Source organism: Dinoroseobacter sp. PD6, assembly GCF_028807315.1.
Classification (GTDB): Bacteria; Pseudomonadota; Alphaproteobacteria; order Rhodobacterales; family Rhodobacteraceae; genus Dinoroseobacter; species Dinoroseobacter shibae.
The window spans coordinates 1-56,501 of sequence record NZ_JARAMN010000014.1; the positions used below are offsets into that span (position 1 = coordinate 1).

Here is a 56,501-nt window from a genome sequence, read left to right on the forward strand (position 1 = left end):
TTGCCCGGTTGGCGTCGCTGAATGGGATCGCTGCTCAGGTGGGCTACAAATGCCGTCCGGTCCGCTATGGCGGCACGCCGGCCATCGTGGCTGAGAACAAGCTGGAGCAGCAATTTCAAGCCTCTGCCCCGGATCAAGTCTGGGTAGCCGCGGAGCGCGGCCTGCGCGATCGGGCTTTCGAGATTGTCTTCCGCGCGGAACATGCCTTGGGCACCTGTCTCGCGCTGCCCTTTGGTGAGCGCCCCGAGCTGATCGAGCCGCCGGGCGATCATGGAGGTGAAGCGCTTCTCGCCATGTACATCCGAGGTGCAGACCCGGAAAAATGGGGCCGACACCTGTGCGGACCGATGTGTTCGCCCGAGCCCCTGGATCGCGGCGTCAGCGCGCCAGCCGGGCTCGAGCAGATAGTGCCGCCGCCGCTTCTGGTTCTTCGCCGTTTGGGCCGCATGGTAGGAGCGTCCCGTCCCACCGGCATCGGAGAAGATAAGGATGTCTTTTTCGCCATCCATGAATGCGGCGGTCTCGGATGAATTGCCGCTTGCAGCACGCTTTTCGATGTAGAGCGCACCGTCGGAGGATTTGAGCGGCCGGATCGAACTACCCGTGACCTCGGCCGCCGCCTCGTCACCAAAGGCCCAGATGATCTGATCAAGCGCGGATGGGATCGGTGCGAGGGACATCATCTCGACCATCGCCTCCTCGCGCAGCTGCAAAGCCTCGCGCGAGATTACCAGTTGTCCGTTCGCATCACGCAGAGGCTCGGCTACGATGTTGCCGTCGATCTCGACAAGCTTCTGCGCGTGAATCGGGAAGGCCTGCTCGAGATAGCTCAGCACATAGTCCCGCGGTGTCAACGCGCCTTCAACCAGCTCGTCTTCAGGGTTCATTGCCTCAAGGCGACGCTTCAGAAGGCTTTCGCCGGTCGAGACCACTTGGATGACGCAGGCATAGCCGGCTTCGCGATCTCTGCGCATCGCGTCGATCACGCTTGGTGCTTTCATCCCCATTAGAAGGTGATTGAAGAAGCGTTGTTTTGTGCTTTCGAACCGCGACTTGGCTGAGGCCTTGGCCGCAGATGCGTTCGTCTCACCCGACGCATCGTTCACGCCGGTTGCGGTCAGAGCGGTTTCGAGGTTCTGATGGATCGTGCGGAAGGCACCTGCATACGCATCGTAGATCTCGATCTGTGCCGGTGTCAGCGCATGTTCGAGCACATCGTATTCCACCCCATCGAAGCTGAGCGCACGGGCGGTGTAGAGCCCAAGTGTCTTGAGATCCCGCGCGACAACCTCCATGGCCGCGACACCGCCGGCTTCCATGGCGGAGACGAAGCTCTCCCGGCTCGGGAACGGATACTCGGGACCCTGCCCCCAAAGACCGAGGCGCGAAGCATAGGCCAGGTTGTGCACGCTCGTGGCCCCGGTCGCTGAGATGTAGAAGACGCGTGCCCGCGGTGCTGCGAGTTGGAGACGCAGGCCGGCAAGGCCTTGTTGGGATGGTTTCGCGCCTCGCCCCGCTTCCGATCCGGCAGCGTTCTGCATGGCATGGCCGCCAAAGTCGTGGCGTTGGTGCCTTGGTCGCGAATAACCTCTGTCGCTGCGGCCGCCTGCATCATGTCGTAGGCCATGCGCCAATCCCAGACACCGCTCGCATCGCTGCCGCCGAAAGTGTCGCGCATGATCCGCGCAAGCGTCGAGCTCTTCAGCGGGTCTTGCCGGATCGTCGCGCCGATGTTGGCGAGGGCGGCGCGAAGGTCTTTGCTGATTGGTAAGATGGTCTGGGATTTGAGTTGCGGCTTTGCCATCGTGAGGGTCCTTTGGATCAGATTTCGGATGCCAAAAGACAAACAGCCCCCTCTGACTTTCAGGAGGCTCTTACAAGCAGGAGGTTCTGTGAGTTCGGGTGACGGTGTTGCAACCCAAATCGGCTCGAGACGAAGCGATGGTTGGATTACAGTCGGCTCAACTCCGGGACGACAAACGAAGCTTTCCGGCGGCTCGGAGGCGCTGCACCTCGCGGAGAATGGCATCGGTGAAAGCCGGGCTGAGCGCGCCGCGCGGCGACCGTTCCTCGAAGGTATAGGATTGCTCCAAGACATCGGCGTTCAATTCATCCAGGATGACCCAAAGCCTGACATCGGTTGCCAGTTTGGCCCGACGCGCCTCGGTTTCCGGGATTGGAAGCGCAGACCGGTTTTTGTCCGGAGACTTGCTCGTGATCGGAGCGATGAAGAGGACATGCTGACCGGCAGCGTTGGTGACAACGATGACGACGCAACTCGGTCTTTTCTTGCGGCCTTCCGTTTCGCCGCGATCGGCCTGCCATTTCCAGAGATAATGATAGTCGAAGACCTGCCCCGCGACAGGAACGTCAGCGGTCACGGAAGTGATCCTCAATCCCCTTGTCCAGAAGATCGCCCAAGTCGTCCGGCATATCCGCGACATCGAGCGCAACCTGCGATCCGCGCTCGGCGGTTAGCGCCTCAAAACGCTCCATCGACATAACGACGAAGCGCGGTTTGCGGTGTTTCGTGATGGCGACCGGCGCGACAGTGGCGGCCTCGAAAAGATCGCCGGTGTTGCGGGTCAAGTCGCCAGCAGGGAACTGTTTCATATCGATCCTCTAGAGAACTCCTGAATTATACAGAATATACGCCTTTTCTGTGTATTTTGCAAGTGGGGTTACGCATCCGAACGGTGATATCCTCTTTTTTGTGCGCTTCACCCCCTACCCTGCCCCGCGAAGAACTCTGCGAGTACGGGGCCCGCCTCCGCCTTACTCGTACTCAGCAGGGTCGACCCCGCGAGCGAGGCCTTTGACAGCCGGACGAGACCGCCGGTTTCCTTGATGCGATAGCAGCGCCGCTTCTGGCGACCGCGACGATAATGCGTGGCCGTCACGATCTGGCAGGTGCTGCCATCGGTCAGTGTCACGGGTTTTGCGAGCCGGATCTTGTCGCCCTCCTCGTAGTCCGGGATGGCGGCCCAATCGCGGCAACGTTGCCGCCAGGCATGAGCGTAGCTGTCGGGATCCTTGATATCGGACAGCAGGTTCAGAATGCTCAGCGGTGCCCGGGATTCTACCGGGCCTGCGCTTTCTTCCATGTCCTTGTAGCCCCAGCAACCATCGTCGTAACGCGTGAGAAACACCGCCGCGAAGGTGATCGAGCCATCCTTGTCTGGTGTGTAGGTGCGGTCTTCGACCAGTGTTCCGTCGAGGTTGGTGACCTTGACCGCTGCATACCAAGTCGAACCGACCTTGCAGGCTTTGAGGAGTTCGGTGCGGCGGACGTCACTGTCGAACGTGCATAGCCGGGTGATTTCGGCCTTCTCATCGGCGTAAGTCTGGACGCGGCGATCGGTATAGAAGAGCCAACCCATCACGCCGCCCTCCGGTCATCGATTTCCATCAGCGCATCGAGCGGCACGCGATAGGGCAACATTTTGTCGAAATCCTCGCAATTGCCACAGTTCTGAACGATCGCGAAGGTGTCGCAGGCATCCTTGAGGATGACCCGGAAGGTGCCACCAAGCCCCGAGGGCACCTCGTAGGTTCCGCCGATGAGATAATCCGAGGCCCGGCATACGAAGACGCGGATGCTGTGACCATCGGTGGCGAGCCGGATCGCCCCCTGCCCCCGGTCGATGAGCACCTGCACGTCATCCAGGATGACGGTATAGAACTGGCCGGTCAGATCGCGAAACGCCATTTGGCGCTGCGCCATCCAGTCGGTGTCCCGAAACGGGTTCATGCCGTCGACGAAGGCGAAGGACGGATCGGCCTGCTCGGTGGTCACGATGCGGGTGGTCGTGCCATCGATGCCATTCGAGCGCAGATGCACGCCATTGCCGACAATGAGGATCAGGGCGGGCCTGTCCACCGGTCCGTTCCAGTTGGGCAGGAAGGTTTTGCAGGCGCGCGCATGGGCGATTTGCGCCGCGACAGCGGAAGCAGAGAACTTGGGAATAGCCATGGAGATGTCTTTCTATTCGGTTTGGAAGGGTCGACCCGCGCGGGGAATGCCTCGCGCGGGTTGCATGAGGACTCAGGCTGCTTGCGCGACCTCGCCATCAGAATCCGGTGTTTCCGCAATCGGCGCCGCCTCATCATAGACGGCTCCAGCGGTCTGCATCATAGGCGGGCACCAGGCGGCCACAGCCGCGCGCTGCGCATCCGTCAGAGTGGCAAAGGGCTCTTCCGTCAGTCCCACAACAGGAAGACAACTTTCACTTTTGTGGATGAATTCGCACCACTGGATCGGCGCTGCGGTCCCCAGTTCCTGTGTGTCGTCAGATTTACTGCCGAAGCCACAAGAGTGTTCCGAAATACCGGAACGGTGCCAATAGGCTGTCGGAAATTTGGCCGCTGACGATAATCCCGAGATTTGTCGCTATCGAATTGGGTCAATCTGCGGCAGGGCATCCAGCCCGGTCCAATCCAAGGGAAGACGCTTGTAAGCTGAGTGCCTCCGCTTGTTTCGTTGATCGAAAGCGAGGTACCTAGGGCAGTTTCAAGGGCCATGCCTGGTCAAGTTTGACACCGATCAGCGTCGCATAGCCCCGTTTGTGGTAGAGTCCCACTCGCGTTCACAGTGTCATTCATGGTGGTTCTGATGACTGTTGCGACGGAATACTCAACCAAAAGACCTTCAATCCTTGTACTACTCCTGTTCTTTGGGCTGACGTTCCTCATCACATGGGGTGTCATCGGGAGTTACATATTTTGGCCCGAAGCGATGACCGCTCGTTTCGGCGAGATAAGCGGCGCGCATCCCTTTTTCTTCCTCGCCACTTGGGCGCCTGCCATCGCTGCCTTCACGGTCGTTCTCATCTATGGCGGCTTTACCGGCTTGCGCGGATTTCTCTCAAGACTACTCATGTGGCGCTGCCCGGCACCTTGGTGCGCGTTCATTCTGATCGTGATCCCGGTGGTCTTCATGGCGGGTTCACTCATCAAAGGCGGGCCGTTCCTAGCGCCAGTTCCGCCGGAAGGCGTGGGTGCGATGATCTCGCTTATGTTCATGATGCTTTTTCTGGGGCCGGTTGAAGAGTTCGGCTGGCGCGGTGTCGCTCAGCCCCTTTTACAAAGGTACCTCGCGCCGATCTGGGCCGGTGCACTGATCGGCGCGATTTGGGGTGTGTGGCACTTGCCCGCATTCTACCTGGCCGGTGTCGTTTTCGCGGAGTGGAGCTTCCTGCCATTCTTCATCGGCAACATCACAATCGCCATTCTGGTGACACCGATTTTCAATGCGACCCGGGGCAGCCTTCTGCTCCCGATGCTCTTTCACTGGCAGCTGATCAACCCGTTCTGGCCCGATGCGCAGCCTTGGGACACATGGTTGTTGGTCGGTGTGGCGGCCATTGTCGTGTGGTGGAAACGGGACATGATGTTCTCCCGTGAGGGCGCTGCAACTGAAGTCATCCCTGGTGAGGCACGGACATGATGCATTCTATCGTACGTTTGGCTTTGACCATTTGTTTCGCGCTAACTGGTCCCGCGAGCGCAGACACTCCGCGTGATAGGCTGCAGGCTTTGTTGGACAGCTTCCAAAGCGAATACGGCTTCCCTGGAGCAACGGCTTCTGTTGCGATGCCCGATGGGCGGGTCATCAGCGTCGCTTCTGGCCTCGCGGATCAGGAGTCGGGTGCCTTGATGACGCCTGAAACCCGCATGCTTGCGGCAAGTATCGGCAAGACTTTCGTCGCGATGACCGCCTTGTCGCTCGAAGATGAGGGCGCGCTGTCCCGCGCCGGCCTTGTTTCCGATTATCTCGCGGATCGCGATTGGTTTGCTCGTTTACCGAACTCCGACACGATGACTTTTGGCGATCTGCTTCGGCACGGTGCGGGTTTGCCCGATCACGTCCACCTTGAGACTTTCCAAGCAGAGATGGCCACACGCATGTCGAGCGGTACGGCTGCGCTCACGCCTGAAGAGGCCATCGCCTTTGTCCTGAGTGCTGAAACGCTCTTTGATGCCGGGTCTGGTTGGGCCTACACCGATACGGGTTATCTCCTCCTCGGCCTTGTCATCGAAGAAGCGAGCGGAAGGCCCTACTACGATCTCGTCTCAGACCGGTTCCTTGCGCCGCTCAGTCTGACTGCAACAGCCCCATCGAACACCCCTTCCATTCCGGGTTTAGCCGTTGGTTATGTTGCCGAGGACAACCCTTTTGGTTTGCCTGCCCGCACGATGGATGACGCAGGCAATCTGGTCTGGGACCCGGCGATGGAATGGACGGGCGGCGGACTGGTTTCGACCGCACATGATTTGGCCATGTGGGGCCACAAGCTGTTTAACGGCGACGCGATGGAAGCCCCTTATCTGGACCGCTTGCTCGATAACATTCCGGTGTCGCCCGACGCACCGGACATTCAGTATGGCGCAGGCATTGCCATCTACAACGAGACGGCGCGCGGGCCGGTCTATGGTCATGGTGGTTGGATACCCGGCTACGTCTCAAGCCTGCGCCACTATGCTGATCACGGCGTCACGATCGCGTTTCAGATCAATACGGATGTCGGTATCGCAGACGACAGCACCGACCTTGTCCCCGCCTTGGAGGCCGCGCTTGCCGATCTCGCGATTGAAATTGCGCAGTCGAGTGCTCGCGAAGAGACACTGCTTCGAGATGTACAAATCATCGATATCGCGTCCGGCGACATCACGCAGGGTCAATCAGTTCTGATCCGCGACGGCACGATTGCGGAAATCGGAACCGAAATCACGGCGCCGGAAGCGGTGCAGGTCGATGGCGGCGGGCGCTATCTGATCCCCGGACTTTGGGACAGCCATGTCCATATCTTCTCCTCGGCCACAGAGCCGGAGACGGCGTTGCCGCTCTATCTCATTAACGGCATCACGGGCATTCGCGATATGGGAGCCCTTTGGCCCATAGCGGATCAACAGGCCATGCAACGCCAGATCGAGACCGGCGACATGCTTGGACCGCGCCTCATTCTGGCGGGCGCCTGGGTTGATGCAAGCCCTGGATCTTGGCCGGGTATATTTCTTGCGGACACACCAGACGACGCGCGCACTGTCGTGGGCCAGATCGAAAGCGAAGGTTGGGCTGCGGTGAAGTCATACTCCATGCTTGATCAGGCGACTTACGCGACGCTGGCTGACGCCGCAGCAGATGCGGGACTGCCACTCATCGGGCACATCCCGGAACGCGTCAGCCTTGAGGCTGCAATCGACGCAGGTCAATCGGGCATGGAGCATTTCGGGCGCATCCCGATGGCCTGTTCGACAGAAGAGCAGCGCATGCTGGACGATTTGCGCCGCGTCATCGCCGAGGGTGGCGACCAAGCCGCCGTGTTTGAGGTCATGGCCGCGCGCAACGCCATCATTCTCGATAGCTGGGATGCCGATCTCTGTGCGGGGATTCTTCGCGACATGGCCGAGGCCGATTTGCATGTGAGCCCAACCCTTGTGGTAGCCAACTTCTACCTTGGAAACTGGCCTGATGACGATACCCCGCAAATGCGGATGATCCCCTCCGCTGTCCGCGACGCGTGGGGCGAGCCCGATTTCCGCATGGAAGCCATGACCAATGAAGTGCGCGCTTTGGCCGAAGACAGCATCGCACTGGATCGGCGCACTTTCGCTATGGCGCACGCGGGGAGCGCGCTACCCTGAAGTGCGACTCCTATTAGAAAACAATGAGTTATCTAGTAGGAGATCATGGCATGGGAGCCGTTTACACGCAACTATCGCTACAAGAACGCCGTAAGATCGAGAGCTGGTGGCATGCAAACGTGCCCGTCAGAGAGATGGCGCGTGTCTTGAAGCGTCACAAATCGACGATCTTTCGCGAGATCAAACGTAACTTCTGGGCGGATGATGCCTTCCCGAAGAAGTATGCCGGTTACTTCGGCCACGCGGCTCAACTGCAGACGGACAAGCGAAGATCTGTGCAACGCAAGCTGATCCGACATCCTGAGCTGTGTAAAACGGTTGTGCAGCGGATCAAACAAGGCTGGACGCCCGAGCAGATCGGCAACCGGATGATCTATGAGGGAGCGAAACTGCGCGTCTGTCAGGAAACGATCTATCGCTATATTTATTCCAAGGAAGGTATGGCGCAGGAGCTCTGGTGGTATCTGCCCGAGCATCGCAAAGCGCGCAGGCCGCGCCGCGCCAGAAAGCGCCAGAAGCCCAAGTTTGACCGTGATGTCAGCATCCTGTTCCGTCCGGATGATGTCGCACACCGCCGCCAGTTCGGACATTGGGAGGCTGATCTTGTCTTGTTCAAACAACGTTTTGGACAATCGAACGTCACATCGCTGGTTGAACGTGTCAGCCGGTTCACAGTTCTGCTCAAGAACCCGAACAAACGCACAAAGCCGGTGATGGGCAAAATCATGAAAGCCGTCCGTGACCTGCCCCACATCGCGCGTCGTTCAATCACCTTTGACCGCGGCAATTAGTTCGTCAGCTGGCCCCACCTTCAGGCTGAGAGCAGAACCCAGACCTGGTTCTGTGATCCGTCTTCACCCTGGCAAAAAGGCACCGTGGAAAACACCAATCGCCGCGCCCGAAGATGGTTGCCGAGAAAGCGCGACATCACGGCGGTCTCAGATCATGAATTGAAAATGATCTGCGACCGCCTCAACGCGACACCCAGAAAGTACCTAGGATGGAAAACACCCGCTGAGGTCTTCCGCGAAAAGATGATGGAGGAAATGGGCCGATCCCCCTACCCTCAGAAGGAATAGGAGTCGCGGTTCAGGTATCGCTCACAGGTCATTCGCGTCATCGACCCGCGATACCTCGTAATAACACCCAACAAGATGAGTGGTAATTCAAATGATCTACGCCCATTCCGTCGAGAATGCTCCGGCATCCGATTGGGAAACACTGGAGGCACATTCGTTACGGGTCGCCAAGGCTGCGTGCAAGAGGGCCGAAGCTTTTGGGGCCGGGGATATCGCGGCCGCACTTGGTCTGCTGCATGATCTGGGCAAGATGAAATCTGGGTTCCAGGCCAAGCTGGCGGGCGAGGTGAACGACACCGCCCATTCGGGGGAGGGGGCGAAACTACTGTGGCAGGGTCCGGGGCGCCCGCTTGCCGCGGCGATCGCCGGGCATCATGGGCGTTTGCCGGATCCCGACCGCCTTCAGGCACGGATCGACGCTGCGGAGGCACTAACGCTGCCGAATTGGTGTCAATTGCCCGATTGGCGTTGGCCCGAGCGCGTGACGCAGTGTCAGAAGCAAGCTCCCTACCGGCTACAGTTTCTCATCAGGATGCTCTACGGCGCGCTGTGCGATGCCGATGACCGCGAGACGGCGGCGTTTTATGCCGGAGGTGCGGATCAGCCGCCCCGGACAGTGACGCCGGACATGCGGGCCCGTTTCGACGCCCATATGGCCGGGCTGGGGGGCCATGGGCCTGTCAACGACCTGCGCCGCCGTGTGCTGGGCCATGCCCGGGGCGTGGCCGCAGCGCCTCCGGGCCTCTTCACCCTGACCGTGCCGACGGGGGGTGGGAAGACGCTGACATCCCTCGGGTTCGGGCTGGATCATGCGCTGGCGCATGGGTTGCGGCGGCTGATCTATGTGATCCCCTACATGTCCATTATCGAGCAGACGGCGGACGTGTTCCGCGAGGTGCTCGGCCCGGAGGCCGTGTTGGAGCATCACTCCAACGCCGATTGGGACGGCGAGGATGAGACCGAGCGGGAGCAGCGCCGCGTGATGGGAGCGTCCTGGGACGTGCCGGTGGTCGTGACGACCGCGGTGCAGTTTTTCGAGAGCCTGCACGCCGCGCGCAAGAAACGCTGCCGCAAGCTGCCCAGCCTTGCGCGGTCAGTCATCGTGCTGGACGAGGCGCAGACCATGCCTTTGCCCCTGTTACGTCCCTGTCTGGCTGCGCTGCGGGAGCTCCTAGAGGGCTACGGCGCGACCGTCGTGCTGTCGACGGCAACGCAGCCCGCGCTGACAAAGCTAGGCGGCTTTCCCGCCGAGGAGGCGCTTGAGGCCGCGCGCGAGATCGCGCCGGATCCGGCGCAGCTTTTCGCGGCGCTGAAGCGTGTCGAGGTGCGTGACGTGGGCGCGATGGACGACACGACCCTGGCCGAGCGGCTGCGCGGGGCAAATCAGGCCCTCTGCATCGTCGACAACCGGATGCAGGCGCGGGGGCTCTTCGAGACCATCGACGATGTGCCGGGGGCTGCGCATCTTTCGACGCTTATGGTTCCGGCGCATCGCCGGGCCGTGCTGGCCGAGGTCCGGGCGCGGCTGAAAGACGGAAAGCCGGTGCGGCTGGTTTCGACCTCGCTGATCGAAGCGGGTGTAGACGTGGATTTCCCACTGGTTCTGCGCGCCGCGGCGGGGATCGACTCCGTCGCCCAGGCTGCGGGGCGGTGCAATCGGGAGGGCAGTCTCGAGTGCGGCGCGGTGGAGGTGTTCCGCTCAGAGCATCCCGCGCCGCCCGCGGTCGAGCAATTTGCCGCAATCGGGCGCGCCGTTTTGGCCGAGGGGCATGTCGATCCGATCGGGGAAGCGGCGGTGGCCTCTTACTTCCGCCGTTTGTGGGGGGCCTATGGGCCGGACGCACTCGATTCGATGGAGGTGGGCGGTATCGGCGGTATCCTGCACGCGATCCGCAAAAACGGCATGAATTGCCCCTATGAGCAGATCGAGGCAGCGTTCCGCATCATCCCCGGCGGTGAGCGCGCAGTGATTGTCTGCGACGGTCCATGGGGGATCCCTTGGGATGCGCTTGAGGACTTGCGTTTCCGCTCGGCGGGCGCGGTTGCCAAACGGGTGCAGCCCCACGCGGTCAACGTGCCCTGGGGGTTGTGGAAGATGCTGTGGGATCAGGGCCATGTCGCTTGGTGGGCGGCGGACAGCTTCCAGGAGCAATTTGCGGTGCTTCAAACCAGCGATGTGTATGATCCGAGGGCAGGCTTGGGCGCGGAAGGCGATCCGGGTGGAATTAGTTGAGAGGTCGAGCGCATCATATCGCTTAAGTTGTTGACCGGTTTATGGTCATCGGCGATGGTTTTCTGGTGGAAAACTATATTATAAGGCGCTCCAGTATGGTGATTTCCGCGTGACCGCCCTCGGTTTCAAGCTTCTTGTTCGGGGCCGAAACGCCTGTTTCACGCGGCCCGAGATGAAGGTCGAACGGGTGTCCTACGACGTGATCACCCCATCGGCGGCGCGCGGTATCCTTGAGGCGATCCACTGGAAACCGGCGATCCGCTGGGTTGTGGATCGCATCCACGTGCTCCAGCCGATCCGGTTCGAAACGATCCGCCGCAACGAGGTGGCGTCGAAGATCCCCGCGGGCAAGGCGCGTTCGGCGATGAAGGCAGGTGATCTGGGCGGGCTGGCTCTGGCTGTGGACGAGGATCGCCAGCAGCGTGCAATGCTGTGTCTCGCCGATGTGGCTTATGGGATCGAGGCGCATTTCGAGATGACGGCGAAAGCGGGGTCCGGGGACAATCCCGGAAAACACGCCGAGATGTTCCGCCGCCGGGCTACCCGAGGTCAGTGCTTCCACCAGCCCTGCCTGGGCGTGCGCGAATTTCCGGCGGATTTCGAACTGGTCGAGGCGTTCCCCGACGCAATCGCGGAGAGCCGCGATCTGGGCTGGATGCTGCACGATATCGACTATGCGCCCGGTGCCAACCGCGCCTCGGTCTTTTACCGCGCGCTCATGGAGGAGGGCGTGATCGACGTCGGCAAATGCCTGTCCGAAGGACGCATGACATGACGATCCTTCAGGAACTGGTCGCGCTCTACGAGTCGCGGGCGGAATCGAAGGGCTGGCCAAGGCCGGGGTTTTCGACAGAGAAGATCGGCGGTGAAATCGTGCTGGCAGAGGATGGGTCGGTCCGGGAAATGCGGTCGCTCATGGCGCCGGACAAGACAGGCAAGATGCAGCCACGGGCTATGTCGGTGACAGCAGCGGTGAAGCGCACCGCGGGCGTCAAACCTAACACGTACTGGGACAAGACGGCCTATGTGCTTGGCCTGACCGAAACATCCGACGGGCCGGGTCAGGGCAAGCGGACGCTGGCAGAACACGAGGCATTCAAGGCGTCCCATCTGGAGCTTCTCGAAGAGACGGACGATCCGTCCCTGAAAGCCTTGCGCGGTTTTTGCGAGATGTGGCAGCCGGAGCAAATCGCGGACTTTCCCGATGCCGCAGCACTGGTGGATCAGAATGTCGTCTTTCGCGTTGGGGATGGCCCGTTCCTGCATGATCTGCCCGCCGCACAGGCCTTGCTGGTCCGGGCGTCCGGGGAGGGGCCGATGTGTCTTGTTTCGGGCCGAGAGGGGCCAACGGCGCGGCTCCACCCGTCGATCAAAGGGGTGATGGGCGCGCAATCTTCCGGAGCCTCGCTTGTGTCTTTCAATAACGATGCGGAGACGTCCCATGGCAAGAAACAGGGCGACAACGCACCTGTCTCGGAGGCGGCAGCATTCGCCTATGGCACGGCGCTGAATGCGCTGCTGGCGAAGGGATCGGGGAACACGATCCGTATTGGTGGCGACACCGTTGCGTTCTGGGCCGACCAGCCAGAGGCGGAGTGGACCTTCGCCGCCATGATCTCGGGCACCGACGAAGGTGCGGTGGAGCGCGAGTTGCGCGCGCGCGTAGCAGCGGTGGCGACGGGTTCAGCGCGCAAGGACAACGAGCTTGATCCGGATGCGCGGCTCTTCGTGCTGGGACTTGCGCCCAATGCCGCGCGGCTGGCGGTGCGGTATTGGCATCCCGGCACCCTGGGGGAGTTCGCACGCGCGGTGACGCGGTTCTGGGACGACATGGCCATAACGCCGTCGCCCTTCGTCAAGGGCGGCATGGAGGTGGCGCCCAAGCCCTGGGCGTTGCTTTATGACGTGGCGCCGCAGCGCGATGCAGGCAACATTCCCGCTGGACTGGGCGGTGATCTGATGCGCTCCATCCTGACCGGCGGGCGGTATCCGGCCACGTGGCTTGCCGCCGTGATGGGCCGGATACGCGTGGAGGAAGAGCCCGACCGTGCCCGGCATGGCAATGTGGACGGCCGCCGCGCCGCAACGATCGCCGCGTTGCTGCGGCGCAATTTCAAACAGGAGGTGCCCATGGCGCTGGACGAAAACGCGCGTGATGTCGCGTATCTTCTGGGGCGGCTTTTCGGAGCCTATGTCTATGCCGAAAAGAGCTATCAAGACCGCGGGGCGGGTCTGCGGCAGAAATACATGGGCGCGGCCTCGGCCACGCCGGCGCGGGTGTTTCCCGTGCTGATGCGGGGCTACGAGCATAACCTCGCGTCCTTACGCAAGGCTGGCGGACTAAAGGCCGGGGCCGGCGTGAAGGCCGACCGCGCGGTCGCCGCCATCATCGACAGGCTGGAGGGCGAGATGCCCGCGACCCTGCCGCTGGAGGCGCAGGGCCGGTTCTTCATCGGCTTCTATCACCAGATCTCGGCATTCTACGCCAAGGCCGAGGATGCCGTGGACCCCCTGATCGACGACACGGATACAGAGGAAGAAAACGTATGAGCGAGCAAGCGCAACTCAACCCGGAGGGCACACAGAGCGTCGGGTTGGCCAACAGGTATGACTTCGTGTTGTTCCTCGACGTGGAGAACGGCAACCCCAACGGCGATCCCGACTCGGGCAACATGCCCCGGATGGACCCGGAGACGAACCAGGGACTGATGTCCGATGTCTCGATCAAGCGCAAGCTGCGCAATTACGTGGCCGCCGCCCATGGCAATGCAGCCCCCCACCGGATTTATTTCACCGAACGCGCGGTCCTGAACGAAGCGCATCAGGAGGCATGGACAGCGACAGAGGTCGCGCCGCAGAAGGCGGGCGACTATTCGAAGCTGCCCAAGGCGGATGCGGACGCAAGGAAGCTGACAGACTGGATGTGCGCGAATTTCTGGGACATCCGCACCTTTGGCGCGGTCATGTCCACGGGCGTCAATGCCGGTCAGGTCCGCGGGCCGGTTCAGCTTTCGTTCGCGCGCTCCGAAGAGCCGATCATGCCCCTAGAGGTGTCGATCACCCGGTCCTCGGTCACCAACGAGAAGGACCGCGACAAGGAACGCACCATGGGCCGGAAGAACATCGTGCCTTATGGGCTCTACCGGGTGCACGGTTTCATCAACGCCAAGCTTGCCCAACGGACTGGGTTCTCCGAAGCCGATCTTGCGCTGTTCTGGACGGCCTTGCAGGACATGCTGGACCTCGACCGCTCGGCGTCGCGGGGCATGATGGCGGCGCGCCGCCTCATCGCGTTCCGCCATGACAGCGATCTCGGCAACGCTCAGGCTCATCGGCTGTTCGAGCGGATCGCGGTCAGCCGCGTCCATGGCGGCGATGCGGTGCCGGTGGGCGATGCGCGCAGCCATAACTGGCCCCCGGCGCGGGCGTTTTCCGACTACCGGATCGAGGTGGACGACACCGATCTGCCGCCGGGTGTCACGCTGATCGAGCCCTGGTGAGCACGGACAGCCTGCCCCTCTCGGCGTTGCAACACTGGCTCTTCTGCCCACGGCAATGCGCGCTGATCCATGTCGAACGCCTGTGGGAGGAAAACCGCCTGACCGCCGAGGGACGCATCCTGCACGAACGGGCCGATGGCGGCATTCCGGAAAGCCGCGACGGGATCCGGGTGTTGCGGTCGGTGCATGTGGCGTCGGCGCGTCTGGGTGTGCACGGGATGGCCGACGTGGTCGAGATGCGCGGGCGCGTGCCCTTCCCGGTGGAATACAAGCGCGGCAGGCCCAAGGCCCATCGCGCCGACGAGGTGCAGCTGTGCGCGCAGGCGCTCTGCCTCGAAGAGATGACGGGGCAGAGCGTTCCCGAGGGCGCGCTGTTCTACGGCGCGAGACGGCGGCGGCAGGTCGTGGCGTTCGACAGCGCGTTGCGCGCGCTGACGCATCGGGTGTCGGAGGAGGCGCGCGCCGCGATGGCCTCCGGTACCCTGCCGCCGCCGGTCTATGATGCCGGGCGATGCGAGAGCTGCTCGCTCAATGCGCTGTGCAGACCGCTGGCACAACGCAGCGCCGCGGACTGGGTGGCGCGGCGGCTGGACCGCGCGGCGGTGCCGGAGTGAAGCGTCTGCTCAATACGCTCTATGTGGCGACCGAAGGCGCGCGCCTGCGCAAGGACGGCGAGACCATCGCGGTCGAGATCGACGGGCGCGTGGTCAAACGAAGTCCGGCCCACCTGCTAGGCCAGATCGTGCTGTTCGGCGAGACCTCGGCCTCCCCCGACGTCATGCATTTCGCTGCGGCGTCGGGGATCTCGATGGCCTGGCTCGGCTATTCCGGCAAGCTGATGGCGCGACTCGAGGGGCCGCAATCGGGCAATGTGCTGCTCCGGCGGGCCCAACACCGGGCAACCGCCGATCCGGGGCCCGCGCTGCCGGTGGCCCGGTCCATCGTCGCCGCCAAGATCGCCAACCAGCGCGCCGTTCTGCGGCGCCATCTGCGCGACTATGCTGATACCCCCGGCGGGGATGCCGTTGACGCCGCGCAAAGACGGCTTGCCGATGCCGCGCGGCATGCGCTCGCGGCGCCCGACCTCGACACGTTGCGCGGGCAGGAAGGGGAGGCCGGGCACGCCTACTGGTCCGTGTTCGGCCACCTGGTCCGCGTTGAAGACCCGGTGTTTGCCTTTGCCGGTCGGAACCGACGCCCGCCGCGGGACGCGGTGAACGCCTTGCTGTCGTTCCTCTATGCGCTGCTCGCCCTCGACACCCGCGCCGCCTGCGAAGCCCATGGGCTGGACCCGCAGATGGGGTTCCTGCACCGCGACCGGCCCGGGAGGATGTCCCTTGCGCTCGACGCGATGGAGGAGTTCCGCGCGCCGCTCGCGGACCGCGTCGCCCTGACCCTGATCAACCGCCGGCAGCTTCGCCCGGGCGATTTCGACACGCAGGAAACCGGCGCGGTTCTGATGACCGAAGCGGGGCGGCGATCGGTGCTCCAGGCCTACCACGATCGCAAACGCGTGGAGTTGCGCCACGCCTGGCTCGACGAACGCATGGCGCTCGGGCTCATGCCGCAGGTGCAGGCCCAGTTGCTCGCCCGCCACCTGCGCGGCGACCTGGACGCGTATCCGGCGTGGATCTGGTAGATGCTGGTATTGGTGACATACGATGTCGCGAGCGGCCCGGGCGGCGCGAAGCGCTTGCGCCGCGTGGCGCGCATCTGCGAAGATAACGGTCAGCGTGTCCAATTTTCCGTCTTCGAGTGTGACGTGGATCCGGCGCGTTGGGCGAAGATGCGGGCACGTCTGATCGAAGCGATTGATCCCGAGACCGACAGCCTCAGGTTCTATTTTCTCGGGCGGGAGTGGCGCAGGCGGGTCGAGCATATCGGCGCAAAACCCTCGGAGGACCCGGACGACCTGATGATCGTCTGATGCGAACCCCAAGCGCCCGCTCAAGTCCGGTCAGGTTCGCATGTCAGCGATATCAAAGGGTTGCCACCAATCCTGCCGACGCCCGGCCCTCTGGTCCTGCCAGATCCTTCGGTTCGCTGGGGGTGCGGTTTTTTACTTCGCATCTCGGCGTGTTACACAGACCCCGTCGCCCCCCACACGGGGGCGTGGATCGAAACCAGCTTGCTCCGAAAGATAGGGGCGTGCGGCGCGGTCGCCCCCCACACGGGGGCGTGGATCGAAACATCGAGGATCTGGCACAGCGCTGGATGCTGGAGGGTCGCCCCCCACACGGGGGCGTGGATCGAAACAAGGGCAACAGGCACACGGGAAGTCTAGCAACGGTCGCCCCCCACACGGGGGCGTGGATCGAAACACGTAGATGCGCCATGGGATCGACCCCACGAACGTCGCCCCCCACACGGGGGCGTGGATCGAAACATCAACTATGTCGAAGGTGTCGGGCCTAACGACTGTCGCCCCCCACACGGGGGCGTGGATCGAAACCATCGTCGTGCGGTCCACGATCATGCTGCGGATGGTCGCCCCCCACACGGGGGCGTGGATCGAAACAATCTCCGAAGAAGAGAGTCTTGAGCAGATAACCGTCGCCCCCCACACGGGGGCGTGGATCGAAACAGCACGATGTTGCCCGCCCCGAGCAGAATAGGGTGTCGCCCCCCACACGGGGGCGTGGATCGAAACTCCGCGCTGGACGTGGTCGCGCCTCCGGCTGTTGGTCGCCCCCCACACGGGGGCGTGGATCGAAACAGGCAGGGCCGCAGCCACTCGGCATAGAATTTCACGTCGCCCCCCACACGGGGGCGTGGATCGAAACAACCGCAACCCCCGCCATGTTGTCGAAGGACATTGTCGCCCCCCACACGGGGGCGTGGATCGAAACCCGCGCTCTGGGCAACATGGGCGGAGGCGTCCGAGTCGCCCCCCACACGGGGGCGTGGATCGAAACATCAGCACCCGCAGCGTTCACGGTATAAGTGCCGGTCGCCCCCCACACGGGGGCGTGGATCGAAACCTTTGCAGCGGGCCTCAAGAGCCTGCCCGACCTCGTCGCCCCCCACACGGGGGCGTGGATCGAAACATTCCTACGGCTAAATGGGCAGCGGAGATTGCCGGTCGCCCCCCACACGGGGGCGTGGATCGAAACATCACCAGCGCGCCGAATGGATGGCGAATTACGGGTCGCCCCCCACACGGGGGCGTGGATCGAAACACAGGCCCGCATCGGATCGCCGCCCTGACCGCCTGTCGCCCCCCACACGGGGGCGTGGATCGAAACACGTGGCGGCGGAGTGAGCGGGATGAAAATCTATGTCGCCCCCCACACGGGGGCGTGGATCGAAACCCTCGGGCACAAGGACATAAAGCATCTGCGCCGCGTCGCCCCCCACACGGGGGCGTGGATCGAAACAGTACGAAGTCGGCAAGACCTACGAGCATGAAGGGTCGCCCCCCACACGGGGGCGTGGATCGAAACATGTCGGCACGCCCGCTTCGCACTCAATCTTGAGTCGCCCCCCACACGGGGGCGTGGATCGAAACTCGGCGTTGATCAATGTGACCGCGCTGTTGCGGAGTCGCCCCCCACACGGGGGCGTGGATCGAAACCCTTTCGCTCGGTATGCAGCAGCCGGTGGGTGACGTCGCCCCCCACACGGGGGCGTGGATCGAAACGGCCCGTGATCCCACGGGACCGGCTTGATGCTCTGTCGCCCCCCACACGGGGGCGTGGATCGAAACACGTGGCTGCGGAGTGAGTAACCCTCCCCCGGGCCGTCGCCCCCCACACGGGGGCGTGGATCGAAACAGACCGTGCCGGGTGATAGCGCGGCGGGTGATCGGTCGCCCCCCACACGGGGGCGTGGATCGAAACTCTGCGCCCGGGTCCAGTTGCCGTACCGATCCAAGTCGCCCCCCACACGGGGGCGTGGATTGAAACCGCCAAGGCGTCCCAAGAGGACCGGGCCGGATCGGTCGCCCCCCACACGGGGGCGTAGGCTCTGATGAAATGAACGCCCCTGGCTGCACCGTGACCCGCGACGGCGAGGTTTTCCTCCGCCAGTTCATCCGCGTCCCAGCCAACGGCACCGCGGCACCGGACCTGACCAACCGATACATCCACCACGTCTACAGCAATCTGCCGTAGGCTGTGGTCCACGGCGCTCATAGCAAAGCGCTGGCTGCTGCGATGGGGCCCTTTTCAACAGAACCACGGGCCGGTGCAAATCCGTGTAGCGCTGCCGTCGTGGCGCCCAAGGCGCGTCCATCGGAAGGTTTCGCTGGCCGGAGCGACCTGCTTTTGAGACATGCAAGCCCCCAAGACCCGCCCGAATACCGGTAACCCGCCGAAAATCCCGATAGTCATAAAGCCGATCCATCCGGCAAGCTGAGAACAACTTCCTTGAACACCGACACGGGGTCGACCCCTATCGCTTTGCAAACAATCACAAACTCAAGAACATCAAGGCGCCGCTCAACCAGTTCATACTTGGCTACGAACGACGGGGGCTTGCCCAAGCGGATTGCAAGTTGTGCTTGGGACAATCCGAAATCTTTGCGCGCCGCCACGAGGAGCGCGACAAACTCCCGATACTCTGGAGAATGAGCAGTTCCAGCCAATGGGCAACCTCGAGTTAGGACTTGCCCAGCTACTCCCGTTATGGAATTACTCCCAAAAAAGGAGTGCCCATGCCCACCCTCTTCTCTCCAACCGCTTTCGAGCACCTGCTGTTTCCGCTGCACAAGACGATCTACGCCGCTCTGGAACGTGCATTTCGGCAAGCCGAGGAGCAGTCACCCGGAGGCCTTGCCGGTGCAGCGGCGTTTGCGCGGCGGACGAATATGTTGGGCACGTTGGAGCGTGTTGATCCGCGCCGTCTTGCGGATGTCCGACTTCCGAACTTCGACGTTCGGCTCGTGATCCCCTCAATCGGCGCCGGGAAGCTGCGCAAGGTGCAGGAGCATCACATCGAAATCACGCCTCACAGCGACCGTCCAACGACGCAATATCCGGGGGCTCACCTGGTCGTGCTGGTTGCCAGCCACTCCGAGCAGCGCGGCTTCGTGATGCCGCTTGGATTTGCGCTTCGCGCACTGGAAGACCTGACACTGCGCGAGGGCGGCTATCAAGTCTATCAGCATCACCTCTATCGCAGTAGGAACCCCCTGCCCTTCGCGCCTCAGGTGGCCGGGGCCATGCCCACCCTGTCCTACAGCGCCCTGGCAGGGACCGGTCTGGTCTATACTGGCCTGACCGGGCGCAGTTGGGCGCGCAGGTTTCAGGAGCACAAGCGGTCCGCCGCGTCTGGCAGTCAGACGCTGTTTCACACGGCACTCCGCGGTGACTTTTTCCCCATCGTGAAGACCGAGCATGAGATCCTCCGCGCCGGGCTGGATCGTGAAACGGCCATGCGTGTCGAAGAAGTGGTCATCGAGGAACGCAGCCTGTTCCCCATCCATCAGCAGGGCCTGAACATGATCCCCGGGGGTGCCGCTGGCATGAAGTTCCTGTCGCAGTTCCGCCGCAGCGGGTCCCTACCCGAGCCCGGCAATTGCGATGAAGCCTACATCGACGCTCTCAACGAGATGCTCCGCGCGCGCCGCGCCGGCTGCGCCCCCGATGCCACTGCCATTGCGCGTCTCTGGGCCGAGAACCTGACCTACCGCATTGGCGTGACCTGCGGACGGCAGGACCGGCTGAGCCAGATGCAGATCACGTTTGCGCGGATTTGGCATGCCAGCGGCTGGAGCCCGGAGAAAATCGCGCACCATCTGGATGGCGTGGATGAGCGGCAGGCAAACCTGAGCCAGGTGCAGCGCCTATTGGCGGGCGAGACCTATGCCGACATTCCAAACCTTTTACCGACGGATGTCTGACACACTGACAGCCGTGGCCCAACCCAGAGACGTTCCATGAAGAAACCTATTCCCAACCTGGGGCTGTTCGTCGGCCTCGCACTCGTTCTGGCCGCCTGCGCGCCAACCATCCCGGACATCCCGTTTGACGCAAGCGAGGTGGCCGCCTTCACCGCCGCGGGTCCTGGACGGATCGAAGGGTCCGCTCTTTATCGTCGGCGCGATGGCAGCATCGTGACCTGCGCGGCTGGCACTGTCCTGCTGGCACCGGACACGGCCTTCACGCGCGAGATCGACCAGCGCATACAAATAGCATTTCCGCGGGACACCATCATGGCTTTCCGCGCCCGCTATGAGGATCCAGCACTGTCCAACGCCTTCCGCCGGACGGTCTGTGATGCCGACGGTGAGTTCACCTTCGACGGTCTCGCCCCAGGAGGCTGGTACGTCCTCACCCGCATTCGCACCAATCCTGGCAACAGCATGAGCCGCGACGGCGAGGTTTTCCTCCGCCAGTTCATCCGCGTCCCCGCCACAGGCACGGCCAACCCGGTCCTGACCAACCGGGACATCCACTACGTCTACAGCGATCTGCCATAGGCCCTGGTCCACGTCGCACGTGGAAAACGCTGGCTGCTGCGATGGGGGGCTGTTCATCAGGACCAAGGGCCAGCGCTGGTCCTTAAACTGCAGCCGCCAAAACACACCATGCGTATCTAAGACGAGATATTGCTGTGCGGAGTGACCTGCTTCTGAGACACGCGAGCCCTGCCATGATCACAGCACCAGTGGAGTTTACTGACCGGTCAATGTCGCGCACGACGCAAAACCTCGACGTGGTATCGGGTTCGAACCGATAGTACACATCACGCAGACCCAAATGCGGGTCCGGCGCTCTACGTGGCCTCGGGAAACCCAAGCCCCTCAAACCCAAGTTTCCCGGGAAAAATGCGCAGAAATGCCGGATGGTTTCAATTTCCCATTTTTTTCATATACTTGCGTACCGCAAATGCAGACTCGCATCCACGTTCCTGTTCTTCTCGCGCAGGACGCAAAACCCCAACATGGTATCGGTTTCGAACCGATACTGCACCTCAGCCAGACCCAAATGCGGGTTCAGCGCTGGAGGTGGCCTCGGGAAACCCAAGCCCCTCAGATGCAAGTTTCTCGGGAGAAACGCGCACGAATGCCGAATCCCCAAAGTTTCCTCGTTTTTCAGATATTTGCGTATCGCAAATGTGGGCTCTCATCCACGTTCCTGTTCATCTCGGCGGGGATCCCGATGGTCCGGATCCAGCCGCGCTACGATCCCCGGTCGCTCGATGCCGCATTCGACCGCGTGTTTGGCCAGGGTCGCAAGGCGTCCTGAAACCGGCGCTCTCGCCGGTTTTATCCTCTTATGCCGTGCTCATCTCTCAAGCCCCGCGCTACTTCGCGTTCAACATCGCCTGCCGCAGGATCGCGTTCATGCGAGACTGATAGCCTTTCCCCCCGGCCTTAAGCCAGGCCAGCACATCCGCATCGAGGCGCGCCGTGATCTGCTTCTTGACAGGGCGGTAGTGCTCCGGGCGCTTCAACTCGGCAAGCTGAGCATCGGTCAGCCTGGGAATGTCATCATAGTTGATCTGGTTGTCCGGCGCGTCCGCCAGCTCCTCAAGACGCGACCGCTGCGTAGCGCTCAGAGGTGGCAGCGTGTCAGGCGAGTAGCTAACCTCTTTCTTCTTCATATCGCTTCCTTTCCGATCTATCAGCCTTTCGGGCGGAGATGATCCTTATGGTTTCGATAACCTGGCCCTCGCTGTCCTCCTCGATGACCGTATGGGCGACCAAGAGCAGTATGACGCCGTGGACGATACCGATGGTTTGCCAGCGCTGCTCAAAGTCCTCGATCCGATCCTGGCGGGTCAGGCAGAACGGATCTTCAAATACACGTGCCGCCAGCTCGAAAGAGACCCCGGAGTGCTTGCGTTGGTTAGAGAGGTTCTTGTCCTCATCCCACGTAAACCGGATCAAACTCATACCCTGTTGTACCTACAAATTCGTGGTTATTCAATAGTAGGCCTCTCGGTACTGCGTGCCTCCCTTGCCATGCCGAACGATCACATGGTCAGCCTCGAACATCGCCACGGCTCCCAAATCGCTCATCCGAAGGCGCCAATGAAAAGCTTCAAGTTCGGCGCAACGCGCTCCCAGTACGGCACGATCCAGCTACGGCCTCCAGTCGTGGTGATTTCCATCTCCGACGCAAGCATATGCCCAGAGGTATGCCTGAGCTACCATGGTTCTTCCAACATCGCCGATCGAAATGGGGACAACTCGAAACACAGGAGGAACTGCGACAGAAAAGCCATAGAGCGGTTTGCGTGGGTTTGCCACACGCAAGGAGTGCCAGAGCGCGAGACGGGGAATTTCCAAAACATTTCATATCCTTCGCCATCAGCAAATGCGGTATCAGTCCTGTTACTTGACGCGGGCGCTCTTGCGATCCGCCGCAGGTGCAACTAACGTAACCGAGTGAAGACCGAACGAATGCGGGTTGTTTCCCGCGTTCCGCAAAAAAGTGGCCCAAAAATCCAGGTCACTGGCCTGCACAACGTGCAGCGCTTCCGAGGCACTCGGAGCCTCAGAGATCCGGTTTGGAACCGGAGCGACATCCACACCGGCGCTCGCCGTCGGAACGCAAGCGCACGCGGCAGGTGCTTAGTCTTGTTAGATGGTTGTCGTCACACATATCGGACGCGCCCCAGGCGTCCAAAACAGAACGCTCTTCTCGGGTGTTCTTCCAGGCGAAGGGCTTTGCCTGCCTAGCCACCGGCGGTGTCGTGGACACACGACAGTATGGACCCGCCCATAGCACGGTGTTCGTCGTGACTTTAAGGCTTCGGTCTTGGCGACGATGCTTTAGTTGGTTCTCCGCGCATGCGTAGCGACCAGTGTCCCTGGGATTGGATGCGATCCTCCATACGGCGTCCCCGAACTCCATCGGGTTGATGCTCCACTCTTCACATGAACTCGGCCTCGGCCGCTGCAATGCGCGCGCCTTGGCCATCCTTTTTGTCTGGTCCAACGGCCATTGAAGACTGGAGTCTATCCATGACCCAAAGCACCCGTTCCGACGGCATGGCAATGCTATGCCTGCGCCCGAACTTGAAGCACACACGGTGGATCCCAAGCACCAAGCTTGCCCTCCACCCTCTCGCAGCACCCGCGTTTGAGACATATCGCAACATCCGTGTATCCGCATGGATCAGCCCGGCTTTGGCCGATCCTCTTCTTGCGGTGCGAAGTGACAAAGTGGGCGCACTGTTCTTTGGCAACTTCGCGGCGCGGATGGCGTTTGCCGACCGTGAAACCATCCCCGTAGTTGTTTTCGACGGGCTCGAGGGCGCGGACATCGCGCGCCACGCTTGGGCCGAAATCACCAGCCTCGCCTTCAATCAGCTGCACCCGCGACGTGGCTTCCAAGACCTCAAGCGCGCTCTGCAGTTGGCTCCGGAAGACGTCACAAAGATGTCAATCGGTCAGACCACCGATGCTGCGCTTGCACGTCATTTAGCGGTGGATATCAGCCGTTTCCGGGGGACACAGCGATGAGCGATCCCCTGGAGAAACTATTGCCAGCTTGCCCCGTCGCGCGTGTCGAGTTTGCTGCCGAAGGCAGCAGGCTCCTGCATCTGCTGCCTGAGTACGCAGCCAAGGGCACCGTGGAGCGATGCTTCGCGCGTCTCTTCCCGGCACCAGTTGCAGAATGCTCGACTGTTGATGCCGCCCAGCGAGCCATGGACCGCAAACTGAAAACTTACCCAATCGGCGACCTTCTCGCCCATAGGCCAACCCAAGCAACGCCCGGAGCGCCATCTATCGATATGCTGCGCGCGTGGGTATTCGCCGGTGCGCTGCACGCGATCGATGAAGGGGATCAGGACCACACGGCGTGGATGTTTGCAATCAGGACAGTCCGAAAACTGGCGACGGACAAAGACTGGAGCGGTGAGCGTGCCCGGCTCCCTTCCGTCCTTGACGTCAGTCTCTGGCAGGTAAGGTGCTCGCTGGACGCCTGGGCGGTGCGGGAGAGGGGCACTGGCAACGCTCAGGCTGGGCAGATCGACAACATCAGGCGCCACTTTGATCACCTCGCGGGGACCCCAAGGCGAGATGTGGGCGACGTGACGCGCAAGGCCACGAAGCGAAGCCAAAGCTTGGCGGCAGAGCTGACAGCACCCCGCGCGCTGTCAACGGACGTCCCGGTCCTCCCTGTCCTCGACCTGAACCAGCACGACCATGACAACGCGCCGCTGGTCACCGTGGAAGAAGCGGCAGACGTGGCGGGTGTTGTTTGGTTGAGGTCCAACCATCAGGACGTGGACGACCTGATTGAGGACCTCATGGAGACCGACGCTCCTCTGTCGGCCATCACAGCCACACGACATCTGACCCAGGATGAGGCTCGTGCGCTTTTTCGAGACCTCCGGAAGGCCATCGCCCACGGCGCAGAGCCCGGTGTTGTGATGCTTGCCGTGAGTTTGTTTCTGGGCGCTAGCTTCGACACGCTCAACGATCTGTCGGCAACTGTGCCGAAGACTGCCGGCACCCCATGGTGGCATGTGCGCGGGGAAGATTTCGGCATTGCCTTTGCACCCGCTATCACAAGTGCCCCCAAACCTCCCACCGGTGGGTTTGGGATCTTGATAAACTCGTGGCTTGCCACCGAAGCCCGCAAGGTCGTTGAGGGCGCCCACGACCTCGATGCTCTGGAAGAGCAGGCCAAGCAATGGTTGAAGCTTCGACCGGGCCGCCGTCGGCGTCTAAGTCGGATCGCACAATGTCTGTCCGCAGCACTTGTTTCGGCTGGGGCCGATGCAGCCGTTACAGGATTGCTGACGCGGCAAGACATCCGCACGTGCCCTCAGGTCTACTATACACGGGTGAAAGTAGCGCAATTGGACCAGATCTATGCCGATTACCGAACCAACTGGCTGAGCGACACTGAGCGTGACACGGCTGTTTGCACCTTGGGTCGTTCCAGCAACTCCATTGGTTCACGCCGTGTGCCTGCGCCCGAAACTGTGGCGACGTTTTTCGCGGCGCTGGACCACAAGCTCGCGGAAGCGGAAGAGGGTTTGGCCGCTCGGCGCCCCTATGCCGTCCAACAGCTACACGCAGCATTCGTGAACAAGGTCGCGGGTATCGTTGCCTTCGCAACCGCCATGCGGCCCCACGGTGTTGCCTGCCCACCCTTCAGCCAAATGCTCCTGGAGGGTCCCTGTCCGAGTTTGAGGTTGCAAGACAAGGGCAACCGCCAAGTGGATGATGCACGGTGGTTGCCCGTGCCAAGCCTGTTGGCCGAAACGCTTCGCGCCCTGCGCATGCACCTGGAAAACCTTCGCCCGTGGGCAAGCCTCACGTCGCCGGGCCTAGCGGCCCATATAGATGCCTCCCTGAGCGGAGAATGCGCGCCGCTTTGGTACATCCCGGTAGGCGCAGAACCGCCGGAAGTCCTCAAATGCTCTGACTTCTGGAAGGTCCACAAGCCGCCACGGCAAGAGCGAAATCTGTTCCGCCACTACTGGCGCACCCAGCTTGTCGCCTCAGATTTCCCTGGCTGGATGCTTGACTACTGGATGGGGCACGGCGGCTGGCAGGCTGCGCAGTACCTGCCCCACGGCGCCTACCGGGCTGGCGATCTGCAGAGCATAGCCGATGCGATTGACGAGCATGCGGCGGACCTCGGTCTTCACGCCCCCGAGGTGCGGAGGCTCCCGCAATGAACGTATCCTTTGACCGCGATGCAGTGATGGCTGCTGAGATTGTAGACGAGCTGCTACGCAGCGATGCCGCCCCCCAAGACTGGACCGTTGCGATCGAGACCGCGGTGGCCGAGCGCGGTCCCGAGCTCGGCCCAAAAGACCGTAACCACATCGTCAACTATGCGATCGAGCGGGTAAATGATCGGCTGGGTCTGTCCCTCAAGAAAACCCATCTTCAGCGGCCGCCTGCCCCCATTGCGCCGCTCAGGAACGCGGAATGGCCTGGCCAAGCGATGGAGATCATCCACCTTAGGCACCGTCTGGACGAGATACTGACCGTGGCCGGACGCTCCACGCCCGGGGCTGACTTGCCACGCCTCCTTTTGGCCAGCGCTGCCTTGCGTGGAGGGTTAGGTCGTTTGGAGGGATTGCAAGCGTTGGCGCGTGCAGTTGGCTCAGGGGAATTGACACTCAATGGTGCCAACGCCTTTCCCGGGCTTGTCTGGATCGATCTTGACCTCCGGATCTCTAGGGAGGCGCAGCAGCACACCAACAAGGACCCAGGAAAAGAATACCTGCGTTGGTTCCCGGACGTGACAAGCCTCGCTCTGATCGATCGATGGCGCAGGTTGGGCCCCCTGCCCTATGACGCACCGTCCTCCGCTTCAGCGCTCTATACCGACATGTTGGAACTGCTCGGTGTGCCAGAGACCAAGGCAATGATACCGGCCCACCGCTTCCCGCTCATGGCGCTGGCTGCACTGGAATATGTCTCCGGCATCGCCCTCCCCGTTAGCGTGCAGGCCGTCGCGTCCGGCCAAAGCGTTGGCCTCTCGGTGCTGCCTGAGACGTGGGACGCCCTGTGCACGCGTGGTCAGCCTTTGAAGGAGCCTCCGGACACTCGAGGCGCGGCCAGGACAGCGCAACCGCAACCCTCCCGCACCCCAAAATCAGCTGCTCCGTGCCCTTCTCCTGCGGATCATGCCAAGGCGCAGCTACTGGAGGCACTGAAAGAGTGCCTCGACACCCATGCGGCAACGTCCTCGGTCAAGGGGCGCAAAGCAATGTCTGATGCCCTGCAGACCCTTCAACAGGAGGCCGTCGGGATCTGGCACTCCCTCGAAGCTCTGGTCAGCTGGTATCGGACCCTGCTTCGCAACGGCGACAAGCCACGCACCGTGAAGGACTATCATTCCATCGTGGGTCGGCACGTACTGGCGGTCATGACCGAGGACGACCCGAGGAACCTCACACCAGAGGCTCTGCGAGACATGTTCGAGCAGGTTCTGGCGCGCTCATCCTACGCCAATCCGGCCCATCCGCTCGGCCGCCTCGCGCATTTTGCCCGCCACGCAGAGCGGGTCTTGGATTGGCCCGACGCTGATTTTTCCGGCTTTGGAGATCAGGGCAAAGGCAGCGCCACATTCGTCCGCACCGCTGCCCTGCCCATGGCCATCTATCCCGAGGTGTTTGACGCGATCCTGCAGACCACCGACCTGAGCCCGGACATGGCCGAGTGTTACGCCGTTGCGTTCGCACTGGTTGCCTGGGGCGGCTTGCGGATCGACGAGGCCCATGGGCGTGTGGTCGATGACATCGGGACTGACTTGACGGTATTTGTGCACGCCACAAGCGGTCACGGTCTGAAATCGGAGGCCGCGCGCCGGCTGATCCCCCTCGCCCTCTTCGCGCCGCCAGAGGTCGTCGCACAGGTCAAAAGCTTCGTGGCGCGCCGGGCGACCGTACCGGACAAGACCCGCGACAAGCTTCTCGATCTGGGCACGCTCTTCCCCGGCGACCGCTTCGACACAGGGACGTTCCGCACGCTACTGCAACGCACTCTTGGCCAGATGCTGGGGATCGCGGTGAGGCCGCATGATTTCCGGCACACGCTGATCAGTGCCCTGCAGCTTCTGTTCCATCTTGGTGCAGATGCAGTTGACACGATCGAAGCCGTGAGCGGCTGGAACGCGAAGCGGCAAAAACGCATCCGGCACGCGCTGCTCGGCGTCTGTCCGGACCCGCGCCGGGCCCCAAGGCAGATCTCGGCGTTGGCCGGGCACCGCGATCTCAGCGCGATCAGCGGCACCACCTATTGCCACCTGACCGACCTGGCGCTTGGACGCCTGATCCAGAGCGCCGAGGAGCGGTTGCCGGCCTCTGTTGCCGCTCGGTGGCTTGGCCTCAACCGTCGGAGCCTGCGACCCTTCATCGACGATAATGATACGGTCCGGCTGGAGGACTTGCGCGGGCCACTCGTGAATAAGATGGATATCGCGTGGCGCACCACGCGAACGGGACAGTTACCCTCACCCGAGCCTCGCGTAGCAAAGCCGGTCAGGGTCACGCCGACGGTCGTCCATGCGGTCCTCAAAATGGCCGAACATGACACGGACACGCTGACCATTGCCGATCAGCTCAACATCATGCGGGATCAGGTGACCCACATGCTGGCGACCGCCGAAGACCTGATGGCGGCAACCACCCAGAAAAAGGGGGCCCGCCATGTTGGAGCTCACGACCAGGACCGCCCCAACTGGCCAGTCGCCCGTTTTGCAGATCAGCCGGGCGAAGTGCGATTCCTGGCAAGGCTGTTGGCCGATGCAGAGACATTGCCGCCTGAGAATATGCTGAAATGGTCTATGGTGGTGCTGACCCATGCGGACCGACATCGGCCTTGTCTACGTTTCCTTGGGGCCCCCGCCGCACAGAATTGGCTAGAGCTGTTCCCAAAGGCCTTTCCCAAGTCCTCTCTGGACATCCTGATCCGATTCCCGTCGGATGTGACGCCCGAGGCTGCGGAAAAGGCTTGGTGCACGGCCATAGGTGCCAAGGGGAACTACCAGACGGAGTCCAGTGGTCATGGTACCAGTGTCTGCCCGACAGCCCCCGGACTGATCATGCTGCGGAAGGTTTCGAAAAAGGCCAAGGAGAGCCGTTCCTTCTCAACCCTCCGCCGTGCCGCGTTTTGTATCGCGGTTACCTGTCGCGTGACTGATGAGGCTTGAGAAGATCCACAACGGGCCGCCGCTCCTACCATGCGGCGGCCTCGACATGGCCGTGATGGTCCATGCAGATGCAAATGCGGCTTCGCGAAGGAGCCGGGCTTTGGAAACCCAGCCCGGCGAAACGAAAAGTTTGGCCAGAGGACCCTCAGAACCATCCGCCAAATCCATAAAGCTTCATGATATTAGATATTTAGCGTTGTTTGAATGCGGGTTGCAGACGCGTTTCTTGCTCATCTTGCCTTATCGGACATTAAAAGATATGCTGGGCTACAGTTGAATTTGACCGCTCGATTTTCTGGAAATGGCCTCAGAGACTGAGAAATCGATGTCAGAACCCTCTGATAAGCTGAGTGATGCTCGCATCGACGAGAGAGACCAAGAGAAAACCGATGGCATAGCTTTGCCTTCCCATGTCGCGGGATCTGGCACGCTTGATCGGCTGGTCGACACCGCCCGTGACTACGCGCGCGCAGCGGCCTCAGACAACACGCTCAAGGCCTACGCCAAGGATTGGGCGCACTTTGCGCGCTGATGTCGGATGAAGCGCGCGGAGCCATTGCCCCCCTCCCCTGAGATGATCGGGCTCGAAGGTTTCAAACATGCCCGTGGCCTTAACCGCCTCGGCCATGAAGCCGTCACCAGCCTCCATGAGCGAGCGTGTCACATGCATGTGGCCTTGGATGGGCTGCGCGGGCGGAACACCGAGGCAGGTGAGCCTGCGGAACGCATCATTCTGCGCGGCAATCACACTCGGATCTGGGCTGTTTATCTGTGGCTGTGCGGAACTGGTCATGGGGCTCTCCCTTGAGATGTTAAAACACGCCTTCCGAAGCCCGCTTTTCCTTTTCCGGCCGGCGGCAGGACCGAGACGGAAGGGTCTCTACCCGAACAACCCCCTGAGTAGGTAATTCGGGTTGGGGATGGTTTCGATCCAGCCGCCCTGTTCCTTGATGGTCTCGAGCGCGGCCGAGAGTGGATAGGCGCCCTCGGACGGGCTCCTCCAATGGGCTCCGCGTTTGAAGGTGATGATCTTGCGGCGGCCACCTTCAAAGCAGGCCACCCGAAGCGTCTTGGGTTCCTTGCGTGACATGGGCGTCTCCGTTCTCCCTGTGGTCAGGCGACCTCGGCGCTGCGCCCTGCCCTGCCCGCCTCCGATCTGCCGATCAGGTGGTCGCAGGCACGTTGAGCATCGGCGGCGTGCTTGAAGATCGCGTTCTTGTCCGAGCGTAGGACCCGCAGCCAGTTGTGGAGGTAGGCAGCATTCATCTCGAGCGTCTGACCCAGGAACACCGAGGCCCTCGGCGACGATCTCCTCGCGCACATAGGACGTGTTGCCAAACTTCGAGAACCCCGGCTCGACTGCCGCAGTCTTTGGCATAGTAGCAATAACTTGTCTGACGTTCTCGATCGGCTAACAACCCGCCTACTGCGGCCTTTCAGGCCCAAAAATCGGGATCTCCGGCGTTCAGAGCAATGCAGCGTTACGGATTAGCATGGGAAACGCAGGCACAGCATCTCCTGACAGCTTGAAATTCAGCAATATTGTCGCTATATACCGTCATTATTACTGTAAGGACATAGATCATGCACATCACGGACTTTGCTGAAGCTGGGCAGTTCGAACCGCGCAAGATCGCCGCGGCGTTACGCACGTCGGCAGAAGAGATTGCATTGACCGTCGGCTTGGGCAAAGACGCGTTGCAGAGGCGAGCCCGCATTGGTTCGGACAAGACGCAGCGCCGCCTGCGCGAATTGGTAGAGGTGCTGAACAAAGTCGAACCCCGCTTCGGCTCGGAACTGATGGCCTATGCATGGTACCGGTCAGAGCCCCTGCCCGGCTTTGATGGCCGGACAGCCATGCAGCTGGTGCAGGAAGGCAAAGCTCAGCAAGTTCTGGAATACATCGATGCGGTTGATGCGGGCGTTTTTACCTAAAGCGCACCTTGCCAAAACATGAGACACCGATGCCCTGCCACACTTCGTGTTCTCGGGACATCAGTGTCATACACTGTATTTTTGAATGGCGAGACGCTGAGATGCCGCTGAAAGATGGACGCTACACAGGGCGACTCTATCGCGCCCTGAACCCGGTCTATGCGCGTGAACCCCTGTCCGGACGAGGCGCTGAACTCTATGGAGGGCGCTTTAATGCCAAGGGCACCCCTGCCCTCTACACTTCTCTGAACCCTGCAATCGCTCTTAGAGAAGCCAACCAGGTCGGTAGCCTGCAACCCACGATCCTGGTGTCCTACAAGGCCGACCTTAAGCCTATTTTCGATACCCGGGATCATGACGGACTTGAACGGTATGGTATGACAGCGTCGATGCTTGGTGACCCTGCATGGCGCATGACGATGCTTGATGGCCAACCTGTGCCGACACAGGATTTAGCACGCGCCCTCATAGCGGACCGGTTTGCGGGGCTTCTGATCCAGAGCTTTGCGAAGGGCGCGTTGGCATCGGACCTCAACATCGTGTTGTGGGCTTGGACTGACAACAATGGATCTTTGGAAGTCGTGGATGATGAGCAGCGGCTGTCACGGATGTGACCGGTGAGGATTGCTGTCTCATTTGTCCACCGCGGTGGACATCGATTTGTCCGACGAAACCGGAATGACCGCACTGTATCGCCTTAATGGGTTTTGGGTCGGTGGCTTTGATGCATTTGGAGAGGCCGCATGTCATTGGAAGATGTACCGGTCGCACGTCCACCGCGGTGGACACTAGGCGGTTTGCATAGCAGTTTTGGATAGGCGTTTGATCAAAGCTACTGGATCAAACTGGTCTTGACGTTGGCCCAGGGTGATACTGTGAAAATACGCTCCAAAGTCTCTGATACGTTTTCCAAGCTGTAGCATGATGAAGATCGCGCAAGACGCTTTCTGAGCTCCTATAGCACCCTTGGCTTTCTCGAATGTGTCTGGGTGAATGCCCATCATGGGTGCAAGTATTCGAGCATGGTTTTCAATGTCCAGCCAGTTTCTAAGCTTTTCTGTGGAGAACGATGTCGCGTGATCGCACACTGAGGTTAGCAAATCTGGTTCCAGAGCTTCATTGCTTCTGTTGCTATCTGAATCTTTTTTTTCTTTTTCAGACTTGGATTCGTGCCGGACAGTTTGACCGTCATTGGCGGGCAATTCCATAGTTTCTGGTGGGTCATCGTGGGTATGCAAACTTTGGCATTCTGTGTCCGTGTCGGCGAGCAGTGCATGATATTCGGAGAGGTTTAGCTTCCTGCGTAGAGCTTTCCGTGCGTGTTTGATGAATGCGTTGCTGGGGTTATGCTCTTCTAAATGGGCGAGTTTCGTAAGGATCTGTTTGCGGACAAAAACCCGATCACGCCGGTTATTCTCCATCTCTTGCGCGATCGCGAGAAGCTCGCTCGCACGTTGGAGCAGGGGGGCGAGTGACAATCCATAACTGATGCACTCCCCGCCGGACGATCGAACGCGGTAGCGCTTTCGGTTCGAGCTGTCATTCCGCTTGATGAACCCGAGTTCAACGAAGCGGTTGATGTGTCTGCGGAGAGTCCGTTCGTCGATTCCGCCGACGCGCTGGCAAATCGAGTGGTTGGACGCGAAAACCGTTTCGCCATGGCCCGGCTTCAAGAAACTGAGCATGGCTTGAAGTGTTTGGATATGGCCTGGACGCAGACCGAACACGCTACGTGCATCTCTCAGTGCCCTGAAGATGGTCCAAATGTCGGTTTCAGGCGCAGAAATTGTGCCGCGTGCTGCATCAGCACCAGCGGATCTGATCGATAGTTTTGTGAATGCCATAGTTTGTTCACGATGACCTTTTAGCCCACAACTTCCCTGTCCCTTCCCGAGATTTCGCTCAGAAAAAGGCAATAAAAATCAGTCCACCGAATCGGTGACTCTTGACCGGTTTGCTGGAGGTTGCTACATCATGAGTGCTAATCGAATGATGAGGGCTCTCCAGGGGAAACTTTGGGGGGCTCTTTTCTTTCTGGTCTTCGCTTTTCTCCTCTGCTCGCGTTACGCTGCGTGGCCTGGGTTACGACCCAGAGCCGCTCTCATTCCGCCACTGTTCGAAGAGCTGCAAAAGCGTTGCCTCCGCGCGCTCCTCGAGCCATTGGCTGAATTCTGGGTGGTCCTTCTTGGCGATCTTGATGGCGATTGTTTTCTGGTCGATTGTCAGCGTTCCCACAGAGCCACCGTTCCCATCTTTGACGACGGACGTTAGGCTGCGGTTGGTTTGCTTCTTGTCGCTACGCGCCTTGTTCGAGCACGCCGCGTAGACTGCCTGAAACCTTTCCGCGCTTGGAGTGTCGTCGGGCAGGGCGGCAATCACCTCTTTGGCAGTGTTGACCAGATCCATCTTTTTCGAGAAAGCGGCCAGGTCACCCCATTGCCGCCGTCCGATGCCATGTGCCGGCCCTATCAGCTGTACAAGCCCCTCTGGCAGTTGCTCTATGACGACGCGATGGTTGGACACGCCCTGCCGTGTCAAGCCGAGAGCATCCTGAATGATGTTTGGCTTGTAACCGGATTCCTGCATCTCTTTGATAAAAAGGGATTTCTCAATGAAAGACGGGTCTAGTCGCAGGTTGTTCTCTTGGCCCTGTGCGATCAGAGATGCGTCGTCATCCAAGGTTCGAACGATCGCCTTGACTGTTCCACCGATCATGCGGATCGCTGCAAGCCTGCGTCGTCCGTAAATGATGCGGTATCTGTCCGGTTGCGCGGATGGGCGGACCATAATTGGCACTTGTTGCCCATGTTTGCGGATGCTTTCGGCCAACTCATCAATACTGGAATCCTCCAGCACCAACCGATCGCGCAGGCCATCCATGTCAATCTGATCGGGCTCGATGTCACGGATCGAATTCGCGGTGATCTCGCGCAAAGAGTCGCGCAATCCGCCAACAGATCCTGGCAGTTTTGCTGCCTTTGGCGGGGTAGGGGAGGGGGCCGCGCTCTGCTTCTCGTCCTTTGGTGGCTGATTGAAGATGTTTCGGGCCATCAGCGACGCCCCCATGCCATTTGGATTGTCTGTTCCAACTCATCGCCAACGCCGTTCACGCTGGTCAGAGCGCGATCAATCGTTTTTCTAATGAATTGGCTCGGATCAACTTCGTAGACGGTTTGCTGGGTCATACCGGCGTCCGAGATTGCTGTAGATTTCAGCATTGGCTCAGTCATGACCTGTCCGGCCAAGATCGATCTCAGGTAGCCCGCCATTTGGGTCTGAGGCCCGTCCGACGGTTCGTATCTCGTGATCAAGAACTTTACGAAGTCCCAGGTAACGCGCCGGCCAATGGCTTCTTCGACAGCCTTCACCGTTTCCGAAGCAAGCTTGAGAAACTGGCTCATGGAAGCGATGTCGAGCATGCCAGGTACCACGGTTACCAAAAGCCCCGTCGAGGCTGCGAGCGCCGTAAGGGTCAAAAAACCAAGTTGAGGTGGGCAGTCGATCAGAATGATGTCGTAATGCGCCTCTACTTCCTCAAGCGCTAAGGCGAGACGCTCCGCAAATATGGGTTGCACCCGGTGGGCGAGGGCGTTTGCCGTCTCGGTTTCGTATTCCGAGAGCATGAGGCCCGCTGGGACCATATCGAGCTTATGGAAGTAGGTTTTTTGGATGACGGCTGAGAGCGGAACTTGTTCCTCATATCTCAGGGCATCATAGATTGTGCCGCCGTCGGCGAACTCGAGCTCGGGCCGAAAGCCGAAAAAGGTGGTTAGACTTGCCTGCGGATCGAGATCCAAGACCAACACTCGGTAGCCTCGCAAGGCATACCGTTGTGCAAGATGTACAGTTGCTGTCGTTTTTGACGACCCGCCTTTGAAATTGACGACAGATATCACTTGGAGACGATCGCCCTCACGTCGACCAGGGCGGTAACTTTCTGCGTTCTTTCCGGTGCGCCCAAGAATATCGCGCAACTCATCAATCTCTTGGGCTGTGTAGAATCGGTGTCCGCGGTTGTCTGTATGCACTTCCGGGAAGCTACCGTCCTTGTGCCGGTTGCGCAGGTTAGATGTGCTCACGCGCAGGAGGCTGGCAACCTCAGTAGAACTGAAACGGCGTAGGGACTTTCGTTCTTCGGGCTCGAAAGCGATCTTCATCTGGCGATCCAAAGACTCAGCCAGATTGTCGGCAAATGCTCCGATGTCGGAAGAGCCTATGCCTTGCGCGTATCCAACGTTACGATCATCCATATCCTGCCGCCCACTCTCGGCCTCTGTTGAGGCTCTTAGTCTTTCTGACGGTGAACAGCGTGTCTGACGCGTTTTGCCGTCACGATGGGAATGCCACGATCCAGTGAGTCCGGCAAGAAGAATCTAGATGTAGTGTGAAAGTTATCCACATCACCAAGAAATACAGTCACATCAGGTTGGCCGCAAACCTTTGATTTTATTTCATTAAGTCTACGAGATCACGTTTCAAGCCACCTATCCGAATTGTTTGGACGGTTTCAGCTAAACCCATGCAACCAATGGCACAATTGACCTTCTGACGGTGCCTGGAGTGATAGACTCGGCTGGATGAGCATCTGCTAGTTACTGGCGGGAGCGAGCCAATTCTGATGAAATTAGTCCAAGACGCTCTGCTCGTTCGAGTAACATCTTGACCGATGACGGCTGCCAGCTGACGCGACCCCGAGGGGTGCGCTCACGCATAGACTCAAGCCGGTCGCAGATTGCCTGAAGAGTGATGTCTGGGTCCGCGCCCTTGATGCCCGCCACGATCGCGGGCAGGCGATCGTCGGTTTCGCGACGTCCAGCGCGTCCAAGCACTTCAGCGGGCAGGAACCCGTCCCGCACATATGCCTTCACAGCGCGGAGTAAACGGCTTTGGGTCCAGTGGCGGCCGTGGGGCAGGGGGCCATTAATGATCCGCAGCACATCTTCCCAAGCCATATCCGGCCGCAGGCGCCGCACATGCGGCACCCAATCCTGCGCGGTCTCGTTCAGGCGTTCCATGTAGCCATCCTGCCGGGCAAGCCGTACCTTGCGAAGCGCGGCGGGGTCCTTGGTGCGAAGCCCAGGATTGCCACCAACGCGACCTTTGGCGCGCGCAGAGGCAAGACCCGCCTTGGTACGCTCGCGGATCAGAGCGCGTTCAAACTCGGCCGCGGCGCCCAGAACCTGCAGCGTGAACTTGCCTTGTGGCGATGCCGTGTCGATGGGGTCCTGCAGCGAGCGGAAGAAGGCGCCCTTGGCCTCCAGACGCTCGATCACCTCCAGCAAGTGCGACAGAGACCGCGCAAGTCGGTCGATCCGCACGACGACCAGCGTATCGCCGCTCTTGACGCGTTCGATCACACGCGCGAGCACAGGACGCGCGCGATTGCCGCCTGAGGCGTGCTCTTCGAAGATCTCGGCACAGCCCGCCGATTGCAGCGCCTCGGACTGGGGCAGGGGGGTCTGCTCCTCGGTTGATACGCGCGCATAGCCTATGAGGGGCATGGAAAAGGGCCGTTTGCAATTTCATGTAATACCAATAAACGACCGTTTGTAAACAAATGCAAGCAAGCGCTCTCTGGTCGTGCTCCTCCAAAAACCCTTGGTTTCCTTGCGCTAAGCGCGGTCTGAGCGGTTTCACTGGCAGTCACGCTCGCATACTGTGTAATAAGTGTCGGCAACCGCCACAAAATCATTTGGGTAATGTGCAAAACCTCAGTATTTTGCATATATGAATATGCAAGCCTCTACTTTGACTGATGATTTCGATGACCCCCTCAACACCATCGAGGAGGATGAAGAGGCTCACGAAGACGATCTCTGGTTTCTGCCTGGGCCACTCGAGGAAGAACCGGATGATTTGCCTCCCGGGCCACGGGCGGAACCGCCAGACACTGCTGTCGTAGATGACTGGGCAAAGGCAGAAGGCATTCACGCTGCGCGACTGGCACGGGTCGCTGGACGCCTGGGTGCTCTGGATGACCGGCTACTGCGCGGTCCTGAAGGCTGGCGGCACCGCCTCGCTCTTATCGAGGCGGCGGATCTTAGCTGGTTCGCAGGGGACCGGGTGAGTTCTGATCGTCTGGCGCTCTGGATATCGATGCGGCTGTCGGGTGCACAGGATGACCCGGATGCGCTGGCACGCGTTGGATGGGCTGTTCGGCGCTTGACAGGCGGTCCGGGACCGGAGTCTGACTTGGCCGCCTTCCTGAATCGCCGCGATCCCGAGAACATTGAAGGCAGCGCTGAGCGTTTCGAAGATCGCGCGGGTGGATGGCTGGACGTCATGGCGGCTGCGGGCGAGCTCCACCCGATCACGCGGGCTTGCATGGGCTTTCATCTCTGGAGTCTGGCGGGTCTCGGTGGGCAGGGCGACCAGATCGAAGCCGCCGTCACGGCGTCCAGGATCGCGGCCAGAGACGGAAGCGGCGCCGTCTTCGCACCGCTCGCCATGGGCGGGGCAGGGGGGCTGCGTGTTTCGGGCTTGCCACCCGAACGTTTGGCCCGCTGGCTGGATGGGATGAACAGCGCAATTCTGACGGCGATGCGCCATCTAAATGGTACCCAAACATGGAGTGTTCGGGCGGAAGGAGCCATGTCTCAGCTTTCGGGCAGAACTCCGGCTGCTCTTCGGTCTGTGTTGACAGAGTGGCCTTTGGTGTCGGCCCCGATGGCGGAGGCCCTAACAGGCGCAAGTCGCGCGGCTGTTCAAAGGAACCTCGCATGGATGGAAGAGCGAGGCCTGATCCGAGAAGTGACGCAACAAGGACGATTCAGGCTGTGGCGGATCAAGGACTAGACCGTTGTGATCAGATCCAGCGACAGGGACCTTCTCGATTCATTGAGGGAGGAGCGCCGCCGCCAATACTTGCGTTCATCGATGCCGCCAAAGGGTCGTGTTTTGAACATCGACCTAAGTGTTTTGGTCAGAATCGCTCTGTGTGATCCGGCAACGAGCTATGGCAGGCTTTCGAAAAGATCCGGTGTGTACTCACCCGATTAATGCAACAGTCCCCAGCCGCGTGACCCTGCCCGAAACCTTCCCCGCCGGGAAGGTTTCCGGGCTGGACCTGCCCCGCGACACCCGCCCCGTGGCCCGGATCCGCGACGGGGTCGAAGCCCTCGCCGATCCCGAGACCGAGCTTTGTCCGGGCGATTGCCTGCTGCTCGCCGGCACGCCCGACGCGCTGGAGACCGCCGCCAAGGCCCTGAAAGACGCCTGAGCCGGGAACCTTGCGGCCACCCGCGCGTTACACCCGCAACATGCAAGCTGCGGAGGACATGCCATGGGCGACCACGGCCCCCAGATCAAGGATGACGACACCTACGAGGCCCTGCGCGACGACGGTGCCTCCAAGGCGAAGGCCGCGCGGATCGCCAATGCACAGGCCTCCGACACCCAAAACCCCGCGTCCAAAGGCGGGTCCGCCCCACCCTATGAAGAGTGGACCAAATCGGAGCTATACGACCGCGCAAAGGAGCTCGACATCCAGGGCCGGTCCGACATGAGCAAGGCGGACCTCATCGACGCTCTGCGCAACCAGTGAGGGCAACATGGCGTTTGAAATTGGACAACAGGTCGCCTGGGATTGGGGCGACGGCACCGCCGAGGGCAAGATCACCCAGATCTACACCGAGACGGTGACCAGGACCCTCAAGGGCTCGGAGGTCACCCGCCACGGCAGCGACGACACCCCTGCCCTGCTGATCGAACAGGAAGATGGCGACCAGGTGCTCAAGAGCTGCACCGAAGTGCGCCCCGCCTGACCCTGCACCCTGTCAAAGGAGACCCCCATGGATATTGAAATCACCGGCATCGGAGGCTTCATCCTCCTCGTTCTCAACATCTGGGCGTTCGTGTCGATCATCTCGTCCAACGCCTCCACCGGCCGCAAGGTGATCTGGTGCCTGCTGGTGCTGATCCTGCCGCTGATCGGCTTCCTGATCTGGCTGTTCGCCGGGCCAAGGGGGGCGCGGCATACCGCCTGATCCCTCTCCCGATCCTGTCTGACCGGCCCGGTTCGGCGCGGGCGGCCGCCCTCCCTCGGTCGCCTGCGCCCCGAAACCTTCCCCGCGGGGAAGGTTTTTTCAGTCGAGCTGGTCCAGAAACAGGCGCACGGCCTGCTCCAGCTTGCGCCGCTCCAGCGCCGAGAAGTCCCGCTCCAGCCGGATCTCCAGCCGCCCGTTGGCCGCGGTGCATTTCGCCCGGCCCTGCGGGCGCTCCATCTGGAAGGTGGTCTTGGCCTTGGTGCCGCCGGGGGTTGCCGGGGCCGCGGGCTTGGGCGCAGGCCGCGGTGCATCCTCGGGGATCTCGCCCCTTGCAAAACGCCGCAGCACGGCCAGTTCTTCGACGACGGAGCGGTTCTCCCAGGTCTTGAGCTCTTCGCGGATCGCGTGGGGGATCCCCTCCATCTCGTCCATGCGCGCGGCCAGGGTCGTGCCGAGCGCGCGCGGGATCTCGGTGGGAAATTGCAGGTCCTCGCCCAGCTCCCGCATCACGCGGATGAAGGCACGGATATAGCTGCGCTTGGAGTAGTTGGCCGACTGGAACAGTTCCGCCACCGCGCGGTTGGGATCGTTCTCGGCGGTATGCGGGTCGGCGGCGTAGTTCAGGGCCAGCTGGGCCATCTCGGCAAAGGAGATGTCCTTGCGCACCATGTTCTCGTCCACCATCCGGCGATAGAGCGCTTCCAGCGCCGCGCCGCGGGCCTCGATCCCCGCCGGGATCGCGCCCCAGGTCTCGGCATCGCCGGTCTCGTCCAGCAGCCGGCGATAGGCCTGCACCCGGCGGTAGCCCTGGATCAGTTCGTAGCGGCCATCCTCCCGCGGCTCGACCCGGATCGGGTTCGACAGGCCCAGGTCGCGGATCGAGGCGATCAGCTCGTCAAGCTCCGGGTCTAGCCCCGGCAGGCGGTCGCGGGCCAGCTTGTAGGTTTCGATCTGGTCCAGCGGGATGCGGTCGACGATCTGCCCGGCCTTCTTCAGGCGGACGAATTCATGGGCGAGCTTGTCGTTTTCCGCCCGGATCTGCGCCTCCAGCGCGCCGCGGTCGCGAGCGTGATCCGAGGTCTCGGTGATTGCCGCGGCCATGGGACCGCGCCGGGGCGGTGTGGTCTCAGCATGTGAAACCTTCCCCGCGGGGAAGGTTTTCGGCGGGGCCGCGTCGGCTTCGGGCGGCATCTCGATGTCGAACATGCGGCGTTTCTTGCTCATGGCGTGTCCTCCAGATTGTCCCAGGCGGCCAGCATGTGACCGCGAAACTCGGTGTAGGCTGCATCGAAGGTGGCCCGCGCCCGGCGCCAGGTGCCCCGGGTCATCTCGCGGTAGTCGATCTCGTAAACCGATGACAGGAAACGGCCCGACTGTTCGACCGCGCGGGTCATCTCGATCGGACTGTCGGCGACCCGGTCCCCGAAGACCTGCTTGAAGGCCTGGAACATCGCCCGGTGCAGCTCGTTGCCGGGCTCGTATCGCGTCATCAGGAACCGTATGTCACGAAACACTTTCGGAAGCGTAACCCCGGCGCGCGCAAAGCTGTCGGCGCCGTGGGCGAGATCCTCGAGCGCCTCGGCGAGCTGGCCGATGAAGGAGGTGGTGCTGTCATACTCCCAATAGCCCGGGCCCGAGGGGATATAGAGCATGTCAGCGGCGAAGACCGCGTTCATGGACTGGTAGCCGATGGCGGGCGGGCAGTCGAAGAGGATGATGTCATAGGCGTCGTCCGGGATCTGGTCGAGAAAGCGCGACACGGCCGCGAAGAAGGACCATTCGGGGTTGAGGTGGCGGTACTGGGCGGAGGCGAACTCGACAAAGGCCGCGTTGGCGCAGGAGGGGATGATGTCGATGGTCGGCCAGGCGGTCGGCTGGATGAAGTCCGACACCCGCAACGCGCCGAGCCCGAGATCCTGGATCGCGGCGGGCAGCTGGCGGCGGGGCAGGGCGGTGCCGCTCTCGGCGCCGGCGGCGGTGGCGTTCATCCGCTCGGTCTCGCGGATCAGGTCGCGGGCCATGATGCCCCAGACGGTGTGATCCTCGACCACGTCCGACAGGCCCATGGAATGGCTGAGGGTTGCCTGGGGGTCGAAGTCCACGGCGAGGACGCGGTAGCCATCGAGGGCGGCGGCATGGGCGAAGTGCAGCGCCACGGTGGACTTGCCCGCGCCGCCCTTGAAGTTGACGATGGCCACGCGGATGGGGCAGGGGGCGGAGGTGCCACAGAGCAATGTCGTCCCCCTGCACCCGGTTCCGGAGGTGAGCGGGGCGGGCGGCCTCTGGCCGCAGGTGCAGCTGCAGTTGCGCGACAGCTACCCGGCGCAGTTCGCGACCTGGTTCAGCAAGCTCGAAGAGGTGGACCTGGAGGGCGGGTGCCTGACACTGGCCGCGCCCTCGGCCTTCGTGGCGGCGACGGTGATGCGGGATTTCGAGGGGCTGCTTCTGTCGGCGGCGCGGCAGGTGGCGCCCTCGGTTCACCGGGTGGTTCTGCAAAAGCCCTGAAAGGCTCTAAACCGGGGTTTAGACCCTGTTTCGCGCGCCCTAGATCAGCGGCCGGGTCTGCATGCGCGCAGCATCCACCAGCCCGGCCTCGGCCAGGGCGGCCACGTCCGGCACGGTGAGCCGCCCGTCGGACCAATCGGCCAGACCCTGCCCGCGCAACCGCGCGAGCGTCTTGTTGGTATGCACCAGCGACAGGCCGAGCGCGTCCGCGAGATCCTGTTGCCGGTAGGGTAGGGGGCATTGCGCGCCCCGGACCAGCCCCACCGCGTCGGCGCGGGTGAAAAAGCGGTGCAGGCTCCACGCGAGTTTTTCGAACGCGCCTTTCTGGCCGACCGTCGCCAGGGCCTCGCCCAGGAAGTGTTCCTCCACCGCGGCGAGGAAGGTCAGATCGAAGGCGCGGGTGGGGAAGGATTTGAACAGGGTCCAGATGTCGGCGCGGTTGAACACGCATAGGGTCATGTCCGTGGTGCTTTCGACCGAATGGTGCATTTCGCCCATGACGCTGGCCTGAAGACCGATGAAATCCCCGGGCAACACGAAGCTGACCACCTGCCGACGCCCGTTGGAGAGTGTCTTGTAACGTAGCCCGTGCCCGGAGAGGCAGGTGTAGAGCTGTGCCGCGCCGGAGCCTTCGAGCAGGATCTGCGTGCCGCCGGTCACCTGCAATTCACCTGTCTTGAAACGGCGCATGAAGGCGACTTCCTCCTCCGTCATGGGCGAAAAGAGCGCATTCTTGCGCAAAGGACAGGCAGTGCAGTCGACGGTCATGTTTCCTCGGCTTGCTATGTCGTAGTTTAATGTGTTTGGCGGCGCTGTCTGCGATGCTGTGGTCTTGTCTTGCAAGGGAGCTCATTTCGACCATGGTGCAAGCATTGCTTTATACCCGGAATGTTCTGGAAGCCGAGGATCTGTCGGATATGTTGCGCGCGCTGCGCGGCTGGGAGGCGGCGACCTGCCGGGATGTGGCGGTGGCGCTGGAGGTGGTGGCGCGGGCCGAAGGAAGCCTGAAGATGGCCTTCGTCACCCCGCCGGTCGCGATCCTGGAGGACAGCGGGTTGCTGGTCGCCCTGCGCGGCACTGGCGCGCGGATCGTGGTGATCGACCTCGACGCGGCGGCGGCGGCGACCCTCGGGGTGGAGACCCTGGCGCGGCCCTTCACGGCTGCGCAGGTGCGCAGATTGCTGGGCAGGGCCCCGCGGGTGCGGCCGGGCTGAGGGGACCGAGCACGGGCGAGGGAGGCGGCCAGGCGCACCCTGCCACAACCTTAATGTCCACCGGGTGGGAAAAGTTCCGGGAACCGATCTGTCCGAGCGCGCGTTGTCGGCCTGAGCGAGGAGCAGGAAAGGACCGATTGTGCGTGCTTGGAGTTTGATTTTCTTTGTTTTTGCGGCCATCTCGGCCCTGTTCGGCTTCACCGGTCTGGCGGAGGCGACGGCTGGAATCGCCGTGGTTTTGTTCTGGATTTTCCTTGTTCTCGGCTTCGGTGCAGTGGCCTGGGGGATCAGCACGCGCAACCGGGACTGACCGTCTTTCCCCACCCCTGAGCAGACGCCGGGTCTGGACGCGGCCCGTCCGGACCCCTAGAGCGTCCTTTGGTTTTCATTTCACGAATAGGAGCCCTCATGGAGCGCCGTGATGCCCTGGCAGAAGTGTTTCTGTCCGAACTCGCCACCAACCCGGATTTCGAGCCGAACTTCTATCATGCCCTGGCGGAGGTGGCGCAGGATGTCCTGACCATCGAGAAGAACGATCCCGGCTATGCGGCGGCGCGGGTTCTGGCGCGTCTGGCGGTGCCGGATCGTATCCTGTCGTTCCGGGTGACCTGGGCGGATGATGCAGGCGATGTGCAGGTGAACCAGGCGTGGCGGGTGCAGACCTCCAACGCGATCGGGCCTTACAAGGGCGGCTTGCGGTTTCACCCGTCGGTGACACAGGACACGCTGAAATTCCTGGGCTTCGAGCAGTGTTTCAAGAATGCGCTGACCGGGCTGCCCATGGGCGGGGCCAAGGGCGGGGCGGATTTCAACCCGCGCGGCCGGTCCCGGCAGGAGATCATGCGGTTCTGCCAGGCGCTGATGGCGCAGATGTCCCCCTTCATCGGGCCGGACCAGGATGTGCCCGCCGGGGACATCAATGTCGGCACGCGGGAGGTCGGTTGGCTTTTCGGGGCGTGGCGGCAGCAGCGCGGCACTTTCGGGGGCGCATTCACCGGCAAGGGGCTGAGCTTTGGCGGCTCGAAAATGCGAGTGGAGGCGACCGGCTTCGGCGTGGTCTATTTCGTGGCCTGCATGCTGGCGGAGATGGGCACGTCCCTGGAGGGCAAGCGGGTGCTGGTCTCGGGCAAGGGGAACGTGGCCACCCATGCGGCGCAGAAGGCGGTGGAGGAAGGCGCCAAGGTGCTGACCCTGTCGGATACGGGCGGCACACTTCTGGCCGAGGAGGGCCTGACGCTGGACGCGATCGCCTGGGTTCAGGCGCGCAAGGATGCGGGTGAGGATATCGCCGCGCCGCCCGCGGAGCTGGGCCTGCGGTACCTGGAGGGGCAGACCCCCTGGGAGATCCCGGCGGATATCGCGCTGCCCTGTGCCACCCAGAACGAGCTGGATCAGAGCGCGGCGGAGGCCTTGCGCGACAACGGGCTGACCCTGTTGGCCGAGGGCGCGAACATGCCCCTGACCCGGGAGGCCAGCCGGGTGTTGCGGGCCGCCGGCATCGCGGTGGCACCGGGCAAGGCCGCCAATGCAGGCGGTGTCGCGGTCAGCGGGCTGGAGATGACCCAGAACGCCCAGCGGCTGACCTGGAGTGCGGCGCGGGTGGACGAGACCCTGCGCGACATCATGGAGCGGATCCACCGCGCCGTGGTCGCCGAGGGCCGCGAGGAGGGCCGGATCGATTACGGGCGCGGGGCGAATATCGCGGCCTATCGCAAGCTGGCGGAGGCGATCACCGCCCAGGGGGTGTTGTAATGGCGGGGCGGCGCAGCGGGGCGCAGGCCCTTGTGGAGAGCCTGTTTTCGGCGGGCGTGGACACGGTCTACGGCGTGCCGGGGGAGGAGACCACGGCGCTGATGGCCGCCCTTCAGGACAGCGAGATGGATTTCGTGCTGTGCCGGCACGAGCAGGCGGCGGCCTTCATGGCCGGGGTGCATGGGCGGCTGACCGGGCGACCGGCGGCATGTCTCGCCACGCTGGGGCCGGGGGCGACGAACCTGGTGACCGGGGTGGCAGATGCCACGCTGGATTTCGTGCCGATGATTGCCATCACGGGGCAGGGGGGGCGCGGCCGCCTTGGCCGGGAGAGCCACCAGATCATCGACCTGGAGGCGCTGTTCGCGCCGGTGACGAAACAGAGCCGGACCTTGCTGGAGGCCGACGCGGTCCCCGGGGCCGTGGCCGAGGCGGTGCGCCTGGCCCGGGCGGAAAAGCCGGGCGCGGTGCATCTGTGCCTGCCCGAGGACGTGGCGGAAGCGCAGACCGCGCTGCGCGATGTGCCGGTGCCCCAGGTCATGCCCAGCCCCCCCGCGCCGGAGGCGATTGCCCAGGCGCTGACCCTGTTGACCCGGGCGGAGCGGCCCATCCTGCTGGCCGGGGCCGGGGTGATCCGGGCCGGGGCGACGGCGGAGCTGCGCGCCTTTGCCGAGGCGACCGGGATCGCGGTGGTCACGAGCTTCATGGCCGGGGGCGTGCTGCCGCCGGAGCACGAGTTGACCCTGTTCACCGTGGGCCAGCCCGAAGGCGATTATGTGGATCTGTCCTTCGAGGCGGCGGATCTGATCGTGTCGGCGGGGTTCGACCCGGTGGAATACCCCGCCGCGGATCTGAGCCGGGACGGGGCGATCCCGGTGCTGCATCTCGGGGCCGGGCCGGCCCCGGCGGATGCGGGCTGGCACGTGGCCGGGCAGGTGGTCGCGGGCTTGCCCGAGACACTCGCGGCGCTCACCGAGGTGCTGGAGGCGCGGCGCTGGGACATGCCGCCGGCCTTTGCCGGGGTGCAGTCGGGGATGCGCAAAGCCTTTGCAAGAGCCTATTCCACGTCGTCGGAGGGGCCGATCGCGCCCCAGGATATCTGCGCCGAGATCACCCGGCAGCTGCGTGCCGAGGACACGGTCCTGTCCGGCGTGGGGCTGCACAAGCTGTGGATCGCGCGGCATGTGCTGCCGCGGCGGCCCGGGCAGGTGATCATTCCCAACGGGCTGGCGGGGATGGGCCTTGCCCTGCCCGGGGCGGTTGCGGCGGCGCGGTTGCAGCAGGTGGGCCGGGTGCTCGCGATCTGCGGCGACGGGGACGTGATGATGAACGTCCAGGACATGGAGACGGCGGCGCGGCTGGGGCTCGACCTGACGGTGATGGTCTGGGAGGACGGCGGCTATGGCCTGATCGACGCGCATCAGCAGAAGGCCGGGGACGACTCGACCTTCGGCTTCGGCTCGCCCGACTGGGGGCGGCTCGCGCGCGCCTTCGGCTGGAGCCATGCGCCGGTCGCGGGCCTGTCGGAGTTGGGCGAGATCCTGCGTGCGGGCCATGACAGCGCCGGGCCGACCCTGGTCTCCGTGCCGGTGGATTATGCTGCCGGAGGGGGCTTGCCGGGGGTGCGCCCCGCGGCGTGAGGCGGAACAAAACCGCGCATGCGAACGTTGGTCTTTCAAGCAATGAGCAAGGAGACAGACATGACCGACGCATTGAAAATCATCCCCTCCACCGACGACGTGTCCACCGGCGTCCGCGACACCGCCACCATCGCCAGCGGTCTGGCGGATGTGCTGTCGGACACCTACCGGCTGGTGTTCAAGACCCATGCCTATCACTGGAACGTGGAGGGACCGCTGTTCTATTCGGTGCACAAGATGACCGAGGAGCAGTACGAGAACATGTTCGCGGCCGCCGACGAGCTGGCCGAGCGGATCCGCGCCCTGGGCGAGCTGGCCCCGATGCAGCTGAGCGCCGTGATGGAGCGGTCGCGGGTGCAGGACGGCCATGACGGCATGAGTGCCTTCGAGATGATCGAGGATCTGGCCGCCGACCATGAGAAGATCGCGCACCGGCTCCACGCGCTGGTGGAGCTTGTGGAGAGCCGCAAGGACCCGGTGACCGAGGATCTGGCGACCGAGCGCAGCGCGTTCCACGAGCAAGCGGCCTGGATGCTGCGCGCGCTGACCAAGTCCTGACAGCTCCGATCCGAGTTGCCTGCCTGGCCCCGCCGTTCCCGGCGGGGCTTTTTTCATGGCGTGTTGACGTTTGGGAAACGGGCGTTTCGTGCTACGGATGACATCGCCATGCATCCGGACCGAGGGAGAAACGCAATGCCCGATCATGCCCGAAAGGCCAGCCCGGAAGGGGCGGTGGCCCCGGTCCCGCCAGTGCGACAGCGGCGCGCGACCTTGGCCGCGACCCGGTTGCAGGCCGTGATGCAGGCGAGCCCGCGGGTGACACAGCTTCTGGCGATGCAACAGGGGATGGCCGCGCGGGCGGTGCAGCGGATGGCTGTCGAGGACGAGGCGCCTTTGCAGGGCAAGGGTCTGGAGGATGAGGAGCCGCTTCAGGCCGCCGGGCTGGAAGATGAAGACCCGCTGCAGGGCAGGGGTCTGGAGGACGAAGAGCCGTTGCAGGGCAAGGCGAACGGCGCCGCGCCCGTGCAGGCGCAACCGGGTCCGGGGGGGAATGGGGGCCTGCCGCCGCAGTTGCAGGCGGGCGTCGAGGCGTTGTCGGGCCACTCCATGACTGATGTGCGGGTGCATCGCAATTCCCCGCAGCCCGCGCAGGTCGGCGCGCTCGCCTACGCCCAGGGCCGCGATATCCACCTGGGCCCGGGACAGGAGAAACATCTGCCCCACGAAGCCTGGCACGTGGTCCAGCAGGCCCAGGGCCGGGTGCGGCCCACGATGCAGGCCAAGGGCGTGGCGATCAACGACGACGCGGGGCTGGAGGCCGAGGCGGACCGGATGGGAGCGGCCGCGCAGCGCATGGGCCGATCCCCGGCGCAGTCCGAACCGGGAACGGCTCAGGCCACTCAGGCAGGGGGCGCCATCGCGATCCAGCGTCTGAAGGCGTCGGAAATCGAAGGGATGAAAGCCGAGCTGAAGGAGCGGGTCGATCGCGTCTTCAAGACCAACGCCGCGACGATCAAGCAGAACGCGCCCAGCATCGCCGTGCTGGAGCAGTGGCTCGACAGTATGGAAGAGCTCGAAACACCCGCGCTGGGGGCCGACCCCAAGGCGGCGGCGCAGGAAAGGGACGCTTTCCTGAAACAGTGCCTCGCACCACCGGCAAACCCGACCGCCCACGCCTGGTTCGGCGCCGCGAAATCGGCACCCGCCAGCGCGAGCGCGAGCGCCAGCGCCAAGGCACAGCCCATGCCCAAGCTGAACATCGACATCCTCGGCAAGGAAGGAGTGTCGGGGGCACGCCATCATTACATTGACGGCTGGGCCGCCGCCTGCAAGGTTACGGGCGACGCTGATCTGTGCGAGATGGTCTCCGAAGACCTGCAGAATCTGCACGCCCTCGGCCACGACCTCGTCGGCGAGCACGAGATCCTCCTCGGCGATACCACCGTCAAGGGTCACACGAAGGGCTGCAACGTGCTCTACAGGGCCGCCGCCAAGGCGTGGAACACGCTCAACGTCGAAGTGTACCACTGCGGCCCGGCCAAATCGGCCTCCGGTTCGGGATTCTGACCCGGATCAGGCCTTCAACGTCTCTGTAGACGCGAAGAACATCGCCTGGCTGACGGCCGAGCGGACTTGTTGCTCGGTGTAGGGTTTCGAGATCAGGAAGGCGGGTTCGGGGCCTTCTCCGGTCAGCAGGCGTTCGGGGTAGGCGGTGATGAAGATCACCGGGACCTCGCCGTCGCGGTCGAGGATGCGGTTGACCGCGTCGATGCCGCTGGACTGATCCGCGAGCTGGATGTCCGACAGGATCAGGTCGGGTTTTTCCTCGGCGGCGAGTTCGAGCGCGCGGGTCTCGGTGCGGGCGATGCCGGTGATGCGGTGGCCCATCTCGGCCACGATGCTTTCGAGATCGGCGGCGATGATCGCCTCGTCCTCGATGATCATCACCTTGCCGCTGACCGACCGGGCCATTTCCGCATAGGCGATGTCCACGAGTTCCGAGACCTCGTCGGCGGCGGCGTTCATCACGAAAGCGAGCGGCGTGATGTCGAAGCCCTCGACCGTGTGCAGCAGCAGCGCCTCGCGGGTGTTCGGGGTCAGCCGCCGCAGATGATCCTGGGCCTTGGCCTGCAGGCTGCCGGGAGCGACATCGTCGTCCATCTGCGCGCCGGAGCTGGACCAGATCGCGTGGAACACCCGGAACAGGCCCGCCTTGGGCCCGTGGGCCGCGTCGAACTGGGCCGGGTCCGACAGGATCGCTTCGAGCGTGGCGGCGGCATAGGCGTCGCCGGAGGCGGTGCTGCCGGTGAGGGCGCGGGCATAGCGGCGCAGGTAGGGAAGGTTGGCTCCGATCTGAGCCGAAAGCGATGTATCAGTCACCTGGGACATGAACCCCTCTTGTTGTTCGGATGGCCCGGACTTTGAAAGCGTCCGGGCGCGGGCTAGGTTTTTTTTCGACCGAAGTCTGGAACCAAACGCGCGGTCCTGCGTTTCGGTTCCACAATAATTCGCAGGACCGGATGCCTTGACCCAGAAAGACGTGATGCAGAAACGGCGGAAATCAACGCTCGATGCCCAGATCGACCAGAACCTCAAGCGCGCCTATGAGGATGTTCTGAAGGAAGAGGTGCCGGATCGGCTGACCCAGCTTCTGGAGCAGCTCAAGGCGCAGGATGCCAAGAAAAAGTCCGGGGGTGACGCATGAGCGGTGCACCCAAGGCGGACCCGCGCGACGAGATCGTCGAGCATTTGTCGGCCATGCGCGCCTTTGCGGTCAGCCTGACACGCAACTCGGCCACCGCCGATGACCTGGTGCAGGACACGCTGGTCAAGGCCTGGTCGAATATCGACAAGTTCCAGGCCGGGACGAACATGCGGGCCTGGCTCTTCACCATCCTGCGTAACACCTATTATTCCCTGCGCCGCAAGCGCAAGCGGGAGGTCGAGGACACCGAGGGCGAGATGGCCGCGGGCCTCGCCCAGAAACCCGACCATGACGGGCGCTTGCAGATGCGCGAGTTTGGGGAAGCCTTCGCCGAGTTGCCGGACGAGCAGCGCGAGGCGCTGATCCTGGTTGGCGCGGGCGGATTTTCCTATGAGGAAGCCGCCGAGATGTGCGGCGTGCGGATCGGCACGATCAAGAGCCGGGTGAACCGTGCGCGCAACAAGCTGACCGAGCTTCTGGAGATGTCGGAGGACGACGCGATGGAGATGACCGACAGCGTCACCCAGGGCATCGTTGCCGGAAACCAGAGCGCGGCCTGAGCCTGTGCGCCTGTCCTTGCGCAGCCTGCCGGTTCGGCTGATCGGCCTGATGACGCTTGCCCTGCTGCCGCTCGGGTTGATCTCGCTCTACCAGACGCGGAGCGTGATCGACCGGGCGGAGGATCTGGCCCGCGGCGCCCTGATCGCCGAAGCGCGGCAGGCCGTGGCCCTCGAGCGTCGGGTCCTGATCGAGGCGGTGGGCGCGGCCCGGGGGCTGGGGGTTGCCCTGTTGCCGCTTCTGGACGATCCCGCCCGGTGCAGCGCGGTGCTGGGCGAATTCATCGACCAGAGCAACCAGATCGTGTTCGCGGGGTTCCTGCCGCCGGACGGGGTGATGCGGTGTTCGAGCCATGGCGAGGAGGTGGATTTTTCGGATTTTCCGGGATTTGCAGAGTTGATGGCCGCGCCGGGCCTGAGTTTCGAGGTGAACGAACAGGGCGCGGTGAGCGGCCAGTCAGTGATGATCGCCAATGTGCCGATCTATGCGGCGGGGGCATTTGCGGGTTATGTCGCGATCTCGATCCCCCATGCCATCGTCAACGACCTGTTGCCGAGCCAACCCGCCGAGCGCGGGCTGGAGATCGTGGTGCTGAACCGCGCGGGCGAGGTGATCTCCGCCTCCGAAGGGTTGGACGGGGCTCGGGCGCTCTTGCCCGAGGCGCTGGATACCGGGGTCTTGCGCAGCGATGGCAGCACCACCTTTCGGGGGCGGAACCAAGCCGGGGAAGTACGGGTCTTTGCCACCTTCACCCTGCTGGAGGACGAGGTGCTGGTGATCGGCAGCTGGCCCGTCGGCGCCATCGGGACGGCGCCGGCGCAGGGGCGGATGGCGGTGCTCTTCCCGCTGCTGATGTGGGCGGCCGGGGTGCTGGTGGCCTATTTCGGGCTGCACCGTCTGGTGATCCGCCATGTGAGCGCGTTGCGGGATGCGATGCGCCGCTTCGCCCTGGGGGAGCGGGACGTGGCGGCCCTGCAGCTCGACGCGCCCTCGACCGAATTCGCCCAGGCGCAGCGGGCCTTCAACCGGATGGTTCTGATCCTGTCGGAGGCGGAGGCCCGGCGGGAGCAGGATCTGCAGGACAAGGAGGTGCTGCTGCGCGAGGTGCATCACCGGGTGAAGAACAACCTGCAGATGATCGCCTCGATCATGAACATGCAGAGCCGGACCGTCACCGCGCCCGAGACCAAGCGCGTGTTGCAGGGCTTGCAGCGGCGGGTGCAGGGGTTGGCGGCAATCCACCGGACGCTGTACACAACGACCGAGATGACCTGTGTGGATGTGGCGGCGCTGGCCGACGAGATGGTGTCGGAAGTCGCCGCCCTGGCCGGGCAGGGGGCGCGGGCGGTGACCGTGCGGCGGGATCTGACGCCCTTGCAGCTCTATCCCGACCAGGCGGTGCCCCTGTCCATGGTGTTGTCGGAGATGCTGACAAATGCGTTCAAATACGTGGGCCGGCCCGAGGACGGGGCCGCGCGGATCGACGTGACCCTGAAGGCCGCACCGGACGGGCGAGTGGAGCTGTCGGTGGAGAATACGCGCGGCACGCCCCTGGGCGAGGAACTGGACAATGACAGCACCGGCATCGGCACCCGGCTGATGCGGGCCTTCGTGATGCAGCTCGACGGGGTCGAGGAGGTCGAGGACCTGCCGGACAGCTACAGGATGGTGGTGCGGTTCCGCCCGGCGGAGTTCGTGCCCGATGCTGCCTGAGCGGACGCCTTTCCAGGTGCTGATCACCGCGGAAGAGGCCTGGCCGGCCTTCGAGCGCGCGGTGCTGGACGCACGCGACGAGATCCAGATGGGGTTTCGCATCTTCGACATGACCACGGCCCTGCGCAGCGACGAGGGCCGGGCGGTGGGGGCGGACTGGTTCGACCTTCTGGCGCACAAGCTGGGGCAGGGGGTGCGCATCCGGCTGGTGGTCAGCGATTTCGACCCGGTGATGGCCGCGCCCCTGCACAAGATCGCGCTGGCGACGGCGCGGCAGGGCGCGGGGCTGGCCGAGGTCACGGGCGCGGGCGACCGGCTGGAGGTGGTGCGCGCCCTGCATCCGGCGCGGGCCGGGCTGATGTGGCGCAGCGTGCTGGGGCCGCTGGCCAAGCGCGAGAAGGGCAAGGTGCCGGTCTTTGCCACGGTGACCCATCACCAGAAGATCGCCGTGATCGACCGGGAATGGCTCTATATCGGGGGTTTGGACCAGAACGAGCGGCGGTTCGACACGCTGGAGCATGACCGCAGGGCGCGCCGGACCTGGACCGATGTGCAGCTGTTGCTGCGCGGGCCCGAGGCGGCGGAGGCGGCGGCGCATCTCGACGGGTTCCTGGCGGCCTGTGCGGGGCAGGGGGCCCTTGCGAAGGGTCGGTATCTGCGGCGGACGATCTCGGCGCCACGGCGGTTGCAGGCGCCGTACCTCGCCCCCTGGACCCGGCTGCGGGAGATCGAGGCGGCCCATCTGGAGGCGATCCGCGATGCCGAGCAGCTGATCTATATCGAGACGCAGTTCTTGCGGTCGAGCCGGATCGCGGCGGCGCTTGCCCATGCGGGGATGAGCCGGCCCGGGCTGCGGCTGATCCTGGTGCTGCCGGCGTTGCCCGATGACGTGGCCTTCGAGGACAATCGCGGGGCGGATGCGCGGTTCGGGCTGTGGCTGAGCCACAAGAGCCTGAAGCGGGTGACGGAGGCGTTCGGGCCGCGGGCAGCGGTGCTCAGCCCGGTCAAGCCCGAGCGCGCGGCGGAGGATGACCTGAAGGTCCATGCCGGCGCGCCGATGGTCTACGTCCATTCCAAGGTTCTGATCTGCGACGACCGGCGGGCGCTGGTGTGCTCGGCGAACCTGAACGGGCGGTCATTGCGCTGGGACACGGAGGTGGCGCTGGATCTGCGCGCGCCGGAGCGGGTGGGGGCCCTGTGGCGGGCGCTGGCGATGCATTGGTGGGGCGGGGCGGTGCCGGACAGCGCGCTGGCGCTGGGGACGGCGCAGGCCTGGTGGGCGGCGCAGGCCGAAGAGAACGCCCGCAGCGCCCCGGAGGCCCGGCGCGGGTTCATGGTGCCCCATGACATCGCGCAGGTGCCGGAGTTGTACATGCCCATGCCCGGGGTGCCCGAGGACATCGTGTGAGATCGGCAAGGCCGGGGCAAAACCCCGGCCTACATCCTTGCGCAAAGGGCGGGGCCGGGGGTAGGCCGGGGTTTCACCCCGGCGCCCCGTGCCGTCGCTCAGGCCGCGCTGTCGAAGACCGGCTTGTCGAGGGCGGCGAGGATCTGCGGCTTCCAGTCCTGCACCGTGTTGCCCAGCACCGAGGCGCGCAGCCCGGCCATGCGGGCCTTGCGCTCGGCCGCATCCATGTCCAGCGCCTCCTGGATGCGCAGGTCCATGGATTTGTGCGAGAACGGGTTGGTGATGATGGCATCCTCCAGCTCCACCGCGGCCCCGGCGAATTCCGACAGGACCAGCACCCCGTCGCCGTCGATCCGGGAGGCGATGAATTCCTTGCACACCAGATTCATCCCGTCCGCCAGCGGCGTGATCCAGGCCACATCCGCCGCCCGGTAATAGGCCACGAGGTCGGTGAACGGGATCGCGCGGGACACCAGCACCAGCGGGTGCCAGTCGAGCGAGCCGAAACGGCCGTTGATCCGGCCCGCGACCTGCTCGATCTCGTTCTGGATCTCTTCATAGGCGGCCATGTTGCGGTTCGCCGACACCGACACATGCATCAGCTGCACCTTGCCGCGCAGGTCGGCCCGGGCCTCCAGCACGCGCTCGAAGCTCTCGAGCTGCTGCACGCCGCCCTTGGTGTAATCGGTGCGGCCCACCGACAGAAGCAGCCGCGTCTCGTCCATCTCGGCGCGGATCTCGGCGGCGCGGGCCTGGGTCGCGGGCGCATGGGCCTGGGCGTCGATATAGGCGGCATCCACCCCGAGGGGTGTCACCGTCACCGTCACGTCGCGCCCGTCATGGGTGATCATGCTGGGCAGCACCCGCTCCGTCAGGGCGGTGCCTTCGGAAATCCAGGCCTCGGGCACCGCGTGGCGCTTGGGCGTGTCCACGTCGAACAGGCTGCGCGCGACAGACACGAAATTCGCCGCATAGCGCGGGATGTGGAAGCCCACCTCGTCACAGGCCAGCAGGCTGCCGATGATTTCCTTGCGCCAGGGCAGCATGTTGAAGATATCCGCCGAGGGGAAGGGCGTGTGGTGGAAGAAGGCGATCTTCACATCCGGGCGCATCGCGCGTAGGAACCCGGGCACCAGCCACAGATTGTAGTCGTGGATCCAGACCACGGCCCCCTCGGCGGCCTCTTCGGAGGCGGCCTCGGCGAAGCGGCGATTCACGTCGCGGAAATTCTCCCACTCCACGGGGTCGTAATTGAACCGCTCCTTGAAGCCGTGCAGGATTGGCCAGAAGGCCTCCTTGGAGGTGACGTGATAGAATTCGCGCACCTGGTCGGGCGCCAGCGGCAGGCGGGAGACCGTGTAGTTCCCGTAATCGTCGGAGATCTCGACCTTGCGGTCGAATTCCGGGGTCTCGGGGGTCTCGGTCTGTTTCCAGGCGATCCAGGACCCATGGGAGACGCGCCCGAAGAAGCTCTTGAGCGTGGGGACGATGCCATTGGGGCTCTTGTTCTCGCGGAAGACGGTCTGGCCGTTCTCCTCGACTTCTTCATAGGGCTGACGGTGGTAGACGATCACGAGATCTGACGACATGGGTCTCTCCTTCAGCTTTTCGGAAACAGGTTCAGGTGGGTGATCGCCTCGGCGATCCCGGCGACGCCGATGCCGCGCGCGACATGGACATGATCAAGCGGTTCGACCTCGGCCAGCAGGGCGGGCTCGGAGCCGCCCACGGCCACGGCAGGCAGGCCGAGCCGGAGCATCGACAGGTCGTTGAGCGTGTCGCCGGCCACCAGCGTCTTGTGGTTCTGCACGCCCAGATGGGTCAGCAGTCGCAGCAGCGACGGGCCCTTGCTGACCCCCTTGGGCAGGACGTCGAAGAAGCGGTTGTCGGATTTCAGCGCGTCGAGGCCCAGATCGGCCACGATGTCGAAGGCGCGGTCCTCGAAGGCGTCGGGGTCGAGGTCATAGCTCGCCCGGTAGCGGAAGCCCGTCGATTGCAAACGCAACCCCTTGACCCCGCGCAGCGCGGCCTGCACCCGCGTGCCCGCATCGCCCCAGGCGTCGGCGATATCCGCCTCCAGCATCTCGATCGGGCTGAGAAAATGGTCGGTCTTGCCCATTTCGGCGATGGTCGTGCCGACGTCGCCCACCACGTAATCGGGCTTGGGCACCTCGCCGCGGCGGGCCATCTGGCTGATGAACCCGGCGTCGCGGCCGGTGACGAAGATCAGGCCGACCCGGGCGCGGTTCGCCTCGATCCAGTTGTAGAAGGTGGCGCGGTCGGCGTCGGTGCCGCCGAGGAAGGTGCCGTCGAGATCGGTGGCGAGCACCAGGTCCTTTTCGGCGATGGGAGAGGGGGGGAAGGTTTCGTGACGGGTCATGAGATCCTTTCGGCAAGTGTTGCGATGGCCTGATCGGTGGCCGGGTGATCGAAAGACAGGTCCATGGCGCGCGGCTCGGCCTCGATCGGGCGGGCCCAGAGCGCGGCGAAGGCCTGCCCGAGATCCGCGCCGTCATGGAGAATGGCACGGACAGTTTCGCAGATCGGCATGGAGACACCGACGCTGCGGGCGAGATCGGTGACGGAGCGGGCGTTGACCTCGCCCTCCACCACCACGGGTTTGCCGTCGAAACAGGCGGCGCGCGCGAGGCCCTGGCCCAGTTGCTGGCCGAGCGACATGTTGCGCGAGGTCGGGCTGGAGCAGGTCAGGGACAGATCGCCGATGCCCGACAGGCCGGTGACGGTTTCGCGGCGACCGCCCAGGGCCTCGGCCAGCGTCTTCATCTCGTCGAGGCCGCGGGTGATCAGGGCGGCACGGGTGTTCTCGGCAAACCCCGCGCCGGTCATCATCCCGCAGGCGATGGCGATGACGTTCTTGACCGCGCCGCCGATCTCCACCGCCACCAGGTCGTCGGAGACATAGGCGCGGAAGCTCTCGGTGGTCAGGGACACGGCGAGCCGGGCGGCGGGACTGTCCTGCGGGCGCAGGCGGTCGGCATAAGAGAACGGGAAGGCCACGGTGGCGGCGGTCGGGTGGCCGAGGGCGGTTTCCACCGCGAAGGTGGGGCCCGAGACGCAGCCGATCGGGCATTTGCCCAGTTCTTCTTCGGCCACCTGGGTCATCAACAGGCCCGTCTCGGCCTCGATCCCCTTGGCGCAGACCGCGATGGGCAGGCCGTCGGGGACGTATTCCGCCACCTGGCGCGCGACGCTGCGCACGCTGCGCGAGGGGACCACGATCAGCGCGGCCTCGGCGCCCGTCAGCGCGCCTTCCATGTCCTTGACCGCGCGCAGGCTGGCCGGGAGGGTCACGCCCGGCAGGTGTGGGGTGCTGTTCCCGGCATTGATCTCGCGCAGAACGGCCGGATCCCGTCCCCAGAGCCGGGTTTCAACCCCGGCGCGGGCCAAGGTCACGGCCAGGGCCGTGCCCCAGGACCCGGCGCCGAGCACGGCGACGCGGGCGAAGGGGCGGGCGTTGAATGGAAGGGGGGCGCCGGAGACGGGCTCGTGCTTCATCGGGACCTCGAAGGGTTGGAAGAGGGCAGGGACGGCTC

Annotated in this window: 52 protein-coding genes, 5 pseudogenes and 1 CRISPR repeat array; of the genes and pseudogenes, 35 read left to right on the forward strand and 22 right to left on the reverse strand. The window is 63.2% G+C overall.

The annotated features are described in order from the left end of the window. From PVW48_RS18290 to PVW48_RS18310, 5 genes and pseudogenes are all read right to left on the reverse strand, one after another. A pseudogene (locus PVW48_RS18290) lies at positions 1-1,547 on the reverse strand (strawberry notch C-terminal domain-containing protein); the annotation flags it as partial. A gap of 414 nt (positions 1,548-1,961) precedes the next feature. Continuing rightward, on the reverse strand, positions 1,962-2,381 hold the full coding sequence (locus PVW48_RS18295; protein ID WP_274582388.1) for a hypothetical protein: 420 nt from the start codon (positions 2,379-2,381) through the stop codon (positions 1,962-1,964). Continuing rightward, positions 2,371-2,613, reverse strand: coding sequence for a type II toxin-antitoxin system prevent-host-death family antitoxin (locus PVW48_RS18300; RefSeq protein ID WP_274582389.1), 243 nt, complete (start codon positions 2,611-2,613; stop codon positions 2,371-2,373). The genes PVW48_RS18295 and PVW48_RS18300 overlap by 11 nt, the downstream gene beginning before the upstream one ends. A gap of 107 nt (positions 2,614-2,720) precedes the next feature. Then, positions 2,721-3,380 carry a DUF6927 domain-containing protein gene (locus PVW48_RS18305; RefSeq protein ID WP_274582390.1) on the reverse strand — a complete coding sequence of 220 codons (660 nt, stop codon included), beginning with the start codon at positions 3,378-3,380 and terminating at the stop codon, positions 2,721-2,723. After that, complete coding sequence (locus PVW48_RS18310; protein ID WP_274582391.1) at positions 3,380-3,973, reverse strand: regulator; 594 nt, start codon at positions 3,971-3,973, stop codon at positions 3,380-3,382. Before PVW48_RS18310 ends, PVW48_RS18305 begins: the two co-directional genes overlap by 1 nt. 627 nt (positions 3,974-4,600) lie before the next feature. On the opposite strand from PVW48_RS18310, the gene PVW48_RS18315 reads away from it, so the two are divergent. The 11 genes and pseudogenes from PVW48_RS18315 to PVW48_RS18365 all read left to right on the forward strand — a co-directional run bounded on the left by PVW48_RS18315 (position 4,601) and on the right by PVW48_RS18365 (position 18,568). Then, positions 4,601-5,446, forward strand: coding sequence for a CPBP family intramembrane glutamic endopeptidase (locus tag PVW48_RS18315; RefSeq protein ID WP_274582392.1), 846 nt, complete (start codon positions 4,601-4,603; stop codon positions 5,444-5,446). Positions 5,447-5,538: 92 nt separating this feature from the next. Next, a complete protein-coding gene (locus PVW48_RS18320; RefSeq protein WP_274582393.1) occupies positions 5,539-7,644 on the forward strand; it encodes a serine hydrolase in 2,106 nt (701 codons plus the stop codon). Positions 7,645-7,694: 50 nt separating this feature from the next. After that, positions 7,695-8,723, forward strand: a pseudogene (locus PVW48_RS18325) (IS30 family transposase). Positions 8,724-8,814: 91 nt separating this feature from the next. After that, the gene (locus tag PVW48_RS18330) at positions 8,815-10,956 is read left to right on the forward strand and encodes a CRISPR-associated endonuclease Cas3'' (RefSeq protein WP_274582394.1); all 2,142 of its coding nucleotides are present in this window, start codon (positions 8,815-8,817) and stop codon (positions 10,954-10,956) included. Between the two features lie 109 nt (positions 10,957-11,065). Further along, the gene (gene cas5c / locus PVW48_RS18335) at positions 11,066-11,731 is read left to right on the forward strand and encodes a type I-C CRISPR-associated protein Cas5c (RefSeq protein ID WP_274582395.1); all 666 of its coding nucleotides are present in this window, start codon (positions 11,066-11,068) and stop codon (positions 11,729-11,731) included. Beyond that, a complete protein-coding gene (gene cas8c / locus PVW48_RS18340; protein WP_274582396.1) occupies positions 11,728-13,506 on the forward strand; it encodes a type I-C CRISPR-associated protein Cas8c/Csd1 in 1,779 nt (592 codons plus the stop codon). The genes cas5c and cas8c overlap by 4 nt, the downstream gene beginning before the upstream one ends. Continuing rightward, positions 13,503-14,456, forward strand: a complete 954-nt coding sequence (gene cas7c, locus PVW48_RS18345) for a type I-C CRISPR-associated protein Cas7/Csd2 (RefSeq protein ID WP_274582397.1) — start codon at positions 13,503-13,505, stop codon at positions 14,454-14,456. Before cas8c ends, cas7c begins: the two co-directional genes overlap by 4 nt. Beyond that, positions 14,453-15,070 (forward strand): CRISPR-associated protein Cas4, encoded by a 618-nt coding sequence (cas4, locus tag PVW48_RS18350; protein WP_274582398.1) that lies wholly within the window; start codon positions 14,453-14,455, stop codon positions 15,068-15,070. The genes cas7c and cas4 overlap by 4 nt, the downstream gene beginning before the upstream one ends. Beyond that, entirely contained in the window at positions 15,067-16,095 is a 1,029-nt protein-coding gene (gene cas1c, locus PVW48_RS18355; protein WP_274582399.1) for a type I-C CRISPR-associated endonuclease Cas1c, read from the forward strand. The genes cas4 and cas1c overlap by 4 nt, the downstream gene beginning before the upstream one ends. Further along, positions 16,096-16,383 carry a CRISPR-associated endonuclease Cas2 gene (gene cas2 / locus PVW48_RS18360; RefSeq protein ID WP_274582400.1) on the forward strand — a complete coding sequence of 96 codons (288 nt, stop codon included), beginning with the start codon at positions 16,096-16,098 and terminating at the stop codon, positions 16,381-16,383. A 165-nt stretch (positions 16,384-16,548) separates the two neighbouring features. Further along, positions 16,549-18,361: a CRISPR direct-repeat array (repeat unit 32 nt; unit sequence GTCGCCCCCCACACGGGGGCGTGGATCGAAAC). Positions 18,362-18,430: 69 nt separating this feature from the next. Next, positions 18,431-18,568, forward strand: coding sequence for a hypothetical protein (locus PVW48_RS18365; RefSeq protein WP_274582401.1), 138 nt, complete (start codon positions 18,431-18,433; stop codon positions 18,566-18,568). 215 nt (positions 18,569-18,783) lie between these two features. Here the strand turns inward: PVW48_RS18365 and PVW48_RS18370 are convergent, their stop codons facing one another. Continuing rightward, positions 18,784-19,041 carry a helix-turn-helix domain-containing protein gene (locus tag PVW48_RS18370; RefSeq protein ID WP_274582402.1) on the reverse strand — a complete coding sequence of 86 codons (258 nt, stop codon included), beginning with the start codon at positions 19,039-19,041 and terminating at the stop codon, positions 18,784-18,786. A 69-nt stretch (positions 19,042-19,110) separates the two neighbouring features. Between PVW48_RS18370 and PVW48_RS18375 the strand changes: the two genes are divergently transcribed. Next, a complete protein-coding gene (locus tag PVW48_RS18375) occupies positions 19,111-20,298 on the forward strand; it encodes a hypothetical protein (RefSeq protein WP_274582403.1) in 1,188 nt (395 codons plus the stop codon). A gap of 36 nt (positions 20,299-20,334) precedes the next feature. Further along, a complete protein-coding gene (locus tag PVW48_RS18380) occupies positions 20,335-20,877 on the forward strand; it encodes a hypothetical protein (protein ID WP_274582404.1) in 543 nt (180 codons plus the stop codon). 827 nt (positions 20,878-21,704) lie between these two features. Here PVW48_RS18380 and PVW48_RS18385 read toward each other — a convergent pair. Continuing rightward, positions 21,705-22,004, reverse strand: a complete 300-nt coding sequence (locus tag PVW48_RS18385) for a BrnA antitoxin family protein (protein ID WP_274582405.1) — start codon at positions 22,002-22,004, stop codon at positions 21,705-21,707. Continuing rightward, positions 21,985-22,296 (reverse strand): BrnT family toxin, encoded by a 312-nt coding sequence (locus PVW48_RS18390; RefSeq protein WP_274582406.1) that lies wholly within the window; start codon positions 22,294-22,296, stop codon positions 21,985-21,987. The genes PVW48_RS18385 and PVW48_RS18390 overlap by 20 nt, the downstream gene beginning before the upstream one ends. 1,074 nt (positions 22,297-23,370) lie before the next feature. Here PVW48_RS18390 and PVW48_RS18395 point away from each other — a divergent pair. The 4 genes and pseudogenes from PVW48_RS18395 to PVW48_RS18410 all read left to right on the forward strand — a co-directional run. After that, complete coding sequence (locus PVW48_RS18395) at positions 23,371-23,871, forward strand: hypothetical protein (protein WP_274582407.1); 501 nt, start codon at positions 23,371-23,373, stop codon at positions 23,869-23,871. Continuing rightward, on the forward strand, positions 23,868-26,045 hold the full coding sequence (locus PVW48_RS18400; protein ID WP_274582408.1) for a hypothetical protein: 2,178 nt from the start codon (positions 23,868-23,870) through the stop codon (positions 26,043-26,045). Before PVW48_RS18395 ends, PVW48_RS18400 begins: the two co-directional genes overlap by 4 nt. After that, positions 26,042-29,032, forward strand: coding sequence for a site-specific integrase (locus PVW48_RS18405; RefSeq protein ID WP_274582409.1), 2,991 nt, complete (start codon positions 26,042-26,044; stop codon positions 29,030-29,032). The genes PVW48_RS18400 and PVW48_RS18405 overlap by 4 nt, the downstream gene beginning before the upstream one ends. Before the next feature lie 301 nt (positions 29,033-29,333). Beyond that, positions 29,334-29,561, forward strand: a pseudogene (locus tag PVW48_RS18410) (integrase); the annotation flags it as partial. On the opposite strand, the gene PVW48_RS18415 reads toward PVW48_RS18410, so the two are convergent. From PVW48_RS18415 to PVW48_RS18425, 3 genes and pseudogenes are all read right to left on the reverse strand, one after another. Then, a complete protein-coding gene (locus PVW48_RS18415; protein WP_274582410.1) occupies positions 29,511-29,825 on the reverse strand; it encodes a hypothetical protein in 315 nt (104 codons plus the stop codon). The pseudogene PVW48_RS18410 and the gene PVW48_RS18415 sit on opposite strands and share 51 nt — an antisense overlap. Before the next feature lie 87 nt (positions 29,826-29,912). Next, positions 29,913-30,122, reverse strand: coding sequence for a DUF6330 family protein (locus tag PVW48_RS18420; protein ID WP_274582411.1), 210 nt, complete (start codon positions 30,120-30,122; stop codon positions 29,913-29,915). 23 nt (positions 30,123-30,145) lie between these two features. Next, positions 30,146-30,383 (reverse strand): annotated as a pseudogene (locus PVW48_RS18425) (zincin-like metallopeptidase domain-containing protein); the annotation flags it as partial. Positions 30,384-30,616: 233 nt separating this feature from the next. Here PVW48_RS18425 and PVW48_RS18430 point away from each other — a divergent pair. Together PVW48_RS18430 and PVW48_RS18435 are read left to right on the forward strand one after the other, a co-directional pair. Next, the gene (locus PVW48_RS18430) at positions 30,617-30,967 is read left to right on the forward strand and encodes an MbcA/ParS/Xre antitoxin family protein (protein WP_274582412.1); all 351 of its coding nucleotides are present in this window, start codon (positions 30,617-30,619) and stop codon (positions 30,965-30,967) included. Between the two features lie 101 nt (positions 30,968-31,068). Next, positions 31,069-31,581, forward strand: coding sequence for an RES family NAD+ phosphorylase (locus PVW48_RS18435; protein ID WP_274582413.1), 513 nt, complete (start codon positions 31,069-31,071; stop codon positions 31,579-31,581). A gap of 174 nt (positions 31,582-31,755) precedes the next feature. Here the strand turns inward: PVW48_RS18435 and repC are convergent, their stop codons facing one another. The 4 genes from repC to PVW48_RS18455 form a co-directional block, all read right to left on the reverse strand. Further along, positions 31,756-32,811: a plasmid replication protein RepC gene (repC, locus tag PVW48_RS18440; protein ID WP_274582414.1), complete on the reverse strand. Its 1,056-nt coding sequence runs from the start codon at positions 32,809-32,811 to the stop codon at positions 31,756-31,758. 238 nt (positions 32,812-33,049) lie between these two features. Next, positions 33,050-34,018, reverse strand: coding sequence for a plasmid partitioning protein RepB (repB, locus tag PVW48_RS18445; RefSeq protein WP_274582415.1), 969 nt, complete (start codon positions 34,016-34,018; stop codon positions 33,050-33,052). After that, positions 34,018-35,217, reverse strand: a complete 1,200-nt coding sequence (gene repA, locus PVW48_RS18450; RefSeq protein WP_274582416.1) for a plasmid partitioning protein RepA — start codon at positions 35,215-35,217, stop codon at positions 34,018-34,020. The genes repB and repA overlap by 1 nt, the downstream gene beginning before the upstream one ends. A gap of 342 nt (positions 35,218-35,559) precedes the next feature. After that, positions 35,560-36,468 (reverse strand): recombinase family protein, encoded by a 909-nt coding sequence (locus PVW48_RS18455; RefSeq protein WP_274582417.1) that lies wholly within the window; start codon positions 36,466-36,468, stop codon positions 35,560-35,562. A 226-nt stretch (positions 36,469-36,694) separates the two neighbouring features. On the opposite strand from PVW48_RS18455, the gene PVW48_RS18460 reads away from it, so the two are divergent. From PVW48_RS18460 to PVW48_RS18480, 5 genes are all read left to right on the forward strand, one after another. Continuing rightward, on the forward strand, positions 36,695-37,762 hold the full coding sequence (locus tag PVW48_RS18460; protein ID WP_274582418.1) for a hypothetical protein: 1,068 nt from the start codon (positions 36,695-36,697) through the stop codon (positions 37,760-37,762). A gap of 223 nt (positions 37,763-37,985) precedes the next feature. Next, positions 37,986-38,186, forward strand: a complete 201-nt coding sequence (locus PVW48_RS18465) for a TrkA C-terminal domain-containing protein (RefSeq protein WP_274582419.1) — start codon at positions 37,986-37,988, stop codon at positions 38,184-38,186. A gap of 63 nt (positions 38,187-38,249) precedes the next feature. Continuing rightward, positions 38,250-38,510 (forward strand): DUF7218 family protein, encoded by a 261-nt coding sequence (locus PVW48_RS18470; protein WP_012187241.1) that lies wholly within the window; start codon positions 38,250-38,252, stop codon positions 38,508-38,510. A gap of 7 nt (positions 38,511-38,517) precedes the next feature. Beyond that, positions 38,518-38,730 (forward strand): DUF2945 domain-containing protein, encoded by a 213-nt coding sequence (locus PVW48_RS18475; protein WP_274582420.1) that lies wholly within the window; start codon positions 38,518-38,520, stop codon positions 38,728-38,730. 27 nt (positions 38,731-38,757) lie between these two features. After that, on the forward strand, positions 38,758-38,952 hold the full coding sequence (locus PVW48_RS18480; RefSeq protein WP_274582421.1) for a PLD nuclease N-terminal domain-containing protein: 195 nt from the start codon (positions 38,758-38,760) through the stop codon (positions 38,950-38,952). 99 nt (positions 38,953-39,051) lie between these two features. Here PVW48_RS18480 and PVW48_RS18485 read toward each other — a convergent pair whose 3' ends face one another. After that, entirely contained in the window at positions 39,052-40,176 is a 1,125-nt protein-coding gene (locus PVW48_RS18485) for a ParB/RepB/Spo0J family partition protein (RefSeq protein ID WP_274582422.1), read from the reverse strand. Then, positions 40,173-41,153: pseudogene (locus tag PVW48_RS18490) on the reverse strand (ParA family protein); the annotation flags it as partial. The gene PVW48_RS18485 and the pseudogene PVW48_RS18490, both read right to left, overlap by 4 nt. Position 41,154: 1 nt before the next feature. Here PVW48_RS18490 and PVW48_RS18495 point away from each other — a divergent pair. Then, positions 41,155-41,457: a DnaA N-terminal domain-containing protein gene (locus PVW48_RS18495; RefSeq protein ID WP_274582473.1), complete on the forward strand. Its 303-nt coding sequence runs from the start codon at positions 41,155-41,157 to the stop codon at positions 41,455-41,457. 39 nt (positions 41,458-41,496) lie between these two features. Here PVW48_RS18495 and PVW48_RS18500 read toward each other — a convergent pair whose 3' ends face one another. After that, positions 41,497-42,225 (reverse strand): Crp/Fnr family transcriptional regulator, encoded by a 729-nt coding sequence (locus tag PVW48_RS18500; RefSeq protein ID WP_274582423.1) that lies wholly within the window; start codon positions 42,223-42,225, stop codon positions 41,497-41,499. A gap of 92 nt (positions 42,226-42,317) precedes the next feature. Between PVW48_RS18500 and PVW48_RS18505 the strand changes: the two genes are divergently transcribed. The 6 genes from PVW48_RS18505 (at position 42,318) to PVW48_RS18530 (ending at position 48,130) form a co-directional block, all read left to right on the forward strand. Continuing rightward, on the forward strand, positions 42,318-42,671 hold the full coding sequence (locus tag PVW48_RS18505; protein WP_274582424.1) for a hypothetical protein: 354 nt from the start codon (positions 42,318-42,320) through the stop codon (positions 42,669-42,671). A 154-nt stretch (positions 42,672-42,825) separates the two neighbouring features. Continuing rightward, a complete protein-coding gene (locus tag PVW48_RS18510) occupies positions 42,826-42,981 on the forward strand; it encodes a DUF1328 domain-containing protein (protein WP_443112690.1) in 156 nt (51 codons plus the stop codon). 98 nt (positions 42,982-43,079) lie between these two features. Next, positions 43,080-44,423 (forward strand): NADP-specific glutamate dehydrogenase, encoded by a 1,344-nt coding sequence (gdhA, locus tag PVW48_RS18515; RefSeq protein ID WP_274582426.1) that lies wholly within the window; start codon positions 43,080-43,082, stop codon positions 44,421-44,423. Continuing rightward, positions 44,423-46,063, forward strand: coding sequence for an acetolactate synthase large subunit (locus tag PVW48_RS18520; protein WP_274582427.1), 1,641 nt, complete (start codon positions 44,423-44,425; stop codon positions 46,061-46,063). Before gdhA ends, PVW48_RS18520 begins: the two co-directional genes overlap by 1 nt. Positions 46,064-46,123: 60 nt before the next feature. Further along, positions 46,124-46,621, forward strand: coding sequence for a Dps family protein (locus PVW48_RS18525; protein ID WP_012187232.1), 498 nt, complete (start codon positions 46,124-46,126; stop codon positions 46,619-46,621). 135 nt (positions 46,622-46,756) lie between these two features. Continuing rightward, positions 46,757-48,130 carry an eCIS core domain-containing protein gene (locus PVW48_RS18530; protein WP_274582428.1) on the forward strand — a complete coding sequence of 458 codons (1,374 nt, stop codon included), beginning with the start codon at positions 46,757-46,759 and terminating at the stop codon, positions 48,128-48,130. Between the two features lie 6 nt (positions 48,131-48,136). Here PVW48_RS18530 and PVW48_RS18535 read toward each other — a convergent pair whose 3' ends face one another. Beyond that, the gene (locus PVW48_RS18535) at positions 48,137-48,952 is read right to left on the reverse strand and encodes a response regulator (RefSeq protein ID WP_274582429.1); all 816 of its coding nucleotides are present in this window, start codon (positions 48,950-48,952) and stop codon (positions 48,137-48,139) included. A 136-nt stretch (positions 48,953-49,088) separates the two neighbouring features. Between PVW48_RS18535 and PVW48_RS18540 the strand changes: the two genes are divergently transcribed. From PVW48_RS18540 to PVW48_RS18555, 4 genes are read left to right on the forward strand one after another with little or no spacing between them, the layout of a single operon-like run. Next, the gene (locus tag PVW48_RS18540; RefSeq protein ID WP_012187229.1) at positions 49,089-49,268 is read left to right on the forward strand and encodes a NepR family anti-sigma factor; all 180 of its coding nucleotides are present in this window, start codon (positions 49,089-49,091) and stop codon (positions 49,266-49,268) included. Next, positions 49,265-49,828, forward strand: a complete 564-nt coding sequence (locus PVW48_RS18545) for an RNA polymerase sigma factor (protein WP_012187228.1) — start codon at positions 49,265-49,267, stop codon at positions 49,826-49,828. The genes PVW48_RS18540 and PVW48_RS18545 overlap by 4 nt, the downstream gene beginning before the upstream one ends. A gap of 4 nt (positions 49,829-49,832) precedes the next feature. After that, complete coding sequence (locus PVW48_RS18550) at positions 49,833-51,539, forward strand: sensor histidine kinase (protein WP_274582430.1); 1,707 nt, start codon at positions 49,833-49,835, stop codon at positions 51,537-51,539. Further along, complete coding sequence (locus PVW48_RS18555) at positions 51,529-52,947, forward strand: phospholipase D family protein (protein WP_274582431.1); 1,419 nt, start codon at positions 51,529-51,531, stop codon at positions 52,945-52,947. The genes PVW48_RS18550 and PVW48_RS18555 overlap by 11 nt, the downstream gene beginning before the upstream one ends. Positions 52,948-53,045: 98 nt before the next feature. Here the strand turns inward: PVW48_RS18555 and ggpS are convergent, their stop codons facing one another. The 3 genes from ggpS to PVW48_RS18570 are packed head-to-tail and all read right to left on the reverse strand — an operon-like array spanning position 53,046 to position 56,463. Beyond that, on the reverse strand, positions 53,046-54,536 hold the full coding sequence (gene ggpS, locus PVW48_RS18560) for a glucosylglycerol-phosphate synthase (RefSeq protein WP_274582432.1): 1,491 nt from the start codon (positions 54,534-54,536) through the stop codon (positions 53,046-53,048). 11 nt (positions 54,537-54,547) lie between these two features. Then, the gene (locus PVW48_RS18565; RefSeq protein ID WP_274582433.1) at positions 54,548-55,327 is read right to left on the reverse strand and encodes an HAD family hydrolase; all 780 of its coding nucleotides are present in this window, start codon (positions 55,325-55,327) and stop codon (positions 54,548-54,550) included. Next, positions 55,324-56,463: an NAD(P)H-dependent glycerol-3-phosphate dehydrogenase gene (locus tag PVW48_RS18570; RefSeq protein WP_274582434.1), complete on the reverse strand. Its 1,140-nt coding sequence runs from the start codon at positions 56,461-56,463 to the stop codon at positions 55,324-55,326. Before PVW48_RS18570 ends, PVW48_RS18565 begins: the two co-directional genes overlap by 4 nt. Positions 56,464-56,501: the final 38 nt, after the last annotated feature.

Bases quoted from the DNA above. Each gene is read 5' to 3' on its own strand.
- PVW48_RS18415 (WP_274582410.1), bottom strand. From the start codon at position 29,825: ATGACCAGTTCCGCACAGCCACAGATAAACAGCCCAGATCCGAGTGTG.
- PVW48_RS18430 (WP_274582412.1), top strand. From the start codon at position 30,617: ATGCACATCACGGACTTTGCTGAAGCTGGGCAGTTCGAACCGCGCAAG.
- PVW48_RS18570 (WP_274582434.1), bottom strand. From the start codon at position 56,463: ATGAAGCACGAGCCCGTCTCCGGCGCCCCCCTTCCATTCAACGCCCGC.
- PVW48_RS18330 (WP_274582394.1), top strand. From the start codon at position 8,815: ATGATCTACGCCCATTCCGTCGAGAATGCTCCGGCATCCGATTGGGAA.
- PVW48_RS18400 (WP_274582408.1), top strand. From the start codon at position 23,868: ATGAGCGATCCCCTGGAGAAACTATTGCCAGCTTGCCCCGTCGCGCGT.
- PVW48_RS18545 (WP_012187228.1), top strand. From the start codon at position 49,265: ATGAGCGGTGCACCCAAGGCGGACCCGCGCGACGAGATCGTCGAGCAT.
- PVW48_RS18365 (WP_274582401.1), top strand. From the start codon at position 18,431: ATGAACGCCCCTGGCTGCACCGTGACCCGCGACGGCGAGGTTTTCCTC.
- PVW48_RS18395 (WP_274582407.1), top strand. From the start codon at position 23,371: ATGACCCAAAGCACCCGTTCCGACGGCATGGCAATGCTATGCCTGCGC.
- PVW48_RS18460 (WP_274582418.1), top strand. From the start codon at position 36,695: ATGAATATGCAAGCCTCTACTTTGACTGATGATTTCGATGACCCCCTC.
- PVW48_RS18495 (WP_274582473.1), top strand. From the start codon at position 41,155: ATGGGGCAGGGGGCGGAGGTGCCACAGAGCAATGTCGTCCCCCTGCAC.
- PVW48_RS18475 (WP_274582420.1), top strand. From the start codon at position 38,518: ATGGCGTTTGAAATTGGACAACAGGTCGCCTGGGATTGGGGCGACGGC.
- PVW48_RS18435 (WP_274582413.1), top strand. From the start codon at position 31,069: ATGCCGCTGAAAGATGGACGCTACACAGGGCGACTCTATCGCGCCCTG.
- PVW48_RS18505 (WP_274582424.1), top strand. From the start codon at position 42,318: ATGGTGCAAGCATTGCTTTATACCCGGAATGTTCTGGAAGCCGAGGAT.
- PVW48_RS18300 (WP_274582389.1), bottom strand. From the start codon at position 2,613: ATGAAACAGTTCCCTGCTGGCGACTTGACCCGCAACACCGGCGATCTT.
- gdhA (WP_274582426.1), top strand. From the start codon at position 43,080: ATGGAGCGCCGTGATGCCCTGGCAGAAGTGTTTCTGTCCGAACTCGCC.
- cas2 (WP_274582400.1), top strand. From the start codon at position 16,096: ATGCTGGTATTGGTGACATACGATGTCGCGAGCGGCCCGGGCGGCGCG.
- PVW48_RS18485 (WP_274582422.1), bottom strand. From the start codon at position 40,176: ATGAGCAAGAAACGCCGCATGTTCGACATCGAGATGCCGCCCGAAGCC.
- PVW48_RS18470 (WP_012187241.1), top strand. From the start codon at position 38,250: ATGGGCGACCACGGCCCCCAGATCAAGGATGACGACACCTACGAGGCC.
- cas8c (WP_274582396.1), top strand. From the start codon at position 11,728: ATGACGATCCTTCAGGAACTGGTCGCGCTCTACGAGTCGCGGGCGGAA.
- PVW48_RS18530 (WP_274582428.1), top strand. From the start codon at position 46,757: ATGCCCGATCATGCCCGAAAGGCCAGCCCGGAAGGGGCGGTGGCCCCG.
- PVW48_RS18480 (WP_274582421.1), top strand. From the start codon at position 38,758: ATGGATATTGAAATCACCGGCATCGGAGGCTTCATCCTCCTCGTTCTC.
- repB (WP_274582415.1), bottom strand. From the start codon at position 34,018: ATGGCCCGAAACATCTTCAATCAGCCACCAAAGGACGAGAAGCAGAGC.
- PVW48_RS18565 (WP_274582433.1), bottom strand. From the start codon at position 55,327: ATGACCCGTCACGAAACCTTCCCCCCCTCTCCCATCGCCGAAAAGGAC.
- PVW48_RS18375 (WP_274582403.1), top strand. From the start codon at position 19,111: ATGCCCACCCTCTTCTCTCCAACCGCTTTCGAGCACCTGCTGTTTCCG.
- PVW48_RS18390 (WP_274582406.1), bottom strand. From the start codon at position 22,296: ATGAGTTTGATCCGGTTTACGTGGGATGAGGACAAGAACCTCTCTAAC.
- PVW48_RS18555 (WP_274582431.1), top strand. From the start codon at position 51,529: ATGCTGCCTGAGCGGACGCCTTTCCAGGTGCTGATCACCGCGGAAGAG.
- PVW48_RS18520 (WP_274582427.1), top strand. From the start codon at position 44,423: ATGGCGGGGCGGCGCAGCGGGGCGCAGGCCCTTGTGGAGAGCCTGTTT.
- ggpS (WP_274582432.1), bottom strand. From the start codon at position 54,536: ATGTCGTCAGATCTCGTGATCGTCTACCACCGTCAGCCCTATGAAGAA.
- PVW48_RS18405 (WP_274582409.1), top strand. From the start codon at position 26,042: ATGAACGTATCCTTTGACCGCGATGCAGTGATGGCTGCTGAGATTGTA.
- cas7c (WP_274582397.1), top strand. From the start codon at position 13,503: ATGAGCGAGCAAGCGCAACTCAACCCGGAGGGCACACAGAGCGTCGGG.
- PVW48_RS18500 (WP_274582423.1), bottom strand. From the start codon at position 42,225: ATGACCGTCGACTGCACTGCCTGTCCTTTGCGCAAGAATGCGCTCTTT.
- repA (WP_274582416.1), bottom strand. From the start codon at position 35,217: ATGGATGATCGTAACGTTGGATACGCGCAAGGCATAGGCTCTTCCGAC.
- PVW48_RS18380 (WP_274582404.1), top strand. From the start codon at position 20,335: ATGAAGAAACCTATTCCCAACCTGGGGCTGTTCGTCGGCCTCGCACTC.
- PVW48_RS18315 (WP_274582392.1), top strand. From the start codon at position 4,601: ATGGTGGTTCTGATGACTGTTGCGACGGAATACTCAACCAAAAGACCT.
- PVW48_RS18305 (WP_274582390.1), bottom strand. From the start codon at position 3,380: ATGGGTTGGCTCTTCTATACCGATCGCCGCGTCCAGACTTACGCCGAT.
- PVW48_RS18420 (WP_274582411.1), bottom strand. From the start codon at position 30,122: ATGTCACGCAAGGAACCCAAGACGCTTCGGGTGGCCTGCTTTGAAGGT.
- PVW48_RS18535 (WP_274582429.1), bottom strand. From the start codon at position 48,952: ATGTCCCAGGTGACTGATACATCGCTTTCGGCTCAGATCGGAGCCAAC.
- repC (WP_274582414.1), bottom strand. From the start codon at position 32,811: ATGGCATTCACAAAACTATCGATCAGATCCGCTGGTGCTGATGCAGCA.
- PVW48_RS18385 (WP_274582405.1), bottom strand. From the start codon at position 22,004: ATGAAGAAGAAAGAGGTTAGCTACTCGCCTGACACGCTGCCACCTCTG.
- PVW48_RS18525 (WP_012187232.1), top strand. From the start codon at position 46,124: ATGACCGACGCATTGAAAATCATCCCCTCCACCGACGACGTGTCCACC.
- PVW48_RS18310 (WP_274582391.1), bottom strand. From the start codon at position 3,973: ATGGCTATTCCCAAGTTCTCTGCTTCCGCTGTCGCGGCGCAAATCGCC.
- PVW48_RS18455 (WP_274582417.1), bottom strand. From the start codon at position 36,468: ATGCCCCTCATAGGCTATGCGCGCGTATCAACCGAGGAGCAGACCCCC.